General features: G+C 62.7%; 64 protein-coding genes (1 of these 64 only partly in view). 17 read left to right on the forward strand and 47 right to left on the reverse strand.

Annotation, left to right across the window (positions count from 1 at the left end; translation table 11 throughout):
- Nucleotides 1-1,458: tetratricopeptide repeat protein (locus NKH35_RS18175; protein WP_352761208.1), on the forward strand; the 1,458-nt coding region annotated here is incomplete at its 5' end.
- Nucleotides 1,459-1,473: 15 nt separating this feature from the next.
- Here the strand turns inward: NKH35_RS18175 and NKH35_RS18180 are convergent.
- From NKH35_RS18180 to NKH35_RS18195, 4 genes are all read right to left on the reverse strand, one after another.
- Nucleotides 1,474-1,977 (reverse strand): YHS domain-containing (seleno)protein, encoded by a 504-nt coding sequence (locus NKH35_RS18180; RefSeq protein ID WP_023707420.1) that lies wholly within the window; start codon nucleotides 1,975-1,977, stop codon nucleotides 1,474-1,476.
- A gap of 12 nt (nucleotides 1,978-1,989) precedes the next feature.
- Complete coding sequence (locus tag NKH35_RS18185; protein ID WP_352915700.1) at nucleotides 1,990-2,580, reverse strand: ankyrin repeat domain-containing protein; 591 nt, start codon at nucleotides 2,578-2,580, stop codon at nucleotides 1,990-1,992.
- Between the two features lie 424 nt (nucleotides 2,581-3,004).
- Entirely contained in the window at nucleotides 3,005-3,451 is a 447-nt protein-coding gene (locus NKH35_RS18190) for a terminase small subunit (protein WP_352915703.1), read from the reverse strand.
- Nucleotides 3,448-3,657, reverse strand: coding sequence for a hypothetical protein (locus tag NKH35_RS18195; protein WP_352915706.1), 210 nt, complete (start codon nucleotides 3,655-3,657; stop codon nucleotides 3,448-3,450). The genes NKH35_RS18190 and NKH35_RS18195 overlap by 4 nt, the downstream gene beginning before the upstream one ends.
- 286 nt (nucleotides 3,658-3,943) lie before the next feature.
- Between NKH35_RS18195 and NKH35_RS18200 the strand changes: the two genes are divergently transcribed.
- Nucleotides 3,944-4,228, forward strand: coding sequence for a hypothetical protein (locus tag NKH35_RS18200; protein WP_352915709.1), 285 nt, complete (start codon nucleotides 3,944-3,946; stop codon nucleotides 4,226-4,228).
- A 552-nt stretch (nucleotides 4,229-4,780) separates the two neighbouring features.
- Here the strand turns inward: NKH35_RS18200 and NKH35_RS18205 are convergent.
- From NKH35_RS18205 to NKH35_RS18225, 5 genes are all read right to left on the reverse strand, one after another.
- Entirely contained in the window at nucleotides 4,781-5,116 is a 336-nt protein-coding gene (locus NKH35_RS18205) for a hypothetical protein (RefSeq protein ID WP_352915712.1), read from the reverse strand.
- A gap of 190 nt (nucleotides 5,117-5,306) precedes the next feature.
- Entirely contained in the window at nucleotides 5,307-5,495 is a 189-nt protein-coding gene (locus tag NKH35_RS18210; RefSeq protein ID WP_352915715.1) for a helix-turn-helix transcriptional regulator, read from the reverse strand.
- A 98-nt stretch (nucleotides 5,496-5,593) separates the two neighbouring features.
- Complete coding sequence (locus tag NKH35_RS18215; protein WP_352915717.1) at nucleotides 5,594-6,358, reverse strand: hypothetical protein; 765 nt, start codon at nucleotides 6,356-6,358, stop codon at nucleotides 5,594-5,596.
- Complete coding sequence (locus NKH35_RS18220; protein ID WP_352915719.1) at nucleotides 6,355-7,671, reverse strand: tyrosine-type recombinase/integrase; 1,317 nt, start codon at nucleotides 7,669-7,671, stop codon at nucleotides 6,355-6,357. Before NKH35_RS18220 ends, NKH35_RS18215 begins: the two co-directional genes overlap by 4 nt.
- Nucleotides 7,672-7,934: 263 nt before the next feature.
- Nucleotides 7,935-8,396 carry a YbaK/EbsC family protein gene (locus tag NKH35_RS18225; protein ID WP_023689490.1) on the reverse strand — a complete coding sequence of 154 codons (462 nt, stop codon included), beginning with the start codon at nucleotides 8,394-8,396 and terminating at the stop codon, nucleotides 7,935-7,937.
- A gap of 244 nt (nucleotides 8,397-8,640) precedes the next feature.
- On the opposite strand from NKH35_RS18225, the gene NKH35_RS18230 reads away from it, so the two are divergent.
- Nucleotides 8,641-9,093, forward strand: coding sequence for a cupin domain-containing protein (locus tag NKH35_RS18230; protein WP_023734139.1), 453 nt, complete (start codon nucleotides 8,641-8,643; stop codon nucleotides 9,091-9,093).
- Nucleotides 9,094-9,170: 77 nt separating this feature from the next.
- Here the strand turns inward: NKH35_RS18230 and NKH35_RS18235 are convergent, their stop codons facing one another.
- The gene (locus tag NKH35_RS18235) at nucleotides 9,171-9,452 is read right to left on the reverse strand and encodes a helix-turn-helix domain-containing protein (RefSeq protein WP_023715403.1); all 282 of its coding nucleotides are present in this window, start codon (nucleotides 9,450-9,452) and stop codon (nucleotides 9,171-9,173) included.
- Between the two features lie 296 nt (nucleotides 9,453-9,748).
- Between NKH35_RS18235 and NKH35_RS18240 the strand changes: the two genes are divergently transcribed.
- Nucleotides 9,749-10,363, forward strand: a complete 615-nt coding sequence (locus NKH35_RS18240) for a hypothetical protein (protein WP_023669379.1) — start codon at nucleotides 9,749-9,751, stop codon at nucleotides 10,361-10,363.
- Nucleotides 10,364-10,404: 41 nt separating this feature from the next.
- Here the strand turns inward: NKH35_RS18240 and NKH35_RS18245 are convergent, their stop codons facing one another.
- Complete coding sequence (locus tag NKH35_RS18245; RefSeq protein ID WP_352915723.1) at nucleotides 10,405-10,905, reverse strand: hypothetical protein; 501 nt, start codon at nucleotides 10,903-10,905, stop codon at nucleotides 10,405-10,407.
- A 55-nt stretch (nucleotides 10,906-10,960) separates the two neighbouring features.
- A complete protein-coding gene (locus NKH35_RS18250; RefSeq protein WP_023669377.1) occupies nucleotides 10,961-11,164 on the reverse strand; it encodes a hypothetical protein in 204 nt (67 codons plus the stop codon).
- 413 nt (nucleotides 11,165-11,577) lie between these two features.
- On the opposite strand from NKH35_RS18250, the gene NKH35_RS18255 reads away from it, so the two are divergent.
- Nucleotides 11,578-11,847, forward strand: a complete 270-nt coding sequence (locus tag NKH35_RS18255) for a hypothetical protein (protein WP_023669376.1) — start codon at nucleotides 11,578-11,580, stop codon at nucleotides 11,845-11,847.
- Between the two features lie 73 nt (nucleotides 11,848-11,920).
- On the opposite strand, the gene NKH35_RS18260 is transcribed toward NKH35_RS18255, so the two are convergent.
- From NKH35_RS18260 to NKH35_RS18290, 7 genes are all read right to left on the reverse strand, one after another.
- Nucleotides 11,921-12,223, reverse strand: coding sequence for a hypothetical protein (locus NKH35_RS18260; protein WP_023705060.1), 303 nt, complete (start codon nucleotides 12,221-12,223; stop codon nucleotides 11,921-11,923).
- Nucleotides 12,224-12,307: 84 nt separating this feature from the next.
- A complete protein-coding gene (locus NKH35_RS18265) occupies nucleotides 12,308-12,850 on the reverse strand; it encodes a MerR family transcriptional regulator (RefSeq protein WP_023669374.1) in 543 nt (180 codons plus the stop codon).
- 134 nt (nucleotides 12,851-12,984) lie between these two features.
- Nucleotides 12,985-13,308, reverse strand: coding sequence for an integration host factor subunit alpha (locus tag NKH35_RS18270; protein ID WP_006201891.1), 324 nt, complete (start codon nucleotides 13,306-13,308; stop codon nucleotides 12,985-12,987).
- 104 nt (nucleotides 13,309-13,412) lie between these two features.
- Nucleotides 13,413-14,384: a beta-ketoacyl-ACP synthase III gene (locus NKH35_RS18275; protein ID WP_023689495.1), complete on the reverse strand. Its 972-nt coding sequence runs from the start codon at nucleotides 14,382-14,384 to the stop codon at nucleotides 13,413-13,415.
- Nucleotides 14,385-14,393: 9 nt separating this feature from the next.
- Nucleotides 14,394-15,464 (reverse strand): phosphate acyltransferase PlsX, encoded by a 1,071-nt coding sequence (gene plsX / locus NKH35_RS18280; protein WP_023700539.1) that lies wholly within the window; start codon nucleotides 15,462-15,464, stop codon nucleotides 14,394-14,396.
- A 147-nt stretch (nucleotides 15,465-15,611) separates the two neighbouring features.
- Nucleotides 15,612-16,160 (reverse strand): YceD family protein, encoded by a 549-nt coding sequence (locus NKH35_RS18285; RefSeq protein ID WP_023730861.1) that lies wholly within the window; start codon nucleotides 16,158-16,160, stop codon nucleotides 15,612-15,614.
- Between the two features lie 15 nt (nucleotides 16,161-16,175).
- A complete protein-coding gene (locus NKH35_RS18290; protein WP_352915765.1) occupies nucleotides 16,176-16,718 on the reverse strand; it encodes a ubiquinol-cytochrome C chaperone family protein in 543 nt (180 codons plus the stop codon).
- A 115-nt stretch (nucleotides 16,719-16,833) separates the two neighbouring features.
- Here NKH35_RS18290 and NKH35_RS18295 point away from each other — a divergent pair, with 115 nt between their 5' ends.
- A complete protein-coding gene (locus NKH35_RS18295) occupies nucleotides 16,834-17,346 on the forward strand; it encodes an outer membrane protein assembly factor BamE (RefSeq protein WP_023669368.1) in 513 nt (170 codons plus the stop codon).
- A gap of 100 nt (nucleotides 17,347-17,446) precedes the next feature.
- Here NKH35_RS18295 and NKH35_RS18300 read toward each other — a convergent pair whose 3' ends face one another.
- Nucleotides 17,447-18,487, reverse strand: a complete 1,041-nt coding sequence (locus NKH35_RS18300; protein WP_352915727.1) for a helix-turn-helix domain-containing protein — start codon at nucleotides 18,485-18,487, stop codon at nucleotides 17,447-17,449.
- Between the two features lie 207 nt (nucleotides 18,488-18,694).
- On the opposite strand from NKH35_RS18300, the gene NKH35_RS18305 reads away from it, so the two are divergent.
- Nucleotides 18,695-19,609, forward strand: coding sequence for a LysR substrate-binding domain-containing protein (locus tag NKH35_RS18305; protein ID WP_023730859.1), 915 nt, complete (start codon nucleotides 18,695-18,697; stop codon nucleotides 19,607-19,609).
- A 26-nt stretch (nucleotides 19,610-19,635) separates the two neighbouring features.
- On the opposite strand, the gene NKH35_RS18310 is transcribed toward NKH35_RS18305, so the two are convergent.
- Nucleotides 19,636-20,187, reverse strand: a complete 552-nt coding sequence (locus NKH35_RS18310) for a hypothetical protein (RefSeq protein ID WP_023730858.1) — start codon at nucleotides 20,185-20,187, stop codon at nucleotides 19,636-19,638.
- 75 nt (nucleotides 20,188-20,262) lie between these two features.
- On the reverse strand, nucleotides 20,263-20,724 hold the full coding sequence (locus NKH35_RS18315; RefSeq protein ID WP_023739315.1) for an anthrone oxygenase family protein: 462 nt from the start codon (nucleotides 20,722-20,724) through the stop codon (nucleotides 20,263-20,265).
- A 301-nt stretch (nucleotides 20,725-21,025) separates the two neighbouring features.
- On the opposite strand from NKH35_RS18315, the gene NKH35_RS18320 reads away from it, so the two are divergent.
- Entirely contained in the window at nucleotides 21,026-21,571 is a 546-nt protein-coding gene (locus NKH35_RS18320; protein WP_245259899.1) for a dTDP-4-dehydrorhamnose 3,5-epimerase family protein, read from the forward strand.
- A 1-nt stretch (nucleotide 21,572) separates the two neighbouring features.
- A complete protein-coding gene (locus NKH35_RS18325; RefSeq protein WP_352498379.1) occupies nucleotides 21,573-22,571 on the forward strand; it encodes a glycosyltransferase family 2 protein in 999 nt (332 codons plus the stop codon).
- Between the two features lie 77 nt (nucleotides 22,572-22,648).
- Here the strand turns inward: NKH35_RS18325 and NKH35_RS18330 are convergent, their stop codons facing one another.
- The 19 genes from NKH35_RS18330 to NKH35_RS18415 form a co-directional block, all read right to left on the reverse strand.
- Nucleotides 22,649-24,790, reverse strand: coding sequence for a sodium-translocating pyrophosphatase (locus tag NKH35_RS18330; protein WP_023689501.1), 2,142 nt, complete (start codon nucleotides 24,788-24,790; stop codon nucleotides 22,649-22,651).
- Between the two features lie 259 nt (nucleotides 24,791-25,049).
- Nucleotides 25,050-25,817: an ABC transporter permease gene (locus NKH35_RS18335; protein WP_023682385.1), complete on the reverse strand. Its 768-nt coding sequence runs from the start codon at nucleotides 25,815-25,817 to the stop codon at nucleotides 25,050-25,052.
- Entirely contained in the window at nucleotides 25,814-26,752 is a 939-nt protein-coding gene (locus NKH35_RS18340) for an ABC transporter ATP-binding protein (protein ID WP_023753649.1), read from the reverse strand. Before NKH35_RS18340 ends, NKH35_RS18335 begins: the two co-directional genes overlap by 4 nt.
- Nucleotides 26,749-27,912 carry an ABC transporter permease gene (locus tag NKH35_RS18345; RefSeq protein WP_023753650.1) on the reverse strand — a complete coding sequence of 388 codons (1,164 nt, stop codon included), beginning with the start codon at nucleotides 27,910-27,912 and terminating at the stop codon, nucleotides 26,749-26,751. Before NKH35_RS18345 ends, NKH35_RS18340 begins: the two co-directional genes overlap by 4 nt.
- Nucleotides 27,913-28,228: 316 nt before the next feature.
- The gene (gene osmF, locus NKH35_RS18350) at nucleotides 28,229-29,140 is read right to left on the reverse strand and encodes a glycine betaine ABC transporter substrate-binding protein OsmF (RefSeq protein ID WP_352915731.1); all 912 of its coding nucleotides are present in this window, start codon (nucleotides 29,138-29,140) and stop codon (nucleotides 28,229-28,231) included.
- Nucleotides 29,141-29,318: 178 nt separating this feature from the next.
- Entirely contained in the window at nucleotides 29,319-30,536 is a 1,218-nt protein-coding gene (locus tag NKH35_RS18355; protein ID WP_352915734.1) for an MFS transporter, read from the reverse strand.
- A complete protein-coding gene (gene nusB / locus NKH35_RS18360) occupies nucleotides 30,533-31,033 on the reverse strand; it encodes a transcription antitermination factor NusB (protein WP_023669355.1) in 501 nt (166 codons plus the stop codon). Before nusB ends, NKH35_RS18355 begins: the two co-directional genes overlap by 4 nt.
- Nucleotides 31,030-31,524 (reverse strand): 6,7-dimethyl-8-ribityllumazine synthase, encoded by a 495-nt coding sequence (ribH, locus tag NKH35_RS18365; RefSeq protein WP_352915736.1) that lies wholly within the window; start codon nucleotides 31,522-31,524, stop codon nucleotides 31,030-31,032. Before ribH ends, nusB begins: the two co-directional genes overlap by 4 nt.
- A gap of 81 nt (nucleotides 31,525-31,605) precedes the next feature.
- Nucleotides 31,606-31,767 (reverse strand): hypothetical protein, encoded by a 162-nt coding sequence (locus tag NKH35_RS32030; RefSeq protein WP_502900586.1) that lies wholly within the window; start codon nucleotides 31,765-31,767, stop codon nucleotides 31,606-31,608.
- Nucleotides 31,767-32,384: a riboflavin synthase gene (locus NKH35_RS18370; protein ID WP_027049600.1), complete on the reverse strand. Its 618-nt coding sequence runs from the start codon at nucleotides 32,382-32,384 to the stop codon at nucleotides 31,767-31,769. Before NKH35_RS18370 ends, NKH35_RS32030 begins: the two co-directional genes overlap by 1 nt.
- A gap of 12 nt (nucleotides 32,385-32,396) precedes the next feature.
- A complete protein-coding gene (gene ribD / locus NKH35_RS18375; protein WP_023750736.1) occupies nucleotides 32,397-33,527 on the reverse strand; it encodes a bifunctional diaminohydroxyphosphoribosylaminopyrimidine deaminase/5-amino-6-(5-phosphoribosylamino)uracil reductase RibD in 1,131 nt (376 codons plus the stop codon).
- 2 nt (nucleotides 33,528-33,529) lie between these two features.
- Nucleotides 33,530-34,024 (reverse strand): transcriptional regulator NrdR, encoded by a 495-nt coding sequence (gene nrdR, locus NKH35_RS18380; protein ID WP_023669351.1) that lies wholly within the window; start codon nucleotides 34,022-34,024, stop codon nucleotides 33,530-33,532.
- A gap of 138 nt (nucleotides 34,025-34,162) precedes the next feature.
- Nucleotides 34,163-34,747: an invasion associated locus B family protein gene (locus NKH35_RS18385; protein ID WP_352915740.1), complete on the reverse strand. Its 585-nt coding sequence runs from the start codon at nucleotides 34,745-34,747 to the stop codon at nucleotides 34,163-34,165.
- A 79-nt stretch (nucleotides 34,748-34,826) separates the two neighbouring features.
- Entirely contained in the window at nucleotides 34,827-36,140 is a 1,314-nt protein-coding gene (glyA, locus tag NKH35_RS18390; RefSeq protein WP_023669349.1) for a serine hydroxymethyltransferase, read from the reverse strand.
- A 171-nt stretch (nucleotides 36,141-36,311) separates the two neighbouring features.
- Entirely contained in the window at nucleotides 36,312-37,958 is a 1,647-nt protein-coding gene (locus NKH35_RS18395; RefSeq protein ID WP_352498384.1) for a Na+/H+ antiporter, read from the reverse strand.
- A gap of 183 nt (nucleotides 37,959-38,141) precedes the next feature.
- Nucleotides 38,142-39,395, reverse strand: a complete 1,254-nt coding sequence (locus NKH35_RS18400) for a L,D-transpeptidase family protein (RefSeq protein WP_023708671.1) — start codon at nucleotides 39,393-39,395, stop codon at nucleotides 38,142-38,144.
- A gap of 377 nt (nucleotides 39,396-39,772) precedes the next feature.
- Complete coding sequence (gene ldtR, locus NKH35_RS18405; RefSeq protein WP_023672997.1) at nucleotides 39,773-40,288, reverse strand: transcriptional regulator LdtR; 516 nt, start codon at nucleotides 40,286-40,288, stop codon at nucleotides 39,773-39,775.
- 203 nt (nucleotides 40,289-40,491) lie between these two features.
- Nucleotides 40,492-40,914 (reverse strand): DUF6163 family protein, encoded by a 423-nt coding sequence (locus tag NKH35_RS18410; protein WP_023682398.1) that lies wholly within the window; start codon nucleotides 40,912-40,914, stop codon nucleotides 40,492-40,494.
- Complete coding sequence (locus NKH35_RS18415) at nucleotides 40,911-41,948, reverse strand: enoyl-CoA hydratase/isomerase family protein (RefSeq protein ID WP_352915742.1); 1,038 nt, start codon at nucleotides 41,946-41,948, stop codon at nucleotides 40,911-40,913. Before NKH35_RS18415 ends, NKH35_RS18410 begins: the two co-directional genes overlap by 4 nt.
- A gap of 180 nt (nucleotides 41,949-42,128) precedes the next feature.
- Between NKH35_RS18415 and NKH35_RS18420 the strand changes: the two genes are divergently transcribed.
- Complete coding sequence (locus NKH35_RS18420; protein WP_023750458.1) at nucleotides 42,129-42,635, forward strand: pyridoxamine 5'-phosphate oxidase family protein; 507 nt, start codon at nucleotides 42,129-42,131, stop codon at nucleotides 42,633-42,635.
- Between the two features lie 88 nt (nucleotides 42,636-42,723).
- On the forward strand, nucleotides 42,724-43,776 hold the full coding sequence (hemB, locus tag NKH35_RS18425) for a porphobilinogen synthase (RefSeq protein WP_023673001.1): 1,053 nt from the start codon (nucleotides 42,724-42,726) through the stop codon (nucleotides 43,774-43,776).
- Between the two features lie 2 nt (nucleotides 43,777-43,778).
- Here the strand turns inward: hemB and NKH35_RS18430 are convergent, their stop codons facing one another.
- Nucleotides 43,779-44,543: an imm11 family protein gene (locus NKH35_RS18430; RefSeq protein ID WP_023713510.1), complete on the reverse strand. Its 765-nt coding sequence runs from the start codon at nucleotides 44,541-44,543 to the stop codon at nucleotides 43,779-43,781.
- Nucleotides 44,544-44,683: 140 nt separating this feature from the next.
- On the reverse strand, nucleotides 44,684-45,010 hold the full coding sequence (locus NKH35_RS18435; RefSeq protein WP_352915746.1) for a DUF1330 domain-containing protein: 327 nt from the start codon (nucleotides 45,008-45,010) through the stop codon (nucleotides 44,684-44,686).
- Nucleotides 45,011-45,186: 176 nt separating this feature from the next.
- Between NKH35_RS18435 and NKH35_RS18440 the strand changes: the two genes are divergently transcribed.
- Nucleotides 45,187-45,882 (forward strand): winged helix-turn-helix transcriptional regulator, encoded by a 696-nt coding sequence (locus NKH35_RS18440; protein WP_023682403.1) that lies wholly within the window; start codon nucleotides 45,187-45,189, stop codon nucleotides 45,880-45,882.
- 109 nt (nucleotides 45,883-45,991) lie between these two features.
- Nucleotides 45,992-46,636, forward strand: coding sequence for a dihydrofolate reductase family protein (locus tag NKH35_RS18445; protein WP_352915748.1), 645 nt, complete (start codon nucleotides 45,992-45,994; stop codon nucleotides 46,634-46,636).
- Nucleotides 46,637-46,824: 188 nt separating this feature from the next.
- Here NKH35_RS18445 and ppk2 read toward each other — a convergent pair whose 3' ends face one another.
- A complete protein-coding gene (ppk2, locus tag NKH35_RS18450) occupies nucleotides 46,825-47,745 on the reverse strand; it encodes a polyphosphate kinase 2 (RefSeq protein WP_023682405.1) in 921 nt (306 codons plus the stop codon).
- A gap of 243 nt (nucleotides 47,746-47,988) precedes the next feature.
- Here ppk2 and NKH35_RS18455 point away from each other — a divergent pair, with 243 nt between their 5' ends.
- On the forward strand, nucleotides 47,989-49,032 hold the full coding sequence (locus tag NKH35_RS18455; protein WP_023700559.1) for an aldo/keto reductase: 1,044 nt from the start codon (nucleotides 47,989-47,991) through the stop codon (nucleotides 49,030-49,032).
- A gap of 20 nt (nucleotides 49,033-49,052) precedes the next feature.
- On the opposite strand, the gene NKH35_RS18460 is transcribed toward NKH35_RS18455, so the two are convergent.
- The gene (locus NKH35_RS18460; protein WP_023700560.1) at nucleotides 49,053-50,024 is read right to left on the reverse strand and encodes a glycosyl transferase family 90; all 972 of its coding nucleotides are present in this window, start codon (nucleotides 50,022-50,024) and stop codon (nucleotides 49,053-49,055) included.
- 178 nt (nucleotides 50,025-50,202) lie between these two features.
- Here NKH35_RS18460 and NKH35_RS18465 point away from each other — a divergent pair, with 178 nt between their 5' ends.
- A complete protein-coding gene (locus NKH35_RS18465; RefSeq protein ID WP_023673009.1) occupies nucleotides 50,203-50,361 on the forward strand; it encodes a hypothetical protein in 159 nt (52 codons plus the stop codon).
- A gap of 72 nt (nucleotides 50,362-50,433) precedes the next feature.
- On the opposite strand, the gene NKH35_RS18470 is transcribed toward NKH35_RS18465, so the two are convergent.
- Both NKH35_RS18470 and NKH35_RS18475 read right to left on the reverse strand, forming a co-directional pair.
- The gene (locus NKH35_RS18470; protein WP_245259900.1) at nucleotides 50,434-50,667 is read right to left on the reverse strand and encodes a DUF982 domain-containing protein; all 234 of its coding nucleotides are present in this window, start codon (nucleotides 50,665-50,667) and stop codon (nucleotides 50,434-50,436) included.
- A 109-nt stretch (nucleotides 50,668-50,776) separates the two neighbouring features.
- Entirely contained in the window at nucleotides 50,777-51,442 is a 666-nt protein-coding gene (locus NKH35_RS18475) for a GntR family transcriptional regulator (protein ID WP_023689520.1), read from the reverse strand.
- 149 nt (nucleotides 51,443-51,591) lie between these two features.
- On the opposite strand from NKH35_RS18475, the gene NKH35_RS18480 reads away from it, so the two are divergent.
- Together NKH35_RS18480 and NKH35_RS18485 are read left to right on the forward strand one after the other, a co-directional pair.
- Nucleotides 51,592-52,857, forward strand: a complete 1,266-nt coding sequence (locus tag NKH35_RS18480) for a multidrug efflux MFS transporter (protein ID WP_023682410.1) — start codon at nucleotides 51,592-51,594, stop codon at nucleotides 52,855-52,857.
- A 43-nt stretch (nucleotides 52,858-52,900) separates the two neighbouring features.
- On the forward strand, nucleotides 52,901-53,223 hold the 5' portion of the coding sequence (locus NKH35_RS18485) for a DUF423 domain-containing protein (RefSeq protein ID WP_023673013.1). The gene runs 52 nt beyond the window's last position; only the first 323 of its 375 coding nucleotides appear in the window; its start codon is at nucleotides 52,901-52,903; its stop codon lies off the right edge, out of view.

The following is a 53,223-nucleotide window of genomic DNA, read 5'->3' on the forward strand; positions in this document are numbered from 1 at the left end:
ACCGAGGATCTGATCACCGACCTCACCAAGCTGTCCGGTCTGGACGTCATCGCGCGCAACTCGGTGTTCGCCTACAAGAACAAGCCTGCAGCGCTGGCGGACGTCGCGCGCGACCTTGGCGTCCGCTTCGTTGTCGAGGGGAGCGTCCGCCGCACCGGCGAGCAGATCCGCCTCAATGCCCAGCTCATCGATACGGCAACGGGCGACAATCTGTGGGCCAACCGGTTCGACCGTGGCATGGCCGGCGTGTTTGCCGTCCAGCACGAGATGAGCGGCGAGATCGCCAAGGCGCTTGGCATGCAACCTTCGGCAGCGGAAAGCGAACGCATGGCGCGGCCGCCGACGAGCAATCTCGAGGCCTATGATTACTATCTACAAGCCGAGACGGCGTCACGCAGCGTCCTGCAGGCCGGGCTGCGGGAGGCGCTTGCGCTCTACGACAAGGCGGAGGAGCTTGACCCCGCCTTTGCCGAAGCCTTCGCGGCCGACGCGCGCACCACAGTCTATATCTGGCGGGAGGCCTTCAACGACGTCATCCAGAGCGCGCCAGCACGAAAGAGAGCCTATGAGAAGGCGAGCCGAGCTTTGGAACTCGACCCTGACCTTTCGTCGCCCTATGCTATTCTTGGGATCATGCAGGTCGTCAATCGCCGCTACGAAGATGCGATTGCCTCTGCCAAGAAGGCTGTTTCAATCGGTCCGGGCGATGCAGAGGCGCAAGCAGCCCTTGGATATGTTCAGTTATACGCCGGCAATCATGCCGAGGCAGCCACTGCGGTCGAGACGGCGCTCAGGCTCGACCCCGACCTCTCAGCGATCAACCGGGAAACTGCTGGGCTGGTTTTTCTGCTCCAGGGCAATGTCGAGAAAGCGATCGAGACTCTCGAGCACACACGCGACGATGCGTCCACGGTTGGCAACTTTCGGTTTACGCTCGCTGCGGCGTATGTCCGCGGCGGCCGCCTACCGGATGCGAAAGCCGCAATCGCCGAGGGGCTCCGCCTCGTAGCAGGGTCCAGCTACGTGGACTCTTTGGCTGGGTGGGAGATGACTCATGCACATTTTCGGAATCCGCAGGATCTGGCGATACTCGTCGCCGCACTGCGCCAGGCGGGCCTACCCCAATGGCGCTTCGGCTTTACCCCGGCCGAACAGGACCAGTTAAAGGGTGCCGAGATCGCGTCCCTCGTCATTGGCCATACACTGCAAGGCCAGATCGAACCCGGTCTCCAACCAGCCTTCCTTCAGATCGGAAGCGACGGCAAGGCGGCCTTCCGCTCTACGACGCGGCTAGTCACCGAGACCGTCTACGTCGATGGCGATCTGTTGTGCGAGCAGAGCGAGAACCTGTTCGGTCGCCCCGACTGTGGTCCCGTCTACAGACGCAACGACGCAGCCGGCAAAAGCTACTCCTATGCCAATACAAGCAAGGTGTTTCACTTCACCGTGGTTCGGTAGACGCACACGCGCGTCTCAATGATAGTGATCGAGTTCCAAATTGGCCGCGACCTTCGGCCAGTTGGCATCGGCTTTCGGGATATTTTCAGCTGCATGCGCGGCGAAATCATCCGCATTGTCGACGTCGTAGATCAGGTAGAGCTTGCCGTCGATAATCTTGAATGCCTCAGGATCGACATTGACCGTGACCCCTCCGCCCACGACTTCGCCGGCGCAGTACCCGCCATATTGAGGAGCGTACTTGACCGGTTCGCTCATGAACATTTCCTGGTGTTTCTTGCTGGCGAAATGCCAAGGTGTCCCCAGCCATTCATAAGTGAACTCTTCGGAGCCCTTCACGGCCTTGCCGTCAGTGAAGTAAGCGACCGTGTCGTAGCCCATGATCGCCACACCACCAAAATAGCCGGTGTTTACCGAATCGTCGGCACATGCCGATCCCGCGCCGGCGACCACAGCTACCGCGACCAGGGCAGCCGTCCCCAAACTCCGAACCAGTCGTGGCTTGATCATCGTGCTCATCTGTATCCTCCGTTAATCGTGGATCTCGGCGCACTTCGCCGCGTTCGCCTCGCCAAGAATTTTGGCTTGGCAGGTAGCACCATGGCGTTTGAAAAGTCGTATGATATCCGTGTTGCCCTTCCAGAATGCGCGCGTTATCGGCATGTAGCCATGCCCCTCGGCATGGTTCACATTGGCACCTTTCGCAATGAGGAACTCGGCCAGTTCAACGTGGTTTTCCTCGCCGGCCACCAGCAACGGCGTAGCACCCGCCTTGTTGGCGGCATCGTCGAGCGCCGCGCCTTTTTCCAACAGCAGCTTGGCGATCGGCAGGCTGCCCGAGAAGGCCGCCGCATGAAGCGGGGTAAAGCCGCCCGAGTTACGCGCCATGATGTCGGCACCCTTGGCCAGCAAGAAGTCGGCGATTTCCGGCTGGTTATCGAGCGCTGCAGCGATGAGCAGCGTTGCCTGGTCGCGCGCCCGGCTGTCGACGTCGGCACCGCCTGCCAGGGCTTGCTCCACGGCACCCTTGTCGCCGGCGGCGATGGAGTCGAACAACTGCTCACCTGCGGCTGCTGTTGTAGCCGCCAAAACCAGCATTCCAAGTGCCAGCAATCCGCGCATTGTGCAAGGTATCATATTAGCTTGTGGTCATACAAGCTGTCCTGGGCACATCAGGTGGATCCAAGGCGGACGGCGCGGCCAGACATAGCGAACGCGGCCCAGGGCGGGAAGGCGTTAGTGCTACTGGCTTCGTCAGTAGGGCACCGGTCCAGTCTGAATTTTGAAGAGCGTCGATTACCGAGGCGCCGAGCGGCGTCGAGCGTAACCGCCTGTTGCTCCGTTGGGATAGCCGGTAAGCGCAAAGGTGGCCGTTGGCGGAAGTGTCCGCTTTCGGATGCAACTATGGCTTGCTCAATGACCGACATGGGGCGCAAAGCAGCCACGTCAGGACGCCTTGGCCAAGAAGTGCTCGAGTCCGGCATGCCCGATTATCGCCGCCGGCACACTTCTCCATCAGTGCTCCGTCTCGTTGTGATCTGCGCCGTCAGGGGCGCATCCCCTTCGCTGACCTTATTTCATTGATCATGGCAGCGATCTCGAAATGAAGCTCCGAGTCTGTCATCTGGTTGACCGTCGCAGTGAGATTGACGTGGAGCTCCTTCGGAGCTTCGATCCCGAGCAGACGAGCTTTGGCTATGCTGGCGGCGGTCGCCGCCGCTGACTGGCCATGCTCATGGGCCAAGGCACGGGCTTGTTCGAGCTCTGCGCAAAGTGATTCCTTGCTGACCATGAGACTGTCTGCAAGACCTTCGAGCAGATGCCGCCGCCGATTCTGGATGTCAGGCTTTGTCAGGAGTTTTGAGGACTCCACAGCAGCTGTCCGGACGGTGCATTTGTAGCCCGCTTCGAGATACGCCTTATAGGCGGGCAGCCCGTCCACAGAGCCTCGTACGAATGCTTCGTGACGCGGATTTTTAAGCGGTGCGCTCATTGCGTGGCCTCACGCAAATCAGCCACTTCTCTGTTCGGAAGACCGCGTTGCGCGATCTCCTCCCGCTCAATCAGGCAACCCACTTCCAGGCGCCGCAGTGTGGCCGAAGACCATTTGCAACATTGCGCGACGGTCTCCCAAGCGCGCTCGGCCTTTTGGATAATGCGAAGCTTGGTGGATTCGACCCTGCCTTCCTGGCTGCTCATAGGTTCTCGATCTCCAAACCAAACCCACGTACACACATTCTTCCCCACAAATTCTGAATTGGCGCAGAGAGCCGGGGGCCCATGAATAGGATGGTGAAGGTCGCCGCGCGGCATTAATTGCCGATCGGCGTCGACAAGTACCCCGGTGATTCAGCGGGAAAGAAGTTGGAGGCCGAATGAATGGCGCGCCGAGGCTATGTCACAGATGCCGCAAGAGGCCGGCGGCGCACAGCCTAACGGAACGAAGAACTTTGCCTGCGGTGCCTTCTGAAATCTGCTGCGGGTCATGGCAGAGATCGAAGAGCGCTGCATTCTGGAAGAAGGATCGCAGAAGGGTTCGCAGACCTCATTCCAATTTCCAAGCAAATGCCGGTCTGCTAGCGACAGGTGCTCAAATTTTCTGAGCCGCTTTGAACGGGCGTTCACGTTGCGCACTGCAATCCAGGATTGGCGGCGCATTCTCGTCCATGGCAACCCGATGGTCTTGCCGCTTTCGACTTGGCGCTCGATATCGGCAGTTGGAATATTGGCTAAGCGGATCGCCTCGCCTGATGCGGAGATATGTGCTTGAGCAGTTCCCCTGCCCTTCGGATAGCGCGGCCGCAGACGCGCCCCGGATGCGTCGGAACCGTATTTACGGTACGTACAAATACGGAGAGATTTCGGTTGGGCGGCCTGATGTAGTGCTCAACCTCCAGCGTCGGCGGGCTGTATCAGCGTTGCCTTCCGCCTTGACGGCGGGGCCTTCCGCCTTTTTTCTTCACTTCTCTCGGGGAGGGCTTGGGGTTTGCATGGGTGGTGGGCGGTGGTGGGACACACTTCACCCTAGCCGGGTGAAGCGTGAGGCTTGCACGGTATGGAGCCGGCGTATGGAGCCCAACACAGTGGCATTGGCAGATTCCGACGAGAGAGGCTTTGCCAATGGTCGGGCGCGCCGGGGTCATACTGTCGGCGCTACTGCATCTTCTTTGGCGGTACCCCGGCAATGCCAATGCCACAGACATTGAAGGGGCTCCTGGTGCTCGTGGCCCAGGGTCCAGGTGTATTGTGCCTCACCGTTGATGCGGTATTAGCCGCTTCCGGTATCCCGGCGGACGGGCTGGGCCTATGGGTTAGATCGCGCTCATAAACCGGCGCTAGACTTCATGCGTTGTTTCTTTCCGGGGCGTCGGCGCTTGCTTTTGCCCTTGCCAATATTCCCGATTGACAGCGTTGCCTTTTGCCGCGGCTGGCGTCTCGGGGTTCGCCCGGTCCACTTTTCTTCAACGAGCCTCTCCTTCCAGCCATTGGAGCCAGCTAGGCCCTTCTTGTGGGGGAAGCCACGATTCTTGATATTGTCGGCCCCCAGTGCCTTTCCAGGCGGGCAGACCGTCACCCAGGTGCCAAGCTGATCGTCAAAGTATCGATCGCTCATGCTTCCCTCGATTTGTTGCCGATCGCCTCCGCGCAAGCCGTTCATGCGGCGCGCGCCCGGCGCAACGTGATCTCACGTATGACGATGATCGCCTGGTGCGACGTGAGCAAGAATCGGCGCCGAAGCGCTGGCACGATCGGCCTTTCGCAGGCGCCATAGTTGGCCGCGTACCACTCGATTGCTTGGTCGACGGCAGCCGAGTGCTCGTGCTCGGGCGGGGACAGGTCGGCGGCGCTTATGCGGCTTTCGCGGCACGCGCGCGCTCCCAGGCGACGAGATCGGCCTCGAGGAAGTAGCGTCGACGATTGACGGCCATTGGCTTTGGAAACGCCAGGGTCTCATCGGCCAGCCAGCGCCAAAGCGTCATGTCGGTGATGTGATAGCGGGCCAGCACTTGCTTGGCCGTGAGGTAGGAATTTCCCATTATAGTCAGGCCCTATTTTGCTACAGTGCCTAACTTTTTATCGGGGCAGGCGGTAACATTCAAAATGGCCGATAGACAGAATATACATCTGTCTAACGTTAGCAGGAATTTCTCATGGCCCACGCAGTCCGATAGCCTTCGGATGGAGTGAACATGTGCGCGAAACGGTCTTCTCGCCCTTTGTGTCGTCTGATGAAGGCCCGAATCGTGTCTCCTTGACGCTCTTCGCTGGACATGCCTCGCGCCGACATCACTTGGATGAATTTGATGAGAGGGCCATAGGCATCCTTTCCCTCACTGGTCGACGTCCCAATCTCCCTGAGAAGCTGAAATTTCCAAAAAGCCATGAGTAGAAGCCAGTAGAAGTAGCGAATTCGCCCCGCTCTATTGCCGGGGTCGATCTCAAAATTTTTGGTGGAGTCGAGCCATTCAAGGCGCTCGTCCGCAGCCTTCTTCAGGTCGGCCAGAGTTTCCATCAGTGCGGGAACCTCTACTTCGGCCGCAGGTTCTGGCGCTTCCATAGTTTTGTCATACACACGCCAATCCACGTCGCCCCAATATGTGCGCCATCCGTCTTGCTCAACTTCCAAAAGCGCTAGCAAGCGCTCGCAAAGATCCGAGATTTGCTTCTCACGGTCGACCGCCTCTTTACTGAAATGCAGACTGGGAAATCCGTGAAACGTCCTAAAAGCAACCTGGAGCTGGAGCAGGTCCCACCCAAGAACGACGATGCCTGCCATCGAGAGCTTCGACATGGCATCTGGCAGAGGGAACCCTTTAAAGTGCTCCATGCCGTATTGGAACAATACCAATAGCCTGTCGGTCGCTGGCGCTAGGAAATAATCATCATCATCGTGGCTCATTTCGCAACCGCCTTCATCTCAAGCACGTTCGCAGCCGGCTTGTCGTCGACTAGTGACGTCACGAATGACGCCCAGGCGTCCAGCGCCCGGCGCTTCTCTTCGGCGAAGTCGTGATGCTGATAGACCGACACGATCCCGCCGAAGCTGCCGGATGTGTGGTTCAAGACTTTCTCGATCACGGGCAGATTGATGCCGAGCCGCGCCATGCCGCTCGCCATGGTTCGGCGCAGATCGTGTAAGGTCCAGCCGACAAGTTTTGCCGATTTCGGGTCGTCGGCGTCTTCCTGCAGGAGCCTCAACATCGAGGCATCAAGCCGCGCTTTCGATCGGCTGTATCCAGTCACATGTGCTTCGCCCGTCGTCGTGAAGACGAACCCAGCCTTCCCGATCCTCGGCAACGCCTTGATGATGTGCACCGCGACTGGCGACAACGGCACCGCATGGGCAATGCCGTTCTTCGCTCTTGATGCCGGGATCGTCCAGAGGGGCTTGTCGCCTTCGAGCGCGAGTTCCTTGCGCACCATGCCCGAGACTTCCTCTCTCCGCTGGCCGGTAAGTAGCAGGAGCCGCCACATTGGGCCGAAGGGGTAGTCGAACGAAGACGCCGCCTCCCAGAACAGCCTGATCTCGTCGTCGATGAGCATGCGGTTGCGCGACTGCTCTGCGGTCGGTTTCTTGACGCCAGCGCATGGCGAGGCTTTCAGTACGTCGCGCTCTATCAGCCAGCCGAAGAAACGTCGCAGCGTGGCGAACACCCGATTGGCGGTGACCGGCGAGCCGCGATCGACGATAGCGTCGAGGAGGTCGAGCACGTCGCGCTTGCCAATGTCCTGGGCTCGCTTTTTACCCCACTTCGGATTGATCTCGGATTTGAACTGCCTTTCGACTTCCTCCCAGCGGCGATTGCGAGGCTTGCAATATCGGTCTATGAAATTTGCGCCGAGCTGCTCAATGAGGTCGCGATCGGGATGAGCCTTCGCGGCCGCCTGGCGTGCCCGTAGGGTACCGGCAGGGTCTTTGCCTTCTGCCAGCGCCTGCAATGCCGAGCGCGCCGCTTTGCGGGCTTCGATGAGCGTATGCGGCTGCCCGATGGCCAGAGCCTCGGGCGGATCGTCGTCGCGGCGATCAAGCACCGGGCCGATCGTCAGCTTGGCTGGCTTGCCCTCGCGCCGGTAGCGCAAAGCCCATGACCTCGCGCCTGTCGGCTGGACGACGAGATAGAGACCGGGCAGCGCGGCATCCGGCTTCTCCACCCGGTTCTGCCCGTTCGGCTTGGCCGCCTCGACTGCCTTCACAGTGAGCACACTTGCCATGGTCAAATGCCCCTTAGGGTAACGAGGGGTAACGCTGATGCAATGTTATGCCCCGTTACCCCGTGTTGACAACAGGAGGCACCATCACATAACAAGCTTGGCGTGGCAACGGATTGAGCGTACGCTGATGTTTTGATTTGTGAGGTCGAGTTAGTCAAGACATTTGACTGGGGGTCAAGGGGTCGTCGGTTCGAATCCGGCCACTCCGACCATTTTTAGACAGGACTTGCCCCCAAAGGTCCTGCTTCTCAAATCACCAACATTCATCCTTGGCAGACGTCGACCCATTCGGCGCCGACAATCTGTGCCATGCGCTGCGGGCTGAGCCTTACAGCGGCGTTGGTGGCGCCGGCCGCGGGCACGACTTCATCGAAGGCGCGCAGCGAGACGTCGCAATAGACCGGCAGCGGCGCTGGCAGGCCGAATGGGCAGACGCCGCCGACGGGATGGCTGGTAATCGCGACAACCTCGTCGGCGTCAAGCATGCGAGGCTTGCCGCCGAAACGGTCCTTGAATTTGCGGTTGTCGAGCCTCGACATGCCGCCGGCCACGATCAGCATGGTCTCACCGCCGACGCGCAGGCAGATGGTCTTGGCGATCTGCGCCGGCTCCACGCCATGCGCCTCAGCCGCCAGCGCCACCGTCGCGGAACTCGCTTCGGTGACGAGCACTTCGACATCGGGCGCATGGGCAGCCAGGAAGGCGCGCACGGATTCAAGGCTCATCTCGGCATTGTCCCATTCGAAAACGGTTAGCGTTCACACTGGATAGCTTCACGCTCGGTCGGCGGCAACCTCCCCGCCCCTCGACGGCTGCAGCGATACCAGGCCAGGCGGGTCGCGCCGCATGTCAGCAACGCAAGGCGCATCCCCCGTGCGGGAGATGTGTTCGGGCTGCTGCCTTGGTAGGTCGCAATGGATCAGGGCCGGCGCTGATGCTGTGCTCCCACGACCAACCGGAGAGATCATCATGCTCAAGCTCGCCTCGGCTCTGGCGCTGCTGCTTGTCGGGACGGCGCCGCTGCTTGCCGACGACATGCCGATAAAGGCGGACGCCATCAAATGGGGCCCTGCTCCTGCTGTCTTGCCCGCCGGCGCGGACATGGCTGTCATCGCCGGGGACCCCTCGAAGGATGGCATCTACGTGCTGCGGTTGAAGCTGCCGGCCGGCTACAGGATTGCCGCGCACAACCATCCCACCTCGGAATATGTGACGGTGATTTCCGGCAATTTTCATATCGGCATGGGCGACAAGCTCGACGAGACCAAGGGCATCGAACTGACCGCCGGCGGCTTCGGCGTAGCCCCACAGGGAATGAACCATTACGCCTGGACGACAAGCGCTACGATCGTCCAGGTTCATGGCGAGGGGCCGTTCGCGATCACCTACGTCAACCCGGCGGACGATCCGAGCAAGAAGTGACATTCGCCGTTGGGCGAATGCAACAAGCCCGCCAGGGCAAACCATGGCGGGCTTGTTGAACGACGCTTGGCCGTTGTTTATGAAACGGACCGGTTTTCCACAGGCGCCGTGGGCGCCGGGGCATCGATCAGGGCCGTTTCCGGCAATTGCAATGCTGCGGCGATCCGGCGAAGTTTCGTCGGATCGGTGTCCTTGCCGCTCTCTATGTCGGCAATCTCGCTGGTCGACAGACCGCAGGTCAGGGAAAGCTCTTCAATACTGTATCCCTTTGTCTCCCGGATGGCTTTGAGGCCGGGGTGCTCGAGCGCAACGTCGGCCGCCAGCCTGGAGAAGGGTTCGTGTTTTGCAGTTTGGGCCATTGGCAACTCCATGGGGCTAAAGAGTTTTGGATCAAATGATAGGGTGTTGCCTGAGAGCCGGGACAATGCCCGCTTGACGGCGATTTGCCAAGGCCCAAACCGACCGTCACAGCATCGTGAACCGGCGTCAAAACCGCAGGCGCCAGGGCACATATAGGATCTCCGCCCCGATCTCCCAATCAAGTTCTTTTGAAGGGCCGCAGGCCGAAGTGTTCAGCGGTTTTGCGCCGCTCGCGCGTTAGCCTGATGTTGCTGGCAGCCGCATCGGGCCAGCTTTTCCCAAGAGGATCAGATCCATGACATTCAAGACATCAGCCATCGTGCTCGCCACGATTTCAGGCCTCGCTGGCGCGAGCATGGTCGCGGCGCAAGCCGCCGAGGCCGTGCGCATTCGCGGCACGGTGACCGCCTTTGCCGGAGCGACGCTGACGGTGAAGACCCGCGAAGGCGCTACCGACGCCATCGCGCTGGCTGAAGGGTGGAAGATTTCCGGCGTCGCCAAGGCGGATGCCGGGGATATCAAGCAAGGCGATTTCCTCGGCATTGCCTCTGTTTCGAAGGCCGATGGCGGCAGCGGCGCGCTCGAGGTGGTGATCTTCCCGGCCGCGCTGAAGGGCGCCGGCGAAGGCGACCGCCCGTGGGATCTCGAGCCCAACAGCCGGATGACCAACGGCACGGTCGCCGATGTCACCGAGATTGCAGGTCGCACGGTGACGCTGACCTACGACAATGGCCAGAAAAAGCAGATCGCGATCCCGCAGACGACGCCGGTGGTGACCTTCGCGCCGGCGACGCCCGCCGACCTCAAGCCTGGCGCTGTGGTGTTCGTCAACGCCGAGCGCGGCAGTGACGGCAAGCTGACCGCGGGCCGGGTCGTTGTCGGCACAAACGGCGTCATTCCGCCGATGTAAGTTGCCGACGAAGCCGCCAGACACAATCCAGAAACAAAATTCTACAGTCCGGAAAAACTGTCGAAAAGTTCGGAGGCGATAGTCATGACTGCGGGGTTCACCGGCACCGATCTTGCTCGGTGACGGCCAAATTCAGCCCGCGCAGAAAAGGAAACGAAGTCATGAAGAAGTCCCTCCTGTCGGCTCTCGGGCTGGCTTTTGCCCTGGCTGTCTCTCTGCCGCTCATCGGCGCCAGCAGCGCCGACGCAGCACCGCTGCACAAGAAGCATCACCACCATCATCATCATCACAACAAGCATCACCGCCATCACCATCACCACCACCACCACCACCACCACAAGAAGGTGGAGGCCAAGAAGGCCTGACACGGCCGACTTGCCCAACGGGAAGGCTGGCCCTGGAGTCCTCGCCAAGGCCGCCTTCCCGTTGGTTTTGCCAGGCGACACGTGGAAAAGCTGAAGGCAGGATTCGATGGCGCCGATGCGCCAGAACGCGAGCAACCACAGCGCACCCAACGAACGTATCAGGCGCAAGGCCGACAACACAGCGGTTGCCAGTTGCAGGACACCACGGGTCTCTCAATGCTGTCGGAACCCGCTAGGACGGCGCCGCGAACGCGAGCACTATTGCGATCAAAATCAAAAGCGGTCCCATCCATTTGAAATGCTTCGCGACCTGCAGCCACCATGGCTGCTGACCTTTCTGGGCCTGAAAAGGACTTTGGAGCAGCCCAAAACCAACGCCTGTCATCCACAGCCCAGCGCAGAACATGATGAACTCGTCGATGTAATTTGCGACCACGCCCGTCTCCTCCGCCGGTACCTTTGGACTGGCGTTATAGTCGCAGCCGGGAGTGGCAGAAAGCGCGGTGCCAAGTGGCGGCAATGACTGCTGCCGCTACCTGACAAGAGCCGGGCGCGGACTAGGTCTTGGCCGGCCATTTGGGCACGCCACGGTGTGACCTTCGCATGGGATGCCGCGCCGCTACCTCAGCGGCCTTCACGCGAAAATGCATGATCGATGCCGGCCCCGCCAGGCGCCGTCCGTTGGCGAAGGCTAAAAATCGACGTCGCGAAAAAACGCGAAGAAAATTCGAACCACGCATGAACCTTTGCTTTGGAGGCCGCACTAACCGGCATGGACGCCGAGAAGGCGATCCCAACACAGAAGGACGCCATGGTGGCGATCCTCGATCCAGAGAAGGAAATGCTCAAATGACCAACTTCAAGCGCATCACGCTCGCCGCGGCCCTCATCGTCTCGGCCTTCGGTTCGGCTTCCGTTCCGACCTCGGCTTTCGCCAACGGCACGCATCCCACGGGCGACGGCGGCGCGGTTTGCAAGGGCTCCGGTCATTGCCTGGTGCTCTCGATCGAGTGCAAAGGCACCTATACCGACGCCACGGACAAGAATGGCACTGTCTATGGCAAGTGCAGCCAGACCGCGCAGGTTTCACCGCAGGCCAAGATCAAGCTCGCCAAGTAATCGGCCGCAGATCAGGGAAATGGCGGTCGTCCGCGGGACGGCCGCCATTTTCTTTTTGTTTTCGTGAATTGTTTTAGCGCCGGCTGAGCAACAAGCTGGCGAGAAGGCCGACCACGACCAACCCAACAGCAGCGGCTGTTGCCGGACGATCGCGCGCCGTCTTTTCGATCGCCCTGCCCTGCTTCCTGATCGCCGGCAGCGCATCGCTGACAAGGTCGGCAAGCTGCCCATAATAGTCCGAAGCGGCATCGCGCCCGTCCTCGTAGTAAGCACCGCCGCGTTTGGCCACGACTTTGCGCAAGGCGGCGAGCTCTTTGGAAAGGGTCGCGACCTGCTTTTCGAGATCGAGATCGGAGAGGGTCGAAAGCGATGCCATGATTGTTTTCCTTCTTTTTGAGAGAAGGCCAAACGCATGGCCGCAGAACCGGTTCCGGTCTGCTTGCCCGAGGCAGCGGAAAGGTTAGCGCACCTGGTCGAGCAGGCGCTTGCACTCCAGGAGGTCAAACAGCGCCTCCTGCAGCAAGGCCCGGTTGTCGCGCGACAGTTTCGATGCGCCGGGCTGGACCGGACCTTCCTCCTCGGTCTTGCCCAGGCCGAAAAAGCGGCGGCTGGGTTTTACCTTGGGCTGGCCGACCAGCATCTCGTCATCCATGCCGCGCGGCTGGGCGGCTGGCGTCAGCGGCACCTGATCGGCCTGCCTGCGCTGCGAGATCGCTTCGACGGCAGCCATGTCGCCATTGCCGATGGCGACCAGGAAATGGTTGCCGTTCTCGCGCAGCAGTTTCTGCACGCCCTTGATCGTGTAACCCTGGTCGTAGAGCATGTGGCGGATGCCCTTGATCAGTTCGACATCCTGTGGCCGGTAGTAGCGGCGGCCGCCGCCGCGCTTCATCGGCTTGATCTGGTTGAAACGGGTTTCCCAGAAGCGCAGCACGTGCTGCGGCAGATCGAGATCCTCCGCGACCTCGCTGATGGTGCGGAAAGCGTCGGGGCTCTTGTCCATGGGCGAAATCCTCACGCTGGACGGCGATCCGGCCCAGTCTGCCGAATCGGGTATCATTTCAGCGGTTTATGAAACAATATTCAAGCCCGGCGTCAAAACGGCCCGGCGTTTTCAACCGAAGCCTGCGGCAGAACCTATTTGCCGCCCTTGGCCTTGCTGTTCTGGTGCGAGCGCAGGATACGGCTTTTCAGCACGTTCGACGACTTGAAGGTCATCACCCGGCGCGGCAGGATCGGCACTTCCTCGCCGGTCTTGGGATTGCGGCCGATGCGTTCGTTCTTGGAACGGACGTGGAAGGTGGCGAAGGACGACAGCTTCACCGTCTCGCCGCGTACGATGGCTTCACAGATTTCGTCCAGCACCGCTTCGACGAGTTCTGCCGATTCAGTGCGTGACAAGCCGACCTTACGGTAAACAGCTTCGGCAAGGTCGGCGCGCGTAAGTGTCTTTCCCCCCATGCGACCGTCCCATCAGTTCAAAAACCATAAATCGATACAGGTAAACGCAGAGCCTAAGTAATTGATCCGGCAAGGTCAAGGACCGAAACCGGACCGTTCGGCACTTACCAGCGAACGAGAACCGCGCCCCAGGTGAAGCCGCCGCCCATCGCTTCCAGGAGCACGAGATCACCCTTCTTGATGCGACCGTCGGCGACAGCCACCGAAAGCGCCAGCGGCACGGAAGCAGCCGAGGTGTTACCGTGCAAATCGACGGTGACCACCACCTTTTGCTCAGCAATCCCGAGCTTCTTGGCCGAAGCGTCAATAATGCGTTTATTGGCCTGATGCGGCACGAACCAGTCGAGGTCGTCGGCGGTTATGCCGGCCTGCGAAAACGTCGCCTCGATAACGTCGGTGATCATGCCGACGGCGTGCTTGAACACCTCGCGGCCTTCCATCCTGAGATGGCCGACCGTGCCGGTGGTCGAGGGACCGCCATCGACGAAAAGCTTGTCCTTGTGGGCGCCGTCGGAGCGCAGGCTCATCGCCAGCACGCCACGGTCGGCAATGCCGCCGGTGCCCTCATCCGCTTCCAGCACCAGCGCGCCGGCGCCGTCGCCGAACAAGACGCAGGTCGAGCGGTCGCTCCAGTCGAGGATGCGCGAAAAGGTCTCCGCGCCGATCACCAGCACGCGCTTGGCGAGGCCGCCTCTGATGTAGAGGTCGGCGGTGGTCACCGCATAGACGAAGCCCGAGCACACCGCCTGCAGGTCAAAGGCAAAGCCGTGATGCATGCCGAGCCGGTTCTGGATCTCGACGGCGGTCGCCGGAAAGGTGTTGTTGGGCGTCGAGGTCGCCAGCACGATCAGGTCGATGTCGGCAGGCGTAAGACCAGCATTGTCGAGCGCTGCGCGCGCCGCCGCCTCGCCCAGGGATGCCGTCGTCTCGTCATCGGCGGCGATATGGCGCTGGCGGATGCCGGTGCGCTGGGCGATCCACTCGTCCGAGGTCTCGACCATGCCTTCGAAATCGGCATTCTTCATGATGCGGCGGGGCAGCGCAGCACCGGTGCCGCGCACGACTGATCTGATCAAAGCTCTTTCCTATTCCTTTTCGTCGACGGTGGCGTCGGATTTCCTGCTTGCCTGGGCATGCGGGTTGCGCGCATGGAACAGGTCGAGATCGGCCTCGATGCGGTCGATCAGATTGTTGCGCACCATATCGTAGCCAAGCTCGATCGCTGCCGCGAAACCGTCCGAATCGGCGCCGCCATGGCTCTTTACCACGATGCCGTTCAGACCCAGGAAAACGCCGCCATTGGAGCGGCCCGGATCGAGCTTTTCGCGCAGGCGGTCAAAAGCGCCCTTGGCGAAGACATAGCCGATCCTGGCCATCAGCGTGCGGTTCATCGCGGCGCGCAGATAGCCTGAGATCTGGCGCACAGTGCCTTCTGCCGTCTTGAGCGCGATGTTGCCGGCAAATCCTTCGGTGACGACCACGTCGACCGTGCCCTTGCCGATGTCGTCACCCTCGACGAAGCCATGATAATTCATCGAGGCCATGTTGGCCTCGCGCAGCATGCGCCCGGCTTCCTTGACCTCTTCCTGTCCCTTGATCTCCTCGACGCCGACATTGAGCAGGCCGACTTTCGGCCGGTCGATGCCGAACACCGAGCGCGCCATGCCGGTGCCGAGAATGGCAAAGTCGATCAGCTGGTGCGCATCGGCGCCGATGGTGGCGCCGACATCCAGCACCACGCTCTCGCCGCGCATCGTGGGCCAGATCGCCGCGATCGCCGGACGGTCGATGGTCGCCATCGTGCGCAGGCAGAATTTCGACATCGCCATCAGCGCGCCGGTATTGCCGGCCGAAATGCAGGCCTGCGCGCTGCCACTCTTGACTGCTTCGACAGCCTTCCACATCGACGACTTCCAGCGGCCGTGGCGCAGCGCCTGGCTCGGCTTGTCGTCCATCCTGACCGCGACTTCGCAATGGTGGAACTCGCTGACCTCGGCCAGTTTGGGGAATTTGGCGAGTTCGGGGCGCACCAATTCCTCGCGCCCATAGATGACGAAGCGGATGTCGGGACGCCTGACGGCGACCGTCATGAGTGCCGGGATGACCACGTTTGGCCCGTGATCGCCACCCATGGCATCGATGGAAATCCTGATCACGCGGTCTTTATCTCACTAGCTTGGGCCAGGGCACATGGCCCGCGAAAGAAATACTAAACTCGCGAAATTCGGGGGCTCGCGAAGGTTCGGCGAAAATAGCGGTTTTGGGCTGCCGCACAACCGGCTTTTCTCCGATCGCTTTGTGTTTTAGGATTTTCCAAGCAAGGATCGCAGCTTTTGCTGGAATTCATTCTCGACGGACTCGTTCGGGCCGGCGGCATCGAGCGAGGCGCCTGCCTTGCGCGGATAAGGATCGATCGCCAGCCCGAAGAACTGTTCGGCGAGCGCGCCGACGTCGATCGTGTCGCCGGAGAATGTTTCCGGGCCGTCTGGCCCGTCGGCGTCGAGCAGGATCTCGCCGCCGCCTTCGAAACCTTGCCGTCCGAGTTTGGATTGTTCGGGCAGGAACAGCGCCTCGACCTCTTCGTCGATATGGGCCGCGACCGGCTCAAGGGTGACGATGCAGGCCTGGGTGATATCAGCCTCGACGCGGCCGCTGACCTTGACGCCATTGCGCTTCCACGGCGCCACCAAAAGCTCAGCACGGTAGTTTTCGACAGAAAGCAGCTCGTGCTCGCGCGCAAGCGTTGCGCGCTGCGCGGCGTCGGCGTCGATCACCACCTGCAAACCTTTGTGCGGCAGGCGGCCGACATTGGCCGCGAATGAGACCGGGCTAGGCGTGTCCACATGTTTCATCTTGGTCTCCCCTCCTCACTCCGCTTTCGCGACGGGAAACGCCACGGCACCGGAAACGATCGATTCGGACGGCTGTGCTTCAAGCTGCCTTGCGGCATCGATTACATAGGACGCCAGCGGCAAGGCTTGCGGCCAGGGGCCGGCATCGGGTCTGACATTGCGCGCCAGGGCGGCAGCAAGCGCGTCGCGATCGCTGCGTTCCAGCGCGTCGTCATAGGCGGCGGTACGGCCGTAGAACATTTTGGCCAGCCTCTTCATGCGCTTGGGCACGCCGACATCGCCAACGCCCAGTTCCCGCAGCGAATGCTCCACATCGAGAAAGAACTCGTCGATCAGCACCTGCGCGACCTCATGCGCGACGCCCTCTTCGCCGCGCAGCCGGTGCTGAAACAGGAACATATGCAGCGACAGCATCTCGAAACGGCCGAGCGGCGTATCCGGCACATTCCAGTGGGAATAAAACACGGTCTGCCGCGCCGCCGCCACGATTTGTGCGTAAAGCGCCTCGGTGATAGCGCGGTTGGCGTTGCGTTCGCGGCCAAAAAGGCGCTGGAACATTGAGGGTGGTCTCCTGGGGACCGATTGTTTGAATGGGCCTTGTTGCATCGGCAAGCAAGCTGGTTTACCGGTTTTGCCGCCCAGCGCAAGTTGCGGCCAGCTAATGGAGTTGTTGTTGCGCGCGCTGAAATTCAAGTCGACTTTTCTGCCTGGGGCCACCGCCGCGGTTTCGCTGGTGCTGGTGGCTTCCGCGCTGTCGGGCTGCAATTCGTCCAAGATGTTCGGCGACCTTAACCCTAGCGAGACGCTGACGCAGGGCTATGTTATCGACCAGCAGGCGGTCGATTCGGTGCCGGTGGGCTCCAGCCGCGAACAGGTGCTTCTGGCGCTCGGCACGCCATCGACGAAAGCCACCTTCGACAATGAGGCGTTCTATTACATTTCGCAGACGCGCAAGCGCTATGTCGCTTTCGACAAGCCGCGCCTGGTCGACCAGAAAGTGCTCGCGGTCTATTTTGGCGAGGACGGGCGCGTCACCCAGATTGCCAATTACGGTCTGAAGGACGGCAAGATTTTCGACTTCATCTCGCGCACCACGCCGACCGGCGGCAAGGACCAGAACTTCCTCAGCCAGATCATCAAAGGCGCCAGCAAGCTGGCGCCCCCCATTCCTGGCGGCGGCGCCTAAGAAGCGACCGCCTTCCTCAGATTTTTGCTTCCCCCGAAGCGACACCATCTCAGGCGACCAAAAGCCCGCGGGAGCGATCCTGCGGGCTTTTGTTTTGAGGTTATGCGGCCGCAACACCCGTCGCGCTTTGCCGCGCGTGGCCTGTTCGGCCGCCGGGCTCCAGCGAGGCGCGGTGCACAGCCGCACTCTGCCGCGCTTCCGAAGGCGTCATGCCGAAATGCCGGCGGAAGGCGTGGTTGAAGGTCGAGAGATCGCCGAAGCCGGCGTCGAAGGCGATGGCGCCGATGGTGCGGTGTGCCAGGCGCAGGTCGGATAGCTTGCTGCAAACCAGCGCCAGCCGCCGGCCAAGCACGAACTGCGACAGCGAGGTACCCTCACCCTCGAACAGCTTTCTGATATAGCGCGCGCTGACGCGGTGGCGCCCGGCCAGCGCGTCGGACCCGACATCGCCGGAAGCCAGATTGCTTTCGATATCGGCTTTGATGGCGCGCAGCCGCGCGGCGCGTATGCCGCGACCTGCGGCGACCTCGGTGGCGTCCTGCGTTGCCCCAACCACGACCGCGACAAGGTCCTGTATGTGCTTGGCGGCAAGCCAGCGCAATTCGGATGCGGCCAGGTTCGGCTCCTGCATCAGCAGACGGACATAGCTGGTCAGCAGCAAGAACTTTTCGCCCACGCATGACATCGGCGTCATCAGGGCGGCATCCGCATTCGCAGCCATGGGCCCGAGCGCTGCCTTGGGGATGGTGATGAAGAGATGATGCGACATCGCCCGTTCGATCACATGCGGATCAGAGGAGGACAGAAGGATTGCCTGGCCGGCCTCGATGCTGGCCTCGCGGCCGAGATGCGAGAAGGTGGCAGCGCCCTCCAGACACATGAAGAAAATGTAGTCATCGGTCCCCTTGGCCATGGCGCTGGAACGGATGGTGCGGAAGGCGGTGGTCCTCGAATCGGCAATGCCGACGCCCGGTAGCCGCAGGATGGTCGCGTCGACGGAGAGCTTTTCCTCCGTGACGTTAAAATCCATGTCGGTCACCATCCGGCGCAACAGATCGCAATAGACGTTTCGCCATTCCGCTCGCGGCCACATGGCGGTCGAAAAGCGCGCATGCGCAAACTCGGGGGGTCGAATAGTCATGGGGTACTCCCAAGCGATTGTCTTCATTTCACTGTCGTTCGTAGTCGAGGCTCGTTCCATGAACGGCCTCTCATTCGACGGCGGCAATCGGGGGGCAGTGGATGGCTACAATGATTTGCGCACTTGGACAAAAGACTATTTACGAAGCTATGGATGAGCTTTGTTCATTCATGCTAAGGAACCCATGGCGGGATCGGGCAACGGCAAATGACAAGACGGCTTCCACAACTGGAATCCATTCGTGCTTTCGAGGTCATTGCCCGGCTGGGCAGCTTCAAGCGCGCCGGCGATGAGCTGAATGTTACGCCAAGCGCGCTCAGCCACCGCATCGCCGATCTCGAAGCCGATCTCGGCGTGCTTCTGTTCACCCGCCATGTCCGCCGCGTCGAACTCACGCTTGAAGGCGAAAGATTGTCCGCGGGCGTGCGACGCGCACTGCTGGAAATCCAGAGCACGATCGCGAGTGTCGCGCGCAACGAGCGCACGAGGCTGAGGGTCACCGCCATTCCTTCGCATGCCGTGCGCTGGCTGGCCCCGCGTCTGCACAGGTTTCGCAAAAAGCATCCCGAAACAGAGATCGACATCAATGCGGATCTTGCAGTCGTCGACCTTTCGCAGCGAACAGTCGACATCGCATTGCGCTTCGGCGGCGGACACTATCCGGCCGTCGAGACCGAATGGCTGATGGCAGATGCGATCTTTCCTGTCGTCAGTCCCGACTATCTCGCCGCCAACGGCCCGGTCAGAGACCAGCACGATGTGCTGCGACTGTTCCGCATCCTCGACACGACGGCCGAAAATGACGAGAGTGGCGCCAATTGGCGCCACTGGTTCGAGAGAAACAATCTGCCGCTGGATACGGTTGGCGACGGCATGAATCTGAATGGCACCTTGTTGGCGGTCGAAGCGGCGGCGAGCGGTCTGGGCGTCGCCATCGCGAGGAAGTCGCTGGTCGAGAGCGATTTGCGCACCGGCAGGCTCGTCCGCCTCCTGACGACGGACATACCGACGAACTGGAACCACTACGTCGTCGTCCACCCGTCCATCTCCGCCTGGGAGCCTGCCAGATCGTTCATCAACTGGCTGAAGGCGGAAGCCGGCGACAACACCGGCGACGGTTGACCTCGGCGGCCGTCTAGGAGCTCTCATCACATCGTATCGGCCATTTGCTCATCCTTGCGGCCCGACTGGTTTGCGGTCTTGGCGGCAAGCGCTGCCGCCATCTGGCTCTCCAGCTCGCGCAGCTTGGCGTCGAGTGTCGCCATGCCGCCCCAGGCGAATGTCGCGCGGTACAGCGGTGCGATCTCGGGCGTCAGGAATTCGACCAGGGTTTCGTCCTCGACCCAGACCTTGAGCACCTTGAACAGGCGGGCATCGATCAGCCCGCTATGCCAGCCCATGCGGGCGGCAATGCCCTGGATGGTTTCGGTCGAATTGGGCGTGCTGAGCAGCACATGCGAGCCGGAGCGCAGGCGCATGTTCGGGTCGAAGCCGATGCCGAGCGGCGCTTGCTGGTCCAGAACCGTGCCGCACGGCAGGATTTCGATCAGCGAGCCGAAATCGTCGCCGAGGCAGACAAACCATGCGCCCTCAGGAAATGGCGGCGACGGCGCACGAACCGCGGTGGCGACAAGCATTTCGGCAAGGACGCTGGCGACGGCCTGCGGATCGCGGGCGTTGAATGAAGCGTGATGCAGCATGGCAATACTCCTGTTTTCAACGGCGGCGGCCGGCAGAAGTGCCGACCCATGCCGCGGCGTTCCGCAAAAACTGAATCACCGGCTGAGCGTCAGGATGACCGCGGCAAACAGGCAGGCGTATTCGGCCAGTCCAAGCACAAGGCGCAAATTGTGGTTGGCCGCCCAGCTGTCGCGCGTCTGCGCCCAATCATCGGGGATGGTCACCGGCGTCCAGCTCTGCACCTGTTTGTTGAGCGGCACCTGACGGCTGACGGTGAAGCCAATGTCGATCACCACCAGCGCCGCGGCGACGATGGTCAGGATGCGCGGCAGGCCGGCATCGACCGCAAACATCGCCATCGCCGCGATCAGCACCAGCGTCGTCAGCCTGACTAACGGCATCACGCGGGTAAACGTCCGGTCGCGCATCTGATGCATGGCCATGTACTGGCCGGCGGTAAGATCATCGATGCGAAAATCGTGGATTACACCCGAGACGTAGATGCCGGCAATAATTCCAGCCAGCGCAAGCGAAGCCGCCATCAAGAAAATGTCCATGTCTTTTCCCTGCCCGAATGTCGTTTCCCTGGCCAAAATCGCCGCAGAGGCGAGCCCGACACCGCGTCGATCGCAATGTCCTGGCCAATGGCCGGGGTATTAAAGCAGGCGAACGGTCCGGGCTTGGGTAGGATGGAACGATGTTTTGGGCAATGCGGCCCTCCGATTGCGTCGGAAACATCAAGTGCCGTGAGATCGAAGCCTATCAGCAAACCTTGACGCGTACTTGCCAGCGACCGGTCAAATTCGTATCAGACCGTGCTGGCCAATGGCGCATCACGCTGAATTGGGAGGAGCATCCGTGCCGGAAAAAACCCGGACAAAACCGACAGGCTGGATGGCGACCGGAACGGCTGACGGCCAGGTGGTCACGCCTGACTGGATACCCATCGAGCCGGTGGCGATCGATGGCGTGAGGGTCAAGGAGATCAGGCCGGTCGCAACCTCCACTGGCTATCTGACCGAGATCTTTCGCGAGGAGTGGGAGCTCGATTCGGAGCCGGTCGGCCAGGTCTTCCAACGGACCTTGTATGCCGGCGCGGTGACTGGCTGGCATGCACACGCGGTGACCACCGACCGGCTGTTCTGCTGCGTCGGCAGCGTTCGCATTTCGCTGTTTGACGGACGCAAGGCCTCGCCGACCTTCGGCGCCGTCTGGCACAAGATTATCGGCCCGTTGCGCCCGGCGGTCGTCATCATTCCACCCGGAATATGGCACGGTGTTGTTTCGCTCGGAGCGGAGACGGCGGTGCTGCTCAACCTCGTCGACAAGGCCTATGCCTACGATCAGCCCGACCATTGGCGCCTGCCGCCAGACACTGACCACATTCCCTACAGACTGGTGTAGCGTGGAAGCATCGGCGCAGCGCGATCAGGCCGGCGGCGAACCGCTGGTCTCGATCGTGATCGCGACGCACAACCGGCCGGCAGCACTGCGGCAGGCATTGACCAGCGTCATGCGCCAGACGTTGCAAGGCTGGGAAGCCTTGGTCATCGGCGACGATTGCAGGCCGGATACGGCGGCCGTTGTCGCTGAATTTGACGATGCCCGCATCGTCTACATCGATCTTCCTGTCAATTTCGGCGAACAGTCCGGTCCCAACAATATCGGCTTTGCCAGGGCGCGTGGCCGCTTCGTCGCCTTGCTCAACCACGACGATCTGTGGTTTCCCGACCATTTGGCGGCGATGACCGGCTGGATCGACGCCTCGGGCGCCGACGTGGTGCTGGCGCGCGGTGCCGTCATCCAGCCGCCGTCGGCGGCCGGCAATCCTGTCAATTCGATCTTCGGGATCGGCAAGGATGGTTTTTACGACCCCGTCACGACGGAAGGATTTGGCTCGGCACACATGTTTCGCCGCGCTTCGTTCAGCCTGCTCGGACCTTGGCGACCCGCCAGCCAGTGCTTTTGCGAAAGCTCGCAGGACTGGCTGTTTCGGGCATGGCGAAAGGGCGCGGTGATCGCGACGATGCCGCACCTCACGGTGATCAAGTTGCATTCCGGCATACGCAAGGGTTCCTATCTCGGCGACAATGCGCAGGAACAGAAGGATCTTCTGGATGCCATGCAGACGCCAGACGCCTTGCGCGTGAAAATCCTTGGCTGCGCGGGCGAACCCATTCGCCTGGCGGCATCGAGTTATCTCAGGCGCAGGCTGATGGCGGCTCTTGGCATCCATCCCCGCGCCCGCGCCTTCCGCCGCAAGTATAAGCGTGGCGCCTTCCTTGCCAAGCTGCGGCGCCTGCGTGGCCTGGCGCCGATGCCTGAGCGCGAACCTGGCGTGAGCGAATTGCTCGATCGCTACAGCAAGCGCGGCGATGCCGGCACCGAGCCGGATGAGGGTTGACTGCCACCAGCGTAAATCTCAAACCAAAACCCGCGGGATCGCTCCCGCGGGTTTGTTCCTGAAGCAGTGGCGTTGCCTTAGCCGTGCGCGAGCACGGCCAGCAGCAGAAGCGCCACGATGTTGGTAATCTTGATTGCCGGGTTGACCGCCGGGCCGGCGGTGTCCTTGTAGGGATCGCCAACCGTGTCGCCGGTGACCGAAGCCTTGTGCGCTTCGGAGCCCTTGAGGTGCTTGACGCCGTCCTTGTCGACAAAACCGTCCTCGAACGACTTCTTGGCATTGTCCCAGGCGCCGCCGCCCGAAGTCATCGAGATGGCGACGAACAGGCCGTTGACGATGACGCCGAGCAACGAGGCGCCGAGTGCCGCAAAGGCGGACGCCTTGGAGCCCGAGATCAGCTGCACGCCGAAATAGACGACGAGCGGCGCCAGCACCGGCAGCAGCGAGGGGATGATCATTTCCCGGATCGCCGCCTTGGTCAGAAGGTCGACGGCGCGCGCATAGTTCGGCTTGGAGGTGCCGGCCATGATGCCCGGATCCTCGCGGAACTGCTTGCGCACTTCCTCGACGATGGCGCCGGCCGCACGGCCGACGGCCGTCATGGCGATGCCGCCGAACAGATACGGGATCAGACCGCCGAAGATCAGGCCGGCGACGACGTAGGGATTGGAGAGGTCGAAGGAGACATCGCCCATGCCCTGGAAGTACGGATATTTGTCGCCATTGGCGGCAAAGAACTTCAAATCGTTCGAATAGGCCGCAAACAGCACCAGCGCGCCGAGGCCGGCCGAACCGATGGCATAGCCCTTGGTCACCGCCTTGGTGGTGTTGCCGACCGCGTCGAGCGCGTCGGTGGAGTGGCGCACTTCCTTGGGCAGGCCGGCCATTTCGGCAATGCCGCCGGCATTGTCGGTGACCGGGCCGAAGGCGTCGAGGGCGACGATCATGCCGGCAAGGCCGAGCATGGTGGTGACCGCGATCGCCGTGCCGAACAGGCCGGCGAGCTGGTAGGTCGAGATGATGCCGCCGACGATGACGATTGCCGGCAGTGCGGTCGATTCGAGCGACACCGCAAGTCCCTGGATGACGTTGGTGCCGTGACCGGTCACCGAGGCCTGGGCGATGGAGTTCACCGGGCGCTTGTTGGTGCCGGTATAGTATTCGGTGATCACCACGATAAGACCGGTCACAACGAGACCGATCAGGCCGCAGATGAACAGGTTCTTGCCGATGATTGTCATGCCGGCGACGGTGCCGACCTCGCCCCAGCCGACAGTTGCCGAGGTAGCGACGCCGAGACCGACGATCGACAGCAGGCCGGTGACGATCAGGCCTTTGTAGAGGGCGCCCATGATCGAGCCGTTGGAACCGAGCTTGACGAAGAAGGTGCCGACGATCGAGGTCAGGATGCAGGCACCGCAGATCGCGAGCGGATAGAGCATCGCCGCACCCAGAGCGGCGGTTCCGCCGAAGAAGATGGCAGCCAGCACCATGGTGGCAACGACGGTCACCGCATAGGTCTCGAAGAGGTCGGCGGCCATGCCGGCGCAATCACCGACATTATCGCCGACATTGTCGGCGATGGTGGCCGGGTTGCGCGGATCGTCTTCGGGAATACCGGCTTCGACCTTGCCCACGAGATCGCCGCCGACGTCGGCGCCCTTGGTGAAGATGCCGCCGCCCAGACGGGCGAAGATCGAGATCAGCGAAGCGCCGAAGCCGAGCGAAACCAGCGCATCGATGACGATGCGGTCATTGGGCTGCAGGCCCATCGGGCCGGTCAGGATATAGTAGTAAATCGACACGCCGAGCAGCGCGAGGCCAGCCACCAGCATACCGGTGATGGCGCCCGACTTGAAGGCGATGTCGAGACCGGCGGCGAGGCTGTTGGACGCCGCCTGCGCGGTGCGCACATTGGCGCGCACCGAGACGTGCATGCCGATGAAACCGGCGGCGCCAGAGAGCACGGCGCCGATCAGGAAGCCGACCGCGGCGGTGATCGAGAGCAGCCACCAGGCGAGCACAAGCACGACCACGCCGACGATGGCAATGGTGGTGTACTGGCGCGCCAGATAGGCTTGCGCGCCTTCGCGGATGGCGGCGGAGATTTCCTGCATGCGTGCGTTGCCCTGATCGGCTGCAAGAACCGATCGTGTCGCCCAGATGGCGTAAAGGATTGAAAGCAAGCCGCAGGCGATGACGGCAGAAATGATGGTCATTGCCGAATTTTCCTCGATTGATGGCCCAAAAGAACCCCTCCCTGGGCCGTTGGTGCGGGGAGCGGATAAAGCCTAGGCGGAATCCGTCCTTCGCAGCGGTGTATGCGAAACAGGGCTCGGAACGTCAAGATATTGTTCGGTTTTTGCCCCGCTTTCAGCCAAAAGTTTAGGCCAGAACATTCCCGTGGCCGATGCCTTGCTATTAGATCGGTTGAAATGACGCTGCGTCAGTCACTGCTTGCCCGCAGTCCAGCGAAGGTCAATCGCCAGTCTCCTGCCCCATCTTGCGCGCCGTGTAGCGTTCGATCGCCGAAAGGCCGTCATAGATCAGCACCGCAAGGGCAGCGACGATCAGGCCGCCTTGCAGGACGAAGGCGAGATTGTTGGACAGCAGGCCGGCGATGATCACCTCGCCCAGCGTCTTGGCGGCAACCGTCGAGCCGATCGTCGCCGTGGCCAGGCTGATCACCACCGACAGCCTTATTCCGCCCAGAATGATCGGCGCGCTCAGCGGCAATTCGACCTTGACCAGTCTTTGCCAGCCCGTCATGCCGGCGCCGCGCGCGGCCTCCATGATGTTGCCCGGCAGCGTTGTGAGGCCGGTCAGCGCGTTCTCGAAGATCGGCAGCAGGCCGTAGAGAAACAGCGCAATCAGCGTCGGCTTCTCGCCGAAACCGACGGCGGGCACCGCCAGCGCCAGCACCGCCACCGGCGGAAAGGTCTGGCCGATATTGACCAGGCTGCGCGACAGCGGCAGGAATTCGGCGCCCGCCGGCCTGGTCACCAGGATGGCAAGCGCCACGGCAACGATGGTTGCGGCGACGGTAGCGATCAGCACGGTCCTGAGATGCAGCAGGGTCAGCGTCAGCAGGCTGCCCTGATTGTAGATCGCCGGCGCATTGTTTTCGGTCAGCGGCTTCAACAGCGGCTCGAACCAGCCGGGATTGGTGACGAAGGCTATGAGAAGCACCACCAGGGCAAGCCTGAGCAGCGAAGGCAGCCAGGCTTTTAGACCGGCCCCTTTCATGCCGGCCTCGCCGCGCGCTTCACCAGCCCGTCGACGGTGACCCGGCCGAGCGGCTTGCCGTCTTCGCCCTTGACCGGCAGCGCCGGCCGGCCCGACCACAGAAGCTCGGCCAGCGCGTCGCGCTGGCTGGCGTCGCCTGGGATCGCCTCGCCTTCGGCAGTCCCCTTTTCCACGGCGTCGCGCACGCGGCCGAGCGACAAGAGCCGGAACGGCTTTTCGCTGGCGCCGACCAGGGTTTCGACGAAGGCGTTCGCCGGCCGCGCCAGGATCTCTTCCGGCTTGGCGTATTGCACCAGCTTTCCGGCATCCATGACGGCGATCTTGTCGCCCATGTGGACCGCCTCCTCCATGTCGTGGGTAACGAGGATGATGGTGGTGCCGAAGCGCTTCTGGATTGCCAGCAGGTCCTCCTGCGCCTTGGTGCGGATGATCGGGTCGAGTGCGCCGAACGGCTCGTCCATCAGAAGCACATTGGGCTCGGCGGCGAGCGCGCGGGCGACGCCGACACGCTGCTGTTGCCCGCCGGACAGTTCGTGCGGGTAGCGCGGGCCATAGGCCTCGGGGTCGAGCTGGTAGAGTGTCATCAACTCATCGACGCGGGCCTTGATGCGGTCCTTGTCCCAGCCCAGCAGGACCGGCACGGTGGCGATGTTCTGCGCAACGGTGCGGTGCGGGAACAGGCCGTGGCCCTGGATAGCGTAGCCGATGCTGCGGCGCAGCTCGTAGCCGGGCAGCGTGCGGTTGTCGTTGCCGTCGAGCTTGATGACGCCGGCGGTCGGCTCGACCAGCCGGTTGATCATTCGCAGCAGCGTCGTCTTGCCGGAACCGGAGGTACCGACAATGACGCAAACCGTACGCGGCCGGACGACCATGGACACGTCGTCGACCACGGTCGTCGCGTCATAGCGCTTGGTAATGCCTTCGATCTCGATCATGCCGTTTCAACCCTGCGCCTGGTGGCGGTCATTTCGATTACTGCGTCGAGGATGATGGCCGCGGCAAAAGCCAGCGCCACCGTCGGCACGGCGCCCAGCAGCACCAGGTCCATCGCCGTCTGGCCAACGCCCTGAAACACAAACACACCGAAGCCGCCGCCGCCGATGAGTGCTGCGATGGTGGCCAGGCCGATGTTCTGCACCAGCACGATGCGGATGCCGGTGAGGATCACCGGAAAGGCCAACGGAAACTCGACGCCGAACAGGCGCTGGCCATCGGTCATGCCCATGCCGCGCGCTGCATCATCGGCCGCGCGGGGTACGCCGGCAAGCCCGACCACGGTGTTGGCCACCACCGGCAGCAGCGAATAGAGGAACAAGGCAACGAAGGCGGGCGCGGTGCCGATGCCTCTGATACCGAGCGCTGCGGCACCCGGAACATGGGTGGCGACCCAGCCGAGCGGTGCGATCAGCAGGCCGAACAGCGCGATCGAGGGTATGGTCTGGACGATGTTGAGCACGTTGAGCACACCGGCGCGCAACCGTTCGACGCGATGGCATAGAATGCCGAGCGGCAGGCCGACGATCACCGCCGCCGCCAGCGACCCCAGCGCCAGTGTGATGTGCTTGGAGCCTTCGGCCCAGAAACTATCGGCGCGGTTTGCATATTCCTTGAGGATCGACAGGCTGTCCCACTGCCCCGATATCAGCAACAAGCCGATGGCCAGCGCCGCGACGACGAGCACGCCGACGCGGGCCGGTGGCGACAGGTTGAGCCTGGTCAGCACGTCGGCGAGCAACAATGTGAAGGCAAAGATCAACAGCCAGAACCCGGAAGCCGGCGAGATGCGGGCGAAGGTGTTGCCGGCCGGCATCAGGAAGGTGCCGGCGACACCGATCAGGATGGCAAGGGCGGCGAGCGCCACGACGCTTGCGGCCAGGCGCAGGCCAAGCGGGGTTTTCAGCAAGGCAACAATTGCGGCCACGACGACGACTGCCAGCAGCAGCGGCCCGATCGTTGCGGGCAACGCCTCCAGCATCGAGCGCGCCTGACCGGGAACGATACGATTGGCGCGGAAGGTGGCGAACGGGGCCAGAAACGCCGCATAGGCAACGATCGCCGCGATAACCATGCCGAGCTTGTCGAAACGCAGGGTCATGGATGCCCCTCATGAGGAGCGATTTTCCACGTTGCGCAGACTACGCTGGTGATCGGCGAAAGCCGACGCGAAATCCGATCTCCCCCTTTGCGGGGGAGATGGCCGGCAGGCCAGAGGGGGGTGTGAAGGATCGCCAGCTTTCGAGCGTCGGCTTGTTCAGAAGCAACCCTGTCGAGGCACGCACCTGCTACCGGTTGTGAGGTCGGCGGGACAGCACCCCCCTCTGTCCTGCCGGACATCTCCCGCGCAAGGGGGGAGATCAGCAGCTTCCAGAGAGGGGTGTCTCGCACCAGCGTCACGATCAGCTATGCGCTGACTACTTCAAAAACCCGTTCTTCTTCAAAAAGTCCTCGGCGACACCCTTGACCGGCTCGCCGCCGACCTGGACGCGGCCGTTGAGTTCCTGCAGCGTGACGAGGTCGAGCTTGGCGAACACCGGCTTCAACAGCGTCTCGATCTCCGGATGCTCTTTCAGCACCGCTTCGCGGATGATCGGCGCCGGCTGGTAGACCGGCTGCACGCCCTTGTCGTCGGCGAGCACGACCAGGCCGGACGGCGCGATGCCGCCGTCGGTGCCGTAGACCATGGCGGCGTTGGCGCCGTTGGTCTGGTTGGCGGCAGCACCTATTGTCGCGGCGGTGTCGCCGCCCGAAAGCGCGATCAACTGCTCGGGCTTCAGCGTGAAGCCGTAAGTGGTCTGGAACGCCGGCAGGGCTGCCGCCGAATTGACGAACTCAGCCGACGCCGCCAAAACCACCGTGCCGCCGCCGGCGACGTATTTGCCGAAGTCGGTCAGGGTCGCCAGCTTGTTGGTCTCGGCAACCTCCTTGCGCAGCGCGATCGCCCAGGTGTTGTTGGCCGGTGACGGCGACAGCCAGACGATCTTGTTGGCGTCATAGTCGAGCTTCTTGGCGGTCTCATAGGCCTTGGCGGCATCCTTCCAGACCGGATCGTCGGCCTTCTCGAAGAAGAAAGCGGCATTGCCGGTGTACTCGGGATAGATGTCGATCTCGCCGGCAGTGATCGCCTTGCGTACGACCGGCGTGCCGCCGAGCTGGATGCGGTCGGTGGTCTTGATGTTGTTGGCGTTGAGCACAAGCTGGATGATGTTGCCGAGGACGCCGCCCTCGGTGTCGATCTTCGAGGAGACGACCACCTGGGCATTGGCGGAGGCGGCCGTGATGCCGAGCGCCAACGCCGCGCCGGCCAGAATCTTGACTGAAAACATTGTGAAAACCCCTTGCTTTGGACCGAAATGCGGTGGCCGCATATGAGCATGGCTTCAACGCCCCGTCGGGGCACACGGTTTCATAACAATGGGTAGAGACGCAATAATTTTGTGCGGTCGCCGCGATTTTGGCCGGCGCCATGCTGACCGGTCGTGCCAAGCCAAAGATAGAACCGGATCAGGCGCGGGCTTTGCGCGATCCGGTCAGTTTGAGCGCGCCAAGGGCGACGAAACACAGGGCGACGACCGGGAAAACCAGCCAGTTCAGCATCTCCCAGCCCCAGGCATTGTAGATGGCGCCCGACATTAGCGAGGCGAAGGCGACGGAGCCGAACAGGACGAAGTCGTGGAAGCCCTGCACCTTGCTCTTTTCGGACGGATGGTAGCTGTCGGCGACCATGGAGGTGGCGCCGATGAAGGCGAAATTCCAGCCGAGGCCAAGCAGGATCAGCGCCGTCCAGAACTGCCACAAATGCAGGCCGGACAATGCCACTGCGGCGCAGCCGATGAGCAGGACCAGGCCGGTTGCGACGATGCGTTCGGCGCTGAAGCGATGGATCAGCGATCCGGTGAAGAAGCTCGGTGCAAACATCGCCATCACATGCCAGGAAATGCCGAGCGTGGCGTCGTCCGTCGACAGGCCGCAGCCGACCATGGCCAGCGGCGCGCCGGTCATGACGAAACTCATCAGCGCATAGCTGCCGACGGCGCAAAACAGTGCCGCGACGAAACGCGGCCGGGTGACGATCTCGGACAGCGGCCGGGCGTCGCTGGACGCGACTTGCGCGTGGCCGGGAGCCTTGGCCGGGATGCGCAGGAATGACAGGATGATGGCGCCGGCCGCCGCCAGAACCGGAATGGCCACGAACGAGCCGGCAAACATCACCGGCGCCAGCAATTCGCGGGTGAAGATGACGATCTGCGGCCCGAGAATCGCGGTGATGACGCCGCCGGCCAGCACGAAGGAAATGGCGCGCGCCTTGAATTCGGGCGGAGCATTATCGGCGGCGGCGAAGCGGAACTGCTGGACGAAGGCGCCGCCGACGCCGATCACCAGCAGCGCGAAAGCGAACAGCCAGAAGCTGGCGTGGAACAGAGCCAACGTGGAGATGACGCCGCCAAGCGCGGTGACGATGGTGCCGGTCATGAAACCGCCGCGCTGGCCGAGCCAACGGATGATGGCCGCGGCCGGCAACGCGCCGAGCGCCACGCCGATGTTGAAGCCGGTGATTGGCGCCGTTGCCAGCGACTTATCGGGGCCAAGCAGATATTGCCCGGCCAGCCCGCCCATGGAAATTGCAATCGGCGCAGCCGAACCGATAATCGCCTGCGACGTCGCCAGGATGATCGCCGTGCGGCGCGCTTCCCTTGCTGCGCCGGCGACGGTGCGGGTCACAATGCGTCCTTGCCGCGCCCCTCGCCCCGCACCCGGCGCGACACACGGTCGAGCACGGCGTTGGTCAGCTTCGGCTCGTCTTCCTCGTAGAAGGCCTTGGCGATGTCGACATATTCCGAAACGATGACGGCCACCGGCACGTCGTCGCGCTTCATCAGTTCGTAGACGCCAGCGCGCAGGATGGCGCGCAACGTCGAATCGAGTCTGGACAGCGGCCAGTCTTCCGTCAGCGCCTGGCGTATGATCGGATCGATGGTCGTCTGGTTCTCGACGACGCCGGCCAGGATGGCGCGGAACCACTGCGCGTCGGCCTCGCGATAAAGCGCGCCGTCGACTTCCTTGCCGAGCCGGAACGCCTCGTATTCGGCGGTGATCTCGAAGACGCCGCTGCCGGCCACGTCCATCTGGTAAAGCGCCTGCACGGCGGCCAGACGGGCGGCGCCACGCTTATTGGCATGGCGTGTCGCGGGCTGGCCGGGCGAAGCGGGTTCGCTCACGATTGCGCTCCCAGCTTCTCCTTGACCGCGATCATGGTCAGCGCCGCGCGCGCGGCAAAGCCGCCCTTGTCGCCCTCCGAGCGCTTAGCGCGCGTCCAGGCCTGCGCGTCGTTCTCGGTGGTCAGGATGCCGTTGCCGATCGCAATCGCTTCCTGCACCGAGAGATCCATCAGCGCGCGGCTCGATTCATTGGCGACGATGTCGAAATGATAAGTGTCGCCACGAATGATGGTGCCGAGCGCGACAAAACCATCATAGTCCTTGCCGCCCTCGCCCATGCCGTCGAGCGCAAAAGTGATCACTGCTGGAATTTCCAGCGAACCGGGAACGGTGACGACGTCATAGGTCGCGCCGGCTTCGTCGAGCGCGCTCGTCGCGCCGTCGAGTAGCGCGTCGGCAAGATCGTCATGAAAGCGCGCCTCGATAATCAGAAGGTGGGCCTTCTTCTTCGGGCGAATGAACGCTTTGCCGTGTTGGGATGTGCCTGCCATGAATGTCTCCGGGGGTAGCCGGTGACTTAGGCCGAAGCCGGTTTGATCGCAAGCGGAAGATTGCTGGAGGCGAAGCGTAGCCTAGCGCGTCTTTGGGCTGGGCGTCGGTAGCGGGCACTCGCTGCAGAGGCTTTCAGCCCAGACGAGAACAGCTTCGTGATCCACTAAACGACCCGCGTCTACATCGGCCATTGCTTCGCGCGTAAGCCGCTTTTTCTGTTCGATTGTGAGTCTTGCGGCCATCAAAGCCCCTCTTTCGCCGCCTCGACTAGGCGCGCGGCGTAGCGGGCCATGGTGTCGATCTCGAGGTTGACCTTGTCGCCGACCTTGCGCTCGCCCCAAGTGGTCACGGTCAGCGAATGGTGGATCAACAGCACATCGAAACGGGCGCCTTCGACCTTGTTGACGGTGAGCGAGGTGCCGTCGAGTGCGACGGAGCCTTTTGGGGCAATGAATTTTGCCAGTTCGCGCGGCGCCTCCAGCGTGAAGCGAACGGCATCGCCTTCATCCTTCCGCTCGACGATTTCGGCCATGCCATCGACATGGCCGGAGACGATGTGGCCGCCAAGTTCGTCGCCGATCTTCAATGCCCGCTCGAGATTGACCTTGGTGCCTGATTTCCAGCCCGACGCCGTGGTCAGCCTGAGGGCCTCTTCCCAGGCTTCGACCTCGAACCAGCGTGCGTTGGACCCGCCATCTGGCAGCGCCGTCACCGTCAGGCAGACGCCGCCGCAGGAAATCGAGGCGCCAATAGCGATGGTCGCGGGATCATAGGCAGTGTCGATGCGCAGGCCGACGCCTTCGCTCAGCGGCTTAATGGCCGCGACAGTGCCGATATCGGTGACAATTCCGGTAAACATCGATGCTGATCCCTAGAGGTCCCTTATCCATTCCGCATGGACATCTTCCCCGAAGCGCATCTCGCGCAATTTGCGGAAGCCTGCCGGGATATGGTTGGCGTCGACGGGCGATACAATGCCGCCCTCGCCGATCGCTTCCGGTCCCTGGAACAGTACGATGCGGTCGACCAGTCCTTCGGCGAGGAAGGCGCTGGCCACCTTGGCGCCGCCTTCGACCAGAACGCTGGCCATGCCGAGCGCGCCGAGATCCTCGAGCAGCTCCGGCAAGGCAATGCCGCCTTCATGGGTTTCGGTGCCGATGAAGCGCACACCGGCACGCTCCAGCACCGACCGCCGCAGCGGGTCGGCCTCCAGGCTCGCGGCGATATAGAGCGGCACCCGGTCGATGCCGGAGACCAGCTTCGAGGCTTCGGGCAGCCTGATCTGGCGGTCGAGCACGATGCGCGCCGGCGAGCGGTTCTCCAGCCCCGGCAGCCGCACGGTGAGCGCGGGATCATCCTCCAGCGCCGTGCCGATGCCGACCAGTATGCCATCGGCTTCGGCGCGCATCAGATAGACTTCGCGGCGGGCGACATCGCCGGTGATCGCAACCTGGCCGGCGCCATGCCTGCCGATCTTGCCGTCGCTGGAAAGCGCAAGCTTCAGAGTCACTTCCGGGCGCTTTTTCAGGGATCGAATCAAATAGCCGGCCATCTGCTCGGCGGCTTCCTCGGCCAGCACCTTTTCGACCACTTCGATGCCGGCGGCGCGCAGGATGGCATAGCCTTTGCCGGAGACGCGCGGATCGGGATCGCTGGCGGCGCCGACGACCCGCGCCACTCCGGCATTGACCAGCGCGTTGGCGCAAGGCGGGGTGCGGCCATGGTGGGCGCAGGGCTCCAGCGTGACATAGGCGGTGGCGCCGCGCGCCAACTCGCCGGCTTCAGCCAGCGCCTCGGTCTCGGCATGCGGCCGGCCGCCAACAGCGGTGACCCCTGTGCCGACGATCATCGGGCCGGCGCCATCGTCGCGAACGATTATGGTGCCGACGGAAGGGTTGGTCGAGGTGCGGCCGGCATTTCTGCGCGAGAGCCTCACCGCCGCGGCCATGAAGCGGCGATCGAGGGCCTGCTGATCGGCCTTCCCTGACGTTTGGCTTGCCATGCTCAGCCGGCGTCCTCTTCGCTCTTCAGCTCGTCGCCCTTGAGCTCGTCGCCTTTGAGCTCACCCAGCACGTCATGGAAGTCCTTGGCCTCGCGGAAATTGCGATAGACCGAGGCGAAGCGGACATAGGCGACGTCGTCGAGCGACTTCAGCGCTTCCATGACGAGCCGGCCGACCTCGCCCGAGGCGATTTCAGTCTCGCCGGAGCTTTCGAGCTGGCGCACGATGCCGGTGACGGCGCGGTCGATGCGCTCGGGATCGACATTGCGCTTGCGCACCGCGATCTCCACCGAACGCAAGAGCTTGTCGCGGTCGAACGGCACCTTTCTGCCGGACTTCTTCACCACCACGAGGTCGCGCAACTGGACGCGCTCGAAAGTGGTGAAACGGCCACCGCAATCGGGACAGACGCGCCGCCGGCGGATCGCCGCGCCATCCTCGGCGGGGCGCGAATCCTTCACCTGCGTATCTTCGGACTGGCAATAGGGACAGCGCATGGAGAGCCTTCAGGTTGGCGATTCTGGCGGAACGATAGGCTTAGAGGTTTTTGCCGGGACGGCAAAGGTTCGGCAACGACCGCTCGCGCCCTCAGAGATAGCGAGGCGGGAGGAAAATTGCCAGCCGCGCCAGATATGTCAGGGGGCGACGTCCTTGGTCGGGAAGCCGCAGGACGTTCCGAGGTTGCGGTAGGCCTTGGTGAAGCCGTCCATAGGGATGCTGGCGACGGCTTGCTTGCCGAACGTCACGTCGAGCGAGATGACCTGGCGCATGGCCCGCAACAAAGCGAGACTGGTCTTGGCCTGGTTGTCGACGGTCCAGCTCGGGCGGCCGGCATCATTGGAATAGACGGTCGCGGAAACCTTGACGCCGGGGTCACCGAAGGTCGCGGCGATCTTCTTGCCGGTCGGCAGCTCCTTGTTGGCGACGGTGAACATGATCGCCGGATAGGCATCGGGCGGCAGGGCGTCGCCAGTCGAGATCGAAAGCGTCAGCGTGCCGGCATTGCCGTTGCCGTCGACAAAGGCTGTCGAGGCCGCACAGGTCTTGTGCGAATCCTGGCCGGTGTCGAGCGCATCGATGATCGTGGTCCACCTGCCAAAGGTGCTGGTGGCCGGGATATCCGTGCCCGGCTGCGTCTGCTCCTCGGCGATCGCGCACGACACAGTGAAGGTGGCAAGCAAGCCGAGGAAGGCCAGAACGGCAGGATGGAACATGCGCATCGTCAGATCTCCACAGGCCGCGCCGCCCGGACAGCAAGCGGCGCAGAGCGCGGGATAAAAGACGAAGCGCCGCTGGCGGTCAACCGAGATAGGGATAGAGCGGGAAACGATCGGTCAGCGCCACGACCTTGGCCTTCACGGCTGCTTCCACAGCCGCATTGCCTTCGTCGGAATTGGCGACCTTCAGCCCGTCCAGCACTTCGGCGATCAGCTTGCCGATCTCGCGGAACTCGGCCTGGCCGAAGCCGCGCGTGGTGCCGGCCGGCGTGCCCAGACGCACGCCAGAGGTGACGAAAGGCTTTTCCGGATCGAACGGGATGCCGTTCTTGTTGCAGGTGATGTTGGCGCGGCCGAGCGCTGCCTCGGCGCGCTTGCCGGTGGCGTTCTTGGGCCTGAGATCGACCAGCATCAGATGGTTGTCGGTGCCGCCGGAGACGATGTCGAGGCCGGTTTCCTTGAGGCTCGACGCCAGCGCCTTCGCGTTGGCGGCGACACTCTCGGCATAGAGCTTGAAGCTCGGCTTCAGCGCCTCGCCGAAGGCGACCGCCTTGGCGGCGATGACATGCATCAGCGGGCCGCCCTGCAGGCCGGGGAAAACCGCCGAGTTCATCTTCTTGGCGATGTCCTCGTCATTGCACAGGATCATGCCGCCGCGCGGGCCTCGCAACGATTTGTGCGTGGTCGTGGTCACGACATGGGCGTGCGGCAGCGGTGACGGATGCACGCCGCCGGCAACCAGGCCGGCGATATGGGCCATGTCGACCATCAGATAGGCGCCGACCGCATCGGCGATCTCGCGAAAGCGCTTCCAGTCCCAGATGCGCGAATAGGCGGTGCCGCCGGCCAGGATCAGCTTCGGCTTGGTCTCATGCGCGGTCTTTTCGATCGCATCCATGTCGAGCAGATGGTCGTCCTTGCGCACGCCATAGGAAACGACCTTGAACCATTTGCCGCTCATATTGACGGGCGAGCCGTGCGTCAGGTGGCCGCCGGAGTTCAGGTCGAGGCCCATGAAGGTATCGCCCGGCTGCAGCAGCGCCAGGAAGACCGCCTGGTTCATCTGGCTGCCGGAATTCGGCTGGACATTGGCGAAGTTGCAGCCGAACAGCTTTTTGGCGCGCTCGATAGCGAGTTCCTCGGCGACGTCGACGAACTGGCAGCCGCCATAATAGCGCTTGCCCGGATAACCCTCGGCGTATTTGTTGGTCATGATCGAGCCCTGCGCCTCGAGCACGGCGCGCGAAACGATGTTTTCCGAGGCGATCAGCTCGATCTCGTGACGCTGGCGGCCAAGCTCGTTGCGGATCGAGCCGAAGATCTCCGGATCGGCATCTTCCAGCGTGGTTTCGAAGAAGGATTCGAATTTGTTCGACGCTGCCGCTGCAGTTGCCATGGCCTGAAATCCTTCGGTTCGGGGCATTTATCTATGCATATCGTTGCCCCGAAACCGCTGCACGGTTCCGGGCGACATGCATTGCCGCGCCATTAACACAGTTGTTTTCGCCTCGCCACGTTTGCAGCGCGAAATTTGCTGGCCGGATTGCGCCAGAGCGGCCCTGAACCGCTATTTTCGCTCCTGCCGCCCCTGCAGCAAGGCTTCGGTGAGCGTGATCTCGGTAAACAGCGCCCGCGCCGTATGGTCGTTGATCGCGCCGCTGCTTAACATGTCGCGCACGGCGATGCGCTCGGCCTCGATGCCGGCAAGCCGCATTTCGAGCTCCAGCCGCCCGGCTTCGCGGGCCTCCGCCCGGGCGTCGTCGGCCTCGTCCGAGGTGGCGATGCGGCGCCGGTAGCCGGCGACGATGTTTTCGGCGGCGGCAAGCCTGGCGCCGGGCACCTCGCCCTGGTCGTCGTCGCTGGCGCCCGCCATGCTTTCGATGCGGGCGATGGCCGCCTTGGCGGCGCCGATGCGGGCGAGACGCTCCTCGATGGCGCTGCCATCCTCGCCCGGCTCGACCAGTCCGTGCGCTATCTTCGGCAGCGCCACGCTGGCGATGGCGAGCGAACAGATGATGACGCCGGCGGCGAGGAAGATCACCAGGTCGCGCGCCGGAAAAGACGAGCCGTCCGGCATGGCAACCGGCAGTGACAGGATGCCGGCCAGCGTGATCGCGCCGCGCACGCCCGCCACCGAGCCGGCAAGCCGCACACGCATGCCAAACGGCTCGGCCTTGCGCTTTCCCCATTTTGCCTTGAGGCCTGCCGCGATATCGCCGACCCAGATCCAGAGGAAGCGCAGCGCGATCAGGCACAGCGTCAGCGCTATCACCGTCGCGACCGGCTGGATGATCGGGTAATGGCCGGTCAGTTCGGGCGGCACGCGGCGAATGATTTCGGGAAGCTGCATGCCGAGCACGATGAACAGCGCGCCATTGTAGACGAAGGACAAGGTCGTCCACAGCGAGATCGTCTGCATGCGCGCCGAGACGCCGAGGAAGCGGAAGACGCCGGAGCCGCCGGTCAAAAGCCCGGCGGTGACCGCCGCCAGAATGCCTGAGGCATGCAGATGTTCGGCGACGAGATAGGCAATGAAGGGCAGCAGGACCATGACCAGAACCTGCGCCTCGGCCGGAACGCCCCCGATGCGATTCAGAAGCTGCAGCAGCCTGGCGGCGATGAACAACGCGGCGATGCCGGCCAGGATGCCGATGGCGACGGCATAGACGAAGGACAGCGATGCATCGGCGAAGGAAAAGCTGCCGGTCACGGCGGCGGCGACGGCGAAGCGGAACATGACCAGGCCCGAGGCGTCGTTGAGCAGCGCCTCGCCTTCCAGAATATGCATCAGCCGCGCCGGCACCAGGCTTCTGTCGACGATCGAGGACACCGCCACGGCGTCGGTCGGGGACAGCACGGCGGCGAGCGCGAAGGCGACGACCAGCGGGATGCTCGGCACCAACCAGTGCAAGGCATAACCGAAGCCGACAATGGTAAAGAAGACCAGCCCGATGGCCAGATCGAGGATCGGTCCGCGCAGCGCGATCAGCTCGCGTTTGGGCGCTCCATAGGCATCGCCGAACAAAAGCGGCGGAATGAACACCAGCAGGAAGAGTTCGGGGTCGATCTCGACATGGATGCCTTTCACCGGCCAGGCGAGCGCGGCGCCGATGGCAATCTGCAGCACCGGCAGCGGCACCCGAACCAACCGCACCAGTGCGCCGGAAAGAGCGACGAAGACCAGCACGGCGAGGATGAAGATTGCGACCTGCATGGCGCGATTCCGGCTGTTTTGAGGACCATGCGCAATTGCCGTTAGTCCGTCCAGATGGGCCTGCGGCGCAACGTCCGGCAGTGTTCATGGCCTGCATGGCTGGCGGCCACCAGTCTTCTTCTGTTGGGATGTCGAACGGAAAAGGCCACCTTGCGGTGGCCTTTCCTGAAGGAGATCAGCCGCTTAGAGCGAAGAGGTGATCTGCAGTTCGCTGGCGCCATCGAGCGCGTAGACGTCGTCGCGGAACTGCACGACGCCCGGACCCGTCGACCAGGCCGACACATAGAGGAAGTGGACCGGAACCGGGTTGACGACCTGCACCGGCGTGTTCTCGCCGGTCTTGATGGTCGCCTCGAAATGCTGGCGGTCCCAGCCGGGTGTGTCGCGCAGGATCCATGTGACGAGGTCGCGCACGTTCTGGACACGCACGCAGCCCGAGGAATCGAAGCGCATCATCTTGCCGAACAGGCTTTGCTGCGGCGTATCGTGCATGTAGACGCCGTCGGGGCTGGGGAAGTTGATCTTCACCGAGGCCATGGCGTTGCCGGAACCCGGATCCTGGCGGAAGCGGTATTTTGCGGCATCATCCGTCGACCAGTCGACAGTCATCGGATCGACTTCGCTGCCATCAGGCGCAAACAGCCGGATGTGGCTGTCCTTGAGATAGTCGGGGTTCTTCCGCATCAGCGGAATGATGTCCTTGCGCACGATCGAGACCGGCGCGTTCCAGTAAGGATTGACGATGATCTCGTTGATCTTGGAATTGACCACCGGGGTCTGGCGGTCGATCTTGCCGACGATTGCGGTGTGGCGCAGCACGACGCGATCGTTCTCGACCGCCTCGATCTGTGCCGCCGGGATATCGACCAGCACATAACGGCTGCCCAGCGTGCCGGCCTTTTCGCGCAGGCGCTCCAGGTTGGTCTGCAACTGACCGAGGCGGATCTGCGCCGAAACGTTCATCGCGGCGTAGGTGTATTTGCCCATGGCGCCGTCGGCCGGCAGGCCATGGCGCGCCTGGAAGCGCTTGACCGCGGCGTCGACGTAGGAATCGAACGATGTCGAAATGCCGGCGCTCTGCGCCAGGTCGCCCGAAACCATCAGCCGCTTGCGCAGCGGCACCACGTCCGGATCGTCGACGCCAAGCTGCAGCTTCTTGGTCGCCGGCACCTCGCCCCAGCCGCCCTGGGCGACGATGTTCTGATACTGCGCCACCGCCTGTTCGGTGAAGGCGACCGTCTGCAGGCTGAAGATCGGCAGCGTCGAGGCGACCTTGCCGCCCTCCGAGGCGCGGGCATCGAACTGGTCGTCCCAATTGCCGCGGCCCGACGATTTCAGGATATCGTCGATCACATCCTGCGCGCTGGCGGCATTGGCAACCATGGCAACGGCGAGCGCGGAAGCTCCGGAAAGGAAAAGGCGGCGGCTGGTTCTCATGGACGTTCCAGACATTCTTGTCGTGTTTGGCTTCTAGCGTTTGGCTGTTGCAGCGTTCGGCTACGTGCTCGATCTTGGGCGATATCGCCCGCACTCTAAAGTTGGCACTGTTAACAATTAGCCAACCATGACCTGCATCACTGAGCCGTGAAAAGCGGACCGCGATGCGACATTACAGGCGCGCGAACAGCTTTCGCCGCCGCATCACCCGCATCCCCGCTTCCACCGCGAATATGGCGGCAACGTGGCTTACGCCGAATTTGGAAGCGCCGGCGGCTCGAAAAGAAAAGGCCGGTGCTTTTCGGCACCGGCCTGTTGGCTGAGACTTTCCTCCGGCCGCGCTTCTTCCGGCGCAGCTGCTATTCAATGCCCGCTGATTACATCCGGTAGGCGATGGTGTCGTTCCAGAAGCGGTCGAGGCGCTGCAGCGCGCGGTTCATCTGCTTGAACTCTTCGCTGTTGATGCCGCCGACCTGTTCGATCGAGCCGACATGGCGCTCATAGAGACCGGCGACGACTTCCGCCACTTCATTGCCCTTCGGCGTCAGCGAAACGCGGACCGAACGGCGGTCGATGCGCGAGCGCTGGTGGTTGATGAAGCCGAGATCGACCAGCTTCTTCAGATTGTAGGAGACGTTCGAGCCGAGATAGTAGCCACGCGAGCGCAGCTCGCCGGCGGTCAATTCGGAATTGCCGATATTGAACAGAAGCAGCGCCTGGATGGCATTGATGTCGGAACGGCCGTTGCGGTCGAACTCGTCCTTGATCACGTCAAGCAGACGGCGATGCAAACGCTCCACCAGCTGCAGCGATTCCATGTAAAGCGAACGGATAGCCTCGCGGCGATCGTCGGATACGTTGGCGGTCTTCGCCGCCGGACGCGAATTGATCATTGTCTTTGCCTCTCGTTTGTCGCCCTGGTGATTTTTTGTTTTTCACCTTGATTGCGACACTATCGAATACTCATAAAATTCGACTTAAACGCTAGGGCTAACAAGAGCTTACCGGTAATAGGTTTCGCAAGACGCTTAACGAACGGTCACCCGAGCAAGGATAATTAACCTAAAGATTTAGCCAATGGCTGCGGGGCGGCGTTTCAGGCGCGCGCGGGGCGCTTGCGCATCCAGATAACGACGCGGAAGGCGATGTAGAGCAGCGCCACCGCGGCATGCGAGAAGACGATCAGCGGCCGGTGGCCGTAGAGATCGGGGAAGCCAGCATACATGATGGTCTCGGTCACCGCGCAGATGAACCAGATCACCGGGCCCCATGACGCCAGCATCCACAGGCCGGCGGCGGCGAAGGGGAAGAACACGGCCAGCATCACCGCCACGACCTGCCAGTGCACCGGCATCAGGTCGAAGCGCCACAGCGGGCCGGGATAAAAGCCGATCAGCCGGATCCAGTACAGGATGCCGAACAGCAGGCAATAGCCCGCTATGACGCGCTGGAACCAGGCGAAGATGATCTCGACACCCGAGGGCTGCAGCACGATGCGCCGCGACGTGACCTCGCTCACAGTTCGAGCTCCCGTTCGAGCGGCGCGAAATAGGCGTCCACCGAAGCAGCGTCGACCTCGGCCAGGCTTGCCGGCCGCCACTGCGGCGTCGAGCCCTTGTCGACGAGGACGGCGCGGATGCCTTCATAGAAGTCGTGCCCGGCCAGCATGCGGTTGAGGATGCGGAACTCCATCTTCATGCAGGCTTCCATCGACAGCGTCAGCCCGGCGCTGATCTGGCGCCACGCGACATTGAGGCTGGTCGGCGAGCGGGTGCGGATGGTGGCCAGCGTCTTGGCGGCAAACTCGTCGGCGCCTGCCGCCCGCTCCAGGCTCTCGAGGATTTCGGCGAGCGAGGGTTGGGAAAAATGCCGGGCGATGGCTTCCAGCACCGGCTGGGCGGTTTCGCGCCGGGCCGGCACGAAGAAGCCGCGCAGGACCGATTCCGGATCGCCATTGGCGCAGAGCCGGTCGAGAAAGGCAGCCTGGTCGGCGGCCTTGATGGTGTGGGTGGCCAGGCCCGACCATAATGCATCGCCATAGCGGATGCGGTTGCCGGTCAGCGCCAGATACATGCCAAAGCTGCCGCCGAGGTCAGGCAGCACATGGCTGCCGCCCACGTCGGGGAAGAAACCGATGCCGACTTCGGGCATGGCGAACTGGGCGTTCTCGGTCAGCACGCGCTGCGAGCCGTGGAAAGAGATGCCGACGCCCCCGCCCATCACGATCCCGTCGATCAGCGCGACATAGGGCTTTTTGTAACTGTTGATGCGGGCGTTGAGCCGGTATTCGTCGGCGAAGAACTCGACCGGCGGCTTTCCGGCGCGGGCCTCGTAGACGTGCATGATGTCGCCGCCGGCGCAAAACGCCCTGCCCTCGGCCTTGACGACGACGACATCGACACCGGTATCGCGTTCAAAAGCGTCGAGCGCCTTGTCCAGCGCCTTGATCATGCGATGTGTCAGCGCATTGAGCGCCTGCGGCCGCGTCAGCGTGACGACGCCTGCCTTGCCCAACCGTTCGAAGCGGATCTCGTCGCCGCCGCCAAAATCCATCGTCAGAGAATCCCTCCCCGCGCCTGCGGGACTGAAGTGCTAAAGGTGGCGCATGGGTGCGTCAACCGGCGGGCGCGGTTTGGATTTTCGCAAGGGAACGCGACCGTGCTTTGCCCCCGACAGAAATGCGCGCAAAATTGCCGGGCAAAACAGCCTTTCTTCTGATGCAGGGACAAACGCATGACGCTTGAAACCGCAGCGCCGAGCCATGGCTGGGAGATGCCGAAAAAGTTCGACCCGGATGATGTTCTCAGCCGCCCGCTGATGGCCAATCTGGCGACCGTGACCGCTGACGGCGCGCCGCGCAACGCGCCGATGTGGTTCATCTGGGAGGACGCTGCGATCTGGCTGCTCGGCTCGACCGGCGCAAGTGCTGTCAAACACCTCGAACGTGACCCGCGCTGCGCCGTGGAGATCGTCCATTTCGACAATGAGGCCGGCATCCTGCTGCATCTCGGCCTGCGCGGCGTCGCCACCATAGAAGCTATGGCGCCGAACCGCTTCAAACGGCTGCTGCACAAATATCTCGGCCCGGAGGCGACCTGGAACCGCTGGTTCATCGACAATGTCGCCGACATCGGCCATCCGGACGGGCGCCTGATCCGGCTCGCCCCGGAGAGCACCTTCACCAACAATGTGTCGTTCTTCAAAACCGGCCCAGAACTGGCGTGGCCGCCAAAGCCGTAAGCACCGCGTCATCGGCTGGCACAATCGTGTCGCATTGGTCAGCGGCAAGGCCTCGTGGTAAAAGCCGCCTCGACCCGGAGTTTTTGCGATGAACAAATTCACCCCCGCGACGAGCAACAAATTCGCGCCGGCAAAGCTCGGCGCACGCAGCGTCGACGAGATCACCGGCAGCCGCCGCTTGCGGCGCATGCGCAAGGCCGACTGGTCGCGCCGCCTGGTGCAGGAAAACCGGCTTACGGTGAACGATCTGATCTGGCCGATCTTCGTGATCGACGGCAAGAACACGCGCGAGCCGATCGCCGCCATGCCCGGCGTCTTCCGCCTGTCGCTGGACCTCGCCGTCAAGGAGGCCGAGCGGGCCGCTAAGCTCGGCATTCCGGCGATCGCCACCTTCCCCAATGTTGAACTCAGCCTGCGCGACCAGACGGGATCGCACATCCTCGACCCGGAAAACATCATCAACCGCGCCACCCGCGCCATCAAGGACGCAGTGCCCGAGATCGGCATCATCACCGATGCCGCGCTCGATCCGTTCACCTCGCACGGCCATGACGGCATCTTGCGCGACGGCATCATCGTCAATGACGAGACAGTGGAACAGGTGACCGCCGCGGCCGTCATCCAGGCAGCGGCCGGCGCCGACATCATCGCGCCGTCCGACATGATGGACGGCCGCATCGGCGCCATCCGCGACGCACTCGACGCCAACGGTTTTTCGGATGTGGCGATCATGTCCTATGCGACGAAATTCGCCTCCGCCTTCTACGGCCCCTACCGCGAGGCGGTCGGCACCGCCGGCCTGCTCAAGGGCGACAAGAAGACCTACTATCTCGACCACGCCAATTCCGACGAAGCGGTGCGCGAGGCCGAGCAGGATATCGCCGAGGGCGCCGACATGCTGATGGTCAAGCCCGGCCTGCCCTATCTCGACATCATCCGCCGGCTGAAGGACGAGTTCCAGATGCCGACCTTCGCCTACCAGGTGTCAGGCGAATATTCGATGATCAAGGCGGCGGCCGCCAATGGCTGGATCGACGGCGAAAAGGCAATGCTGGAGAGCCTGCTCGCCTTCAAGCGCGCCGGCTGCGACGGCATCCTGACTTACTTCGCTCCGGAAGTGGCGCAAATGCTGAAGGGATAAATTCACTCCAGCACATAACTCTCTTTGACATTTCTTGTTTCGAAGTCCAGCCGACCACGCCCGCAAACCGACATGTCTTGGAACAAGTCGGGCTTCTTGATGCCTGCTTCGACACAGGCTTCTCTCAATTTGGCGGTGCAAATGACGATGCCCATGTTCTTCTGTTTGAAGATATGCGCATCGCCAACAATCTCCTCCTTGAAATAGAAGCACGCGCCTCCGGCGCGGTCGTAGTGGACGCCTCCATTCTCGCCGATCAAAAGCCTAAACTTCGACGATTCGAGATCAACGGCATCAATCTTGCGAACGATGTCGCAAAGGTAGTGCTTTGGTTCGATCGGCTTTCCGCTCAAATAGAATACGTCGCAGTCGTTAAACACGACCCCATCGGGGTCGACTGACTGCAGAACTTCCTTCAGGCGCTCGGATACAAGCCAGTAACAATGAAAATCTTCTAAGTCTTTTGGTGGCCTGCAATAGGCTGTCGCTTCAGGCCGTAGCCTGGGCGTCTCCGGGTACTCAGGAAAGCCGTATCCCCCAAACTCCGTCGGCCCGAGCAGTATGCGGGGTGGCGGCACCAAAGCTTGGGCGTTTTCCAGCTGAAGACAATGGGACCCGCCGCGATATGTCGGTCCGATCTGGAAGAATTTTCCATGTTTCTTGAATTTCGCCTCTTTGCGGAAAACCCGCTCTGGGACTTGAGCTGGCCTATTCTGCGGGCGGTTCCGGTTGGCAAACAGTTTTGCAATGAGTGAAATAATGGTCACGTGCGCGCCTGCTCAGTTTACCGACTTTCGAGTTCAAGACTAAATCGCGTGAGAGTACCCGTCCACCTGCTTCGCGCCGGAAGTGGCGCAAATGCTGAAGGGTTAGCCGGAACCTGGATGCTCCGGGTTCCGGCTTTTCCTCACGCCTTCGGCAAATAAGGAATCGTTCCGGCGAGATCGGTATCGTCGATCAGTTGGAAGCGGCTGTCGCTGCCCTTCCGGCGCTCCGCCACAAACGGAGCGTATTGCGGATCGTTGGTGAAGGCTTCGGCTGCCTTTGCCGACGGAAACGCCATGATGGCGATCAGGCTGGTGTCGAGCGGCTTGCCCTCCAGCGTCTTCACATTGCCGCTGCGGGCGAGATACTTGCCGCCATGCTTGTGGACGAGGTCATGCACCGAAGCGGCATAGGCCGGCACCCATTTGTCGTCCTTCACCTTGATGTCTGCGATCAAGTAAGCGGTCATTGTCCAACTCCTCATGGATCGGCACCGGACTGCCCGGTGACGTGACCGCTGCCTCGCATGGCGGCGCCGGACCGCTCCAGTCACAGAACTGTACCGGGGGTGCCAGTACAGCTTCTGTACTGGCTGAACTCAGGTTTTCTGAATAAGGTCCGGCAACATCTTTTGGAGCTCACCACATGACACAAGCCGGTTACAAGCAATTCTGCCCGCTCTCCATGGCCGCCGAGCTGCTCTGCACACGCTGGACCATGGTGCTGCTGCGCGAACTGGTGGCGGGATCGACCCGCTTCAACGATTTGCGCCGCGGCGTGCCGAAAATGTCGCCAACCCTTCTGTCGCAACGGCTCAAGGACCTCGAGGCCGGCGGCATCGTCGAGCGGACCGAGATCGCGACCGAGAAGGGCGTGTTCGAATACCGGCTGACCGAGGCGGGCCGGGATTTGCGCCCGGTTGTCGAGGCGATGGGGTTTTGGGGCCAGAAATGGGTCGAGGCCAGGCTGTCGCTCAAAAACCTCGATCCGTCGCTGCTGATGTGGGACATGCGGCGCAATCTGAACCCCAGTCCGCTGCCGGACGGGCGCACCGTGATACAATTCCTGTACCATGACCTGCCGGCGTCAAAACGATCGTGGTGGCTGATCGTCGAAAAGCAGGGCGAGGTCGATCTTTGCTGGTACGATCCGGGCTTCGACGTCGATCTCTACGTCTCGACCGATCTGTGCACCATGACCTCGATCTGGATGGGGCTGACGACAGTTCACAAGGAACGCGACAAGATCAGCCTGACCGGCGATCTCGACGTCGCCGGCAAGATGCAGATCTGGCTTGGGCTCAGCCCGTTTGCGGTGATGCCGAAGCGCGTGGCGGCTTGAGGTCCCTGCGCATTCCACAGATCGGCTTGCCTCTAAAATACTAGTTGCAAAATGCAATCAGTTTGAATACTGATTGCAAATCACAACTGGTCATCAAAGGGAGTCTTCCATGTCCAAACTCCGCGTCAATGCCTTCACCTTGTCGCTCGACGGTTTCGGCGCCGGTCCTGACCAGGACCTGCAAAATCCGCTCGGCGTTGGTGGCGAAGATCTGCACAAATGGATGACCGGCACCCGCACCTTCCACGAGATGGTCGGCAAGGATGGCGGCACCACCGATGTGGACGACCGGTTCACTGTCCGCAGCTTCGACAATGTCGGGGCCTGGATCCTCGGCCGCAACATGTTCGGCCCGATCCGTGGCGAATGGCCAGACGAGAGCTGGAAAGGCTGGTGGGGCGACAACCCGCCCTATCACGTGCCGACCTTCGTGCTGACCCACTACAAGCGCGACCCCATTGTGATGGAAGGCGGCACCGTTTTCCACTTCGTTGCCGGCGGCATCCACGCCGCGCTCGAACAAGCAAAGGCCGCGGCCGGCGGCAAGGATGTCCGCGTCGGCGGCGGCGTTTCCACCATCCGGCAATATCTGCAAGAGAAGCTCATCGACGAGTTGCATCTGGCGGTGTCGCCGGTGTTGCTCGGGAGGGGCGAGAGCCTGTTTGCCGGGCTGGATATGCTGAAGCTGGGTTACCAGTGCACCGAGCAGGTGGCGACAGCGCTCGCCACGCATGTGACGATCAAGCGGGTGTAGTGGCGAAGTGATAGGCGCAGGCTTCTTTCTCCCCGTTCTACGGGAGAAATGCCCGGCAGGCAATGAGGGGCAGCGCTGCTTTTGGAGGTTAGCAGCGTCCGACGGCTGTGAATTCGTCGATGCCGGCGCTGCCCCTCATCCGCCCTTCGGGCACCTTCTCCCCGTGAAACGGGGAGAAGGAAAAGTGCTCAATACTTCTCCGGCACGTAAAGCTCGCGCGGCAGGACCTGGCGCTCGTACTCCGGGTTGAACACCCGCTCGGGCAGCGTGATTTCTTCGTGCGGCACGTCCTCATAGGGCAGCTGTTTGAGGAGATGGTCGATGCAGTTCAGCCGCGCCCGCTTCTTGTCGTTGCCTTCGACGATGTACCACGGTGCCTCTGGGATGTTGGTGCGGGCAAACGTCTCTTCCTTGGCCTTGGTGTACTGCTCCCAGCGCACGCGCGACTGCAGGTCCATCGGCGACAGCTTCCACTGCTTCATCGGGTCGTGGATGCGCATCATGAAGCGCATCTGCTGTTCCTCGTCGGTGATCGAGAACCAGTATTTGACCAGCGTGACGCCGGAGCGGACCAGCATGCGCTCGAACTCCGGCACGTCGCGGAAGAACTCTTCGACCTGATCGGGTTCGGCAAAGCCCATCACCCGCTCGACGCCGGAGCGGTTGTACCAGGAGCGGTCGAACAGCACGATCTCGCCGCCGGCCGGCAGATGCGGCACGTAGCGCTGGAAATACCACTGCGATTTTTCGCGCTCGGTCGGCGCCGGCAGCGCCACGACGCGGCAGATGCGCGGGTTGAGGCGCTGGGTGATGCGCTTGATGACGCCGCCCTTGCCGGCGGAATCGCGTCCTTCGAAAACCACCACCAGCTTCTTCTTGTGGTAGGCGACCCAGGACTGCAGCTTGATCAGTTCCGACTGCAAGCCGATCAGGTCGCGGAAATACTGCATGCGGTCGATCGACGGCGGATGCGCGTTCTTGTAGATCTTGGAGATCTCCAGCGACAGCGCCGGCTCCGACATTTCAAGCTCATAGTCCTCGTCGAGCATGTCGGCGAGTTCGGCTTCCAGCCAATCCCTGGCCGGAGAATTCTGCTTCAACTCGGTCATTTCCACTGCTCCGCTTGCCGGCTGGCATGAAACCCTGAGCCGACTCGATATAGGCCGCCAATGACGGTTTTATTGCAAGCCGCCGGCCAGCCGGTCATCACTGCAAACCAGCGAGCATTGCCGATCCATCGCCCTGGGATGGCGACAAGCCGCTCAAATTGTCCTACAATTGGCGGACCCCTTCGGGCTTCCCCGCCCTTTCCTGCTAAAACCGCCTCCCCACCAAAACTACGAGGATCTGACATGGAATACCGCACGCTTGGCCGTTCCGGCTTGAAAGTTTCGGCGCTGACCTTGGGAACCATGACCTTCGGCGGCAGCGGGCCGTTCGCCGCCGTCGGCAATTCCGATCTCGCGGAGGCCTCGCGCATCATCGACACTTGCATCGATGCCGGCATCAATCTCATCGACACCGCCAATGTCTATTCCAACGGTCTGTCGGAAGAGATCATCGGCGAGGCGCTCGGCGGCAAGCGCAAGAACGACGTGCTGATCGCCTCCAAGGCGCGCATGCGGATCGGCAAGGGCCCCAATGACGAAGGCCTGTCGCGCCATCATCTGATCCGCGAATGCGAGAAGAGCCTGAAGCGCCTCAGGACCGATGTCATCGACATCTATTTCCTGCACGAATGGGACGGCGCGACGCCGCTCGAGGAAACCATCTCCGCGCTCGACACGCTGGTTGCCCAGGGCAAAATCCGCTATGTCGGCTGCTCCAACTATTCCGGCTGGCAGGTCATGAAGGCGCTCGGCATCAGCGACAGCCAGCACCAGCCGCGTTTCGTCACCCAGCAGATCCACTACACGCTGGAAGCACGCGAGGCCGAGTATGAGCTCTTGCCGATTTCGGTCGACCAGGGCCTTGGCGTGCTGGTGTGGAGCCCGCTCGCCGGCGGCCTGCTGTCGGGCAAATACCGCCGCGACAGTCCGACGGCGCGCCAGATCGGCGGCTGGTCGGAACCGCCGATCCGCGACGAGGGCCGGCTGTGGCGGATCGTCGACGTGCTGGTCGACATCGGCGCCACTCGCGGCGTCTCGGCGGCCCAGGTGGCGCTGGCCTGGCTGCTTGGCCGGCCGGCCGTCAGTTCGCTGGTGATTGGCGCACGCAACGAGGCCCAGTTGAAAGACAATCTCGCCGCGGCAAGCCTGACGCTGTCCTTTGATGAACGCCAGCGTCTCGATGCCGTCAGCCGGCCGCCGGTGCTCTATCCCTACTGGCACCAGCAGTTTACGGCGAAGGACCGCTTCGGCCCGGCCGATCTGGTTATGGACCGCAGCGTCATCTGACTTAAGGGCGCCGGAAGCCGCTAGCCCGCGATAAACCGCCAGACCTGCGGATCGGGCTCGATCTGGCCGCTGAGCACGAAATATTTGTAGAGCACGAGCAGGCAGATCGCCTGCTCGGCCCGCTCGTCGGCGAATTTGCGGCAATAGGCGTTGGCCGCCGCAACGATGCGCTGGGCCTCGGCCGGATGCTGCTCGAGATGATGCACCCGCTCGGCCAGATCGCTGAAGTCGGGCGCCAGCGGCACATAATGGACATCGGGCTCGAGCTGCCCCTCGGCGAACCAGGTCTCGTAAGTCGGCGGCGGCATCAGGCAGAGCGAGTTCGAGCTCATGATCCATTTCAGATTGGTCGCGACATCATTGCCTTCGAGCGAGATGATGTAGCGGTAGCGGCGCTGCTGATCGATGCTGAGATAGGGCTTGCGGTATTCCGCAGGTGCTGTCGCCCTCGGCGTGCCGACATCGCAGAACGGCAGATTGCGGGCTGCATCCAGCAACAAGGTGCGGATCGGATTGTTGAGTTCGCCGCGCCAAACGACGAGCGGATGCTTGTCGGCGAAGGCGACATCGTCGGCCGGCATGTAGAAATGACGGAACTTGTTCAGCTTGAACAGGACGCCGTTGCCGTTGTCGCCGGCTATCGGCCGGTCCTTGACGATCGACGGCATCTTCGGCACTTCGATGACGTCGCCGAATTCCAGGTCGATGCGCAGATCTGGGTCGAAATAACGGGTGAACTCCTTCAGATCGTAATAGTACATGCTGCGGTCCGACGGCAGCCGGCTGACCGGCACGGCCTCGGGGCTGGGGCTAAAAGGCTCCCGCAGCGTGTTGTAGTAATTGAGCCGCTGGCGGACCGATGCGTCGGAAAGCCTGGCCTGATCGAGCAGCCGGCCGAGCCGGCGCCGGAAAAGAACCGGCGGCGCGATGTCGCGCATGGCGTTGCGCGCATAGTAGATCAGCTTCTGTGCGTTTCTTTGAAGCGTGGCCATCGGTCGTTTTGATTCGAAATCGGTCGGCGGCGGCTCCAGCAACTGTCCCGCAGCCTTTTCTAAACCATTGTGTTCGCCATCACGCAAGTCCAGAACCGCTGGCATCTGCCCTCGCGGCGCTGTTGTGTTTGCCGGCCAATGCTTCTAGGCAGGATCAGGCACAGCGAAAGGAAACGATATGGCTCGACCACCGAATTACGGTCAGGAACGCAAAGAGCGCGACCGGCAGAAGGCCGCCAAGAAGGCGGAGAAGCTCGCCGCCAAGGTCGCGGCCAAGGAGCGCGCCGAGCCTGAGAACGAGGCAAGTTCGAAAACCGACACCGAGACAGAGAAATAGGCAAGACAGGATCACCGGCCCACGAAACGGGCCGGATCCTGGCAAAATGCCGGTCTGATCAGGCCGATGTGATCAGGCCGGGGCCTTGTCGCTGACGAAGACGTTGACCTCGCGCGCGGCGGCGATGAAGGCGCGTCTTGCTATCATCGCCGGCTTGTCGCCGGCCAGCGCGTCATGGCAGGCCTGCAGCGCTTCGCGGTGCTTGGGGCTGCGCTTGCCGGGCCAGCTGTTGAGCAGGTAATCGGAAGCCTCGCGCACCGTACGCAAGAGCTGAGTGCTTCCCTCCGTGCCCGACTTAACGGTCACGGGTGTTTCAAATCGGTTGTTTTCCATGGCCGCCTCTTACGCCATCGGCGTCCGCGAAGCGAGGCCGAAAGCGGATCGCGACGGCGTTCTTTCGTTTTCGTGACCAGTATCAAGCGGCGACGACGGCAAAACCCCTGGCGCGTAGGCCGCGCCGGTCATTGTGCAACGACGTCACCAGGCGGGCGCGGCTGCCGGCTATATGGGCGGAAAGTCGCGCCGCCGCCGCATCGGCATCGCCGGCCCGCACCGCTGCCAGAATGGCGTGATGCTCGCTCCAGGCGCGGCCAAGGGCCGCCTCGTCGCGCACCTCCAGCCAGCGCGCCCGCGACAGCCGCGTCATGGCATCGCGCACGGCCCGAAACAGGAACTCGTTGCCGGAGAGCCGCGCCAGTTCGATATGGAAATCCATGCCGACGCGGTGCCATTCCTCGCGCGGCGTGGCAGTGTCGCAGGAGTCCAGCATCGCCTCGATGACATCGGCTGCGCTCCTGTCGGCCAGCGCCGAAGTCAGCCTGACCGCCGCGACCTCGACCGCTTCGCGGTACACCGCGATCTGTTCCAGTTCGGCAAGGTTGATCGGCGACACGGTCCAGCCGCGCCCGTCGCGGCAGATCAGCCCTTCCGTCTCCAGCCGCAGCAGGGCTGCTCTGACCGGCGTGCGCGAGGCGCCGAAGCGGCTCTCGATCCAGCGCTCCGTCAGCCGCTCGCCAGGACCGACCTCAAGGCCAAGGATCATCTCGCGAAGCGCTTTTTCGACGATCTGCATCTGCGACATAGTTGCTTCCATTGCTGGCGATCGGCCTTGCCCGTTGGTCTTGCCGATCACATTGAGAGCGCCTGATTGACAGCAGCCGGGCTTTGCGTCCATGAGGTACCAAGTTGGTATCCCAAAATGGTATCCGCAGCAAGCGGACAGGATAGGACATGCCGCAGGACAGTGCAGCGCAGGCCGCCGAAGCGCCTTCCACCTACAACATTCATTGGCGGCGCAACCTGCTCGTGTGCTTTGCCGGATCGTTCAGCACGCTTGTGGCGATGACGCTGTTGCTGCCGTTCCTGCCGCTCTATGTCGAACAGCTGGGCGCCGTGGGCCACGCGGCGATCGTGCAATGGTCCGGCATCGCCTTCGGCGCCACCTTCCTTGCCGCCGCCCTTGTCGCACCGCTGTGGGGGCGGCTCGGCGACCGCTACGGCCGCAAGGTGATGCTGGTGCGCGCCAGTTTCGGCATGGCGATCTGCATGTCGCTGACCGGCATGGTGCAGACCGTCTGGCAATTGGTGCTTTTGCGCCTGCTGATCGGCTTTGCCGGCGGTTATTCCTCAGGCTCGACGATCCTTGTCGCCATGCAGACGCCGAAGAAGCGCTCCGGCTGGGCGCTCGGCGTGCTGTCGGCCGGCATCACCGCAGGCTCCCTGGTCGGCCCGTTGCTTGGCGGCGCGCTGCCGCCATTGATCGGTATTCGCGCCACCTTCCTCATCGCGGGCGGCGTCATTTTCCTGGCGGCGCTGGCGACGACGTTCCTGATCAAGGAGATGCCTCGCCCGCCAATGCAGGCACAACCCAAGGAGAAACCAAAGGGCGGTTGGGCGCAGATCCCCGACAAACGCCCTGTCGTGGCGATGCTGGCAACCGGCATGCTGTTCACCTTCGCCAACATGTCGATCGAGCCGATCATCACCGTCTACGTCCAGCAACTGGTCGCGGACGCAAGCCGGGTGACGCTGGTCTCCGGTGTCGTCATGTCGGCGGCGGCGCTGGGCGCCATCCTGTCGGCGTCACGGCTGGGTAAGCTCGCCGACCGCATCGGCCACTGGAACGTCATCGTCGCATCGCTGGCCGTCTCGGCGCTGCTGTTGATACCGCAGGCCTTCGTCACCGAGAGCTGGCAGTTGGTCGGGCTGCGGTTCCTTATGGGTCTGGTGCTGGGCGGGCTGTTGCCCTGCATCACCAGCGTCATCCGCCACAATGTTCCCGATGGGGTCGGCGGCAATGTGCTGGGCCTGGCAATCTCGGCGCAATATGTCGGCCAGGTCGCGGGGCCGCTGCTGGGCGGCTTCGTCGGCGGCCATTTCGGCATGCGCGCGGTGTTTCTCGGCACGTCGGTGCTGATGGCGGGCGGTGCCGCGTATAATTGGCTGGCCCAGGCGCGCCGCACGCGCGACATGCTGGCGATATCGGAAAAATCCTGACAGACAGGTCGCGCCGCCTATCGTCAATCACGGAGCCCGAGACATGAGCATCGCCGAGTCAGCACCAGCAAACAGCGCGCGCATCCTCGTTTTCGCCGGCGGCATTGCCGGCGCGGCGGGCGTGGCGCTGTCGGCGGCTTCAGCGCATCTCGGCGGCGCGTTCGTCGGCACGGCCGCATCCTTCCTGCTCATGCATGCGCCGGTGTTTTTGGCCGTCGGCCTCGCCGGCGCAAACCGGATCTTGCGGATCGGCAGCCTGGTGCTGCTCGTCGGGCTTGTTCTGTTCTGCGGCGATCTGCTGGCACGGGATTTCGTGGGATCGCGGCTGTTCCCGATGTCGGCGCCGATCGGCGGCACCTTGCTCAT

The sequence above is a fragment of the Mesorhizobium sp. M1143 genome (assembly GCF_040318435.1).
Taxonomy (GTDB): domain Bacteria; phylum Pseudomonadota; class Alphaproteobacteria; order Rhizobiales; family Rhizobiaceae; genus Mesorhizobium.

What these genes read in the sequence shown, in the direction of transcription:
- NKH35_RS18180 (WP_023707420.1), bottom strand. Translation starts at nt 1,977, where the DNA reads ATGAGCACGATGATCAAGCCACGACTGGTTCGGAGTTTGGGGACGGCT.
- NKH35_RS18185 (WP_352915700.1), bottom strand. Translation starts at nt 2,580, where the DNA reads ATGCGCGGATTGCTGGCACTTGGAATGCTGGTTTTGGCGGCTACAACA.
- NKH35_RS18190 (WP_352915703.1), bottom strand. Translation starts at nt 3,451, where the DNA reads ATGAGCGCACCGCTTAAAAATCCGCGTCACGAAGCATTCGTACGAGGC.
- NKH35_RS18195 (WP_352915706.1), bottom strand. Translation starts at nt 3,657, where the DNA reads ATGAGCAGCCAGGAAGGCAGGGTCGAATCCACCAAGCTTCGCATTATC.
- NKH35_RS18200 (WP_352915709.1), top strand. Translation starts at nt 3,944, where the DNA reads ATGGCAGAGATCGAAGAGCGCTGCATTCTGGAAGAAGGATCGCAGAAG.
- NKH35_RS18205 (WP_352915712.1), bottom strand. Translation starts at nt 5,116, where the DNA reads ATGAACGGCTTGCGCGGAGGCGATCGGCAACAAATCGAGGGAAGCATG.
- NKH35_RS18210 (WP_352915715.1), bottom strand. Translation starts at nt 5,495, where the DNA reads ATGGGAAATTCCTACCTCACGGCCAAGCAAGTGCTGGCCCGCTATCAC.
- NKH35_RS18215 (WP_352915717.1), bottom strand. Translation starts at nt 6,358, where the DNA reads ATGAGCCACGATGATGATGATTATTTCCTAGCGCCAGCGACCGACAGG.
- NKH35_RS18220 (WP_352915719.1), bottom strand. Translation starts at nt 7,671, where the DNA reads ATGGCAAGTGTGCTCACTGTGAAGGCAGTCGAGGCGGCCAAGCCGAAC.
- NKH35_RS18225 (WP_023689490.1), bottom strand. Translation starts at nt 8,396, where the DNA reads ATGAGCCTTGAATCCGTGCGCGCCTTCCTGGCTGCCCATGCGCCCGAT.
- NKH35_RS18230 (WP_023734139.1), top strand. Translation starts at nt 8,641, where the DNA reads ATGCTCAAGCTCGCCTCGGCTCTGGCGCTGCTGCTTGTCGGGACGGCG.
- NKH35_RS18235 (WP_023715403.1), bottom strand. Translation starts at nt 9,452, where the DNA reads ATGGCCCAAACTGCAAAACACGAACCCTTCTCCAGGCTGGCGGCCGAC.
- NKH35_RS18240 (WP_023669379.1), top strand. Translation starts at nt 9,749, where the DNA reads ATGACATTCAAGACATCAGCCATCGTGCTCGCCACGATTTCAGGCCTC.
- NKH35_RS18255 (WP_023669376.1), top strand. Translation starts at nt 11,578, where the DNA reads ATGACCAACTTCAAGCGCATCACGCTCGCCGCGGCCCTCATCGTCTCG.
- NKH35_RS18260 (WP_023705060.1), bottom strand. Translation starts at nt 12,223, where the DNA reads ATGGCATCGCTTTCGACCCTCTCCGATCTCGATCTCGAAAAGCAGGTC.
- NKH35_RS18265 (WP_023669374.1), bottom strand. Translation starts at nt 12,850, where the DNA reads ATGGACAAGAGCCCCGACGCTTTCCGCACCATCAGCGAGGTCGCGGAG.
- NKH35_RS18270 (WP_006201891.1), bottom strand. Translation starts at nt 13,308, where the DNA reads ATGGGGGGAAAGACACTTACGCGCGCCGACCTTGCCGAAGCTGTTTAC.
- NKH35_RS18285 (WP_023730861.1), bottom strand. Translation starts at nt 16,160, where the DNA reads ATGAAACATGTGGACACGCCTAGCCCGGTCTCATTCGCGGCCAATGTC.
- NKH35_RS18290 (WP_352915765.1), bottom strand. Translation starts at nt 16,718, where the DNA reads ATGTTCCAGCGCCTTTTTGGCCGCGAACGCAACGCCAACCGCGCTATC.
- NKH35_RS18300 (WP_352915727.1), bottom strand. Translation starts at nt 18,487, where the DNA reads ATGACTATTCGACCCCCCGAGTTTGCGCATGCGCGCTTTTCGACCGCC.
- NKH35_RS18305 (WP_023730859.1), top strand. Translation starts at nt 18,695, where the DNA reads ATGACAAGACGGCTTCCACAACTGGAATCCATTCGTGCTTTCGAGGTC.
- NKH35_RS18310 (WP_023730858.1), bottom strand. Translation starts at nt 20,187, where the DNA reads ATGCTGCATCACGCTTCATTCAACGCCCGCGATCCGCAGGCCGTCGCC.
- NKH35_RS18315 (WP_023739315.1), bottom strand. Translation starts at nt 20,724, where the DNA reads ATGGACATTTTCTTGATGGCGGCTTCGCTTGCGCTGGCTGGAATTATT.
- NKH35_RS18330 (WP_023689501.1), bottom strand. Translation starts at nt 24,790, where the DNA reads ATGACCATCATTTCTGCCGTCATCGCCTGCGGCTTGCTTTCAATCCTT.
- NKH35_RS18335 (WP_023682385.1), bottom strand. Translation starts at nt 25,817, where the DNA reads ATGAAAGGGGCCGGTCTAAAAGCCTGGCTGCCTTCGCTGCTCAGGCTT.
- NKH35_RS18340 (WP_023753649.1), bottom strand. Translation starts at nt 26,752, where the DNA reads ATGATCGAGATCGAAGGCATTACCAAGCGCTATGACGCGACGACCGTG.
- NKH35_RS18345 (WP_023753650.1), bottom strand. Translation starts at nt 27,912, where the DNA reads ATGACCCTGCGTTTCGACAAGCTCGGCATGGTTATCGCGGCGATCGTT.
- osmF (WP_352915731.1), bottom strand. Translation starts at nt 29,140, where the DNA reads ATGTTTTCAGTCAAGATTCTGGCCGGCGCGGCGTTGGCGCTCGGCATC.
- ribH (WP_352915736.1), bottom strand. Translation starts at nt 31,524, where the DNA reads ATGGCAGGCACATCCCAACACGGCAAAGCGTTCATTCGCCCGAAGAAG.
- NKH35_RS32030 (WP_502900586.1), bottom strand. Translation starts at nt 31,767, where the DNA reads ATGGCCGCAAGACTCACAATCGAACAGAAAAAGCGGCTTACGCGCGAA.
- NKH35_RS18370 (WP_027049600.1), bottom strand. Translation starts at nt 32,384, where the DNA reads ATGTTTACCGGAATTGTCACCGATATCGGCACTGTCGCGGCCATTAAG.
- ribD (WP_023750736.1), bottom strand. Translation starts at nt 33,527, where the DNA reads ATGGCAAGCCAAACGTCAGGGAAGGCCGATCAGCAGGCCCTCGATCGC.
- nrdR (WP_023669351.1), bottom strand. Translation starts at nt 34,024, where the DNA reads ATGCGCTGTCCCTATTGCCAGTCCGAAGATACGCAGGTGAAGGATTCG.
- NKH35_RS18385 (WP_352915740.1), bottom strand. Translation starts at nt 34,747, where the DNA reads ATGCGCATGTTCCATCCTGCCGTTCTGGCCTTCCTCGGCTTGCTTGCC.
- glyA (WP_023669349.1), bottom strand. Translation starts at nt 36,140, where the DNA reads ATGGCAACTGCAGCGGCAGCGTCGAACAAATTCGAATCCTTCTTCGAA.
- NKH35_RS18395 (WP_352498384.1), bottom strand. Translation starts at nt 37,958, where the DNA reads ATGCAGGTCGCAATCTTCATCCTCGCCGTGCTGGTCTTCGTCGCTCTT.
- NKH35_RS18400 (WP_023708671.1), bottom strand. Translation starts at nt 39,395, where the DNA reads ATGAGAACCAGCCGCCGCCTTTTCCTTTCCGGAGCTTCCGCGCTCGCC.
- ldtR (WP_023672997.1), bottom strand. Translation starts at nt 40,288, where the DNA reads ATGATCAATTCGCGTCCGGCGGCGAAGACCGCCAACGTATCCGACGAT.
- NKH35_RS18415 (WP_352915742.1), bottom strand. Translation starts at nt 41,948, where the DNA reads ATGGATTTTGGCGGCGGCGACGAGATCCGCTTCGAACGGTTGGGCAAG.
- NKH35_RS18420 (WP_023750458.1), top strand. Translation starts at nt 42,129, where the DNA reads ATGACGCTTGAAACCGCAGCGCCGAGCCATGGCTGGGAGATGCCGAAA.
- hemB (WP_023673001.1), top strand. Translation starts at nt 42,724, where the DNA reads ATGAACAAATTCACCCCCGCGACGAGCAACAAATTCGCGCCGGCAAAG.
- NKH35_RS18435 (WP_352915746.1), bottom strand. Translation starts at nt 45,010, where the DNA reads ATGACCGCTTACTTGATCGCAGACATCAAGGTGAAGGACGACAAATGG.
- NKH35_RS18440 (WP_023682403.1), top strand. Translation starts at nt 45,187, where the DNA reads ATGACACAAGCCGGTTACAAGCAATTCTGCCCGCTCTCCATGGCCGCC.
- NKH35_RS18445 (WP_352915748.1), top strand. Translation starts at nt 45,992, where the DNA reads ATGTCCAAACTCCGCGTCAATGCCTTCACCTTGTCGCTCGACGGTTTC.
- ppk2 (WP_023682405.1), bottom strand. Translation starts at nt 47,745, where the DNA reads ATGACCGAGTTGAAGCAGAATTCTCCGGCCAGGGATTGGCTGGAAGCC.
- NKH35_RS18455 (WP_023700559.1), top strand. Translation starts at nt 47,989, where the DNA reads ATGGAATACCGCACGCTTGGCCGTTCCGGCTTGAAAGTTTCGGCGCTG.
- NKH35_RS18460 (WP_023700560.1), bottom strand. Translation starts at nt 50,024, where the DNA reads ATGGCCACGCTTCAAAGAAACGCACAGAAGCTGATCTACTATGCGCGC.
- NKH35_RS18465 (WP_023673009.1), top strand. Translation starts at nt 50,203, where the DNA reads ATGGCTCGACCACCGAATTACGGTCAGGAACGCAAAGAGCGCGACCGG.
- NKH35_RS18475 (WP_023689520.1), bottom strand. Translation starts at nt 51,442, where the DNA reads ATGTCGCAGATGCAGATCGTCGAAAAAGCGCTTCGCGAGATGATCCTT.
- NKH35_RS18480 (WP_023682410.1), top strand. Translation starts at nt 51,592, where the DNA reads ATGCCGCAGGACAGTGCAGCGCAGGCCGCCGAAGCGCCTTCCACCTAC.